This is a genomic window from Aeromonas sp. 600527 (genome assembly GCF_049175415.1).
GTDB lineage: Bacteria > Pseudomonadota > Gammaproteobacteria > Enterobacterales > Aeromonadaceae > Aeromonas > Aeromonas veronii_A.
Map to the genome: position 1 here is coordinate 56,934 of NZ_JAAKVA010000017.1, position 51,255 is coordinate 108,188.

45 protein-coding genes and 1 pseudogene (1 of these 46 cut by a window edge) are annotated in these 51,255 nt (G+C 58.7%); 25 read left to right on the forward strand and 21 right to left on the reverse strand.

Annotation, left to right across the window (positions count from 1 at the left end; genetic code table 11):
* A pseudogene (locus G5154_RS17760) lies at positions 1-729 on the forward strand (IS5 family transposase); its annotated part reaches 67 nt to the left of the window's first position; the annotation flags it as partial.
* Positions 730-1,109: 380 nt separating this feature from the next.
* On the opposite strand, the gene fis reads toward G5154_RS17760, so the two are convergent.
* Positions 1,110-1,406, reverse strand: coding sequence for a DNA-binding transcriptional regulator Fis (gene fis / locus G5154_RS17765; protein ID WP_005309538.1), 297 nt, complete (start codon positions 1,404-1,406; stop codon positions 1,110-1,112).
* Between the two features lie 26 nt (positions 1,407-1,432).
* The gene (gene dusB, locus G5154_RS17770) at positions 1,433-2,398 is read right to left on the reverse strand and encodes a tRNA dihydrouridine synthase DusB (RefSeq protein WP_421251377.1); all 966 of its coding nucleotides are present in this window, start codon (positions 2,396-2,398) and stop codon (positions 1,433-1,435) included.
* A 338-nt stretch (positions 2,399-2,736) separates the two neighbouring features.
* On the opposite strand from dusB, the gene G5154_RS17775 reads away from it, so the two are divergent.
* From G5154_RS17775 to G5154_RS17790, 4 genes are all read left to right on the forward strand, one after another.
* Positions 2,737-4,086 (forward strand): TolC family protein, encoded by a 1,350-nt coding sequence (locus G5154_RS17775; protein ID WP_254204556.1) that lies wholly within the window; start codon positions 2,737-2,739, stop codon positions 4,084-4,086.
* A gap of 73 nt (positions 4,087-4,159) precedes the next feature.
* Entirely contained in the window at positions 4,160-5,164 is a 1,005-nt protein-coding gene (locus G5154_RS17780; RefSeq protein ID WP_206900476.1) for an HlyD family secretion protein, read from the forward strand.
* Positions 5,164-6,318, forward strand: a complete 1,155-nt coding sequence (locus tag G5154_RS17785) for an ABC transporter permease (RefSeq protein WP_216980156.1) — start codon at positions 5,164-5,166, stop codon at positions 6,316-6,318. Before G5154_RS17780 ends, G5154_RS17785 begins: the two co-directional genes overlap by 1 nt.
* Positions 6,318-7,514, forward strand: a complete 1,197-nt coding sequence (locus G5154_RS17790; RefSeq protein WP_421251376.1) for an ABC transporter permease — start codon at positions 6,318-6,320, stop codon at positions 7,512-7,514. Before G5154_RS17785 ends, G5154_RS17790 begins: the two co-directional genes overlap by 1 nt.
* A 109-nt stretch (positions 7,515-7,623) precedes the next feature.
* Here the strand turns inward: G5154_RS17790 and G5154_RS17795 are convergent, their stop codons facing one another.
* The 3 genes from G5154_RS17795 to G5154_RS17805 all read right to left on the reverse strand — a co-directional run bounded on the left by G5154_RS17795 (position 7,624) and on the right by G5154_RS17805 (position 10,017).
* Positions 7,624-8,259, reverse strand: a complete 636-nt coding sequence (locus tag G5154_RS17795) for an NAD(P)-dependent oxidoreductase (RefSeq protein ID WP_421251375.1) — start codon at positions 8,257-8,259, stop codon at positions 7,624-7,626.
* Positions 8,260-8,392: 133 nt separating this feature from the next.
* Positions 8,393-9,247 (reverse strand): DnaA ATPase domain-containing protein, encoded by an 855-nt coding sequence (locus tag G5154_RS17800; protein WP_216980158.1) that lies wholly within the window; start codon positions 9,245-9,247, stop codon positions 8,393-8,395.
* 71 nt (positions 9,248-9,318) lie between these two features.
* Positions 9,319-10,017, reverse strand: coding sequence for a DnaT-like ssDNA-binding domain-containing protein (locus G5154_RS17805; RefSeq protein WP_421251374.1), 699 nt, complete (start codon positions 10,015-10,017; stop codon positions 9,319-9,321).
* Between the two features lie 240 nt (positions 10,018-10,257).
* Between G5154_RS17805 and G5154_RS17810 the strand changes: the two genes are divergently transcribed.
* Positions 10,258-11,229: a response regulator gene (locus G5154_RS17810; RefSeq protein WP_421251373.1), complete on the forward strand. Its 972-nt coding sequence runs from the start codon at positions 10,258-10,260 to the stop codon at positions 11,227-11,229.
* A gap of 74 nt (positions 11,230-11,303) precedes the next feature.
* Here the strand turns inward: G5154_RS17810 and G5154_RS17815 are convergent, their stop codons facing one another.
* The 5 genes from G5154_RS17815 to G5154_RS17835 all read right to left on the reverse strand — a co-directional run bounded on the left by G5154_RS17815 (position 11,304) and on the right by G5154_RS17835 (position 18,019).
* Positions 11,304-12,701 carry a peptide MFS transporter gene (locus G5154_RS17815; RefSeq protein WP_421251372.1) on the reverse strand — a complete coding sequence of 466 codons (1,398 nt, stop codon included), beginning with the start codon at positions 12,699-12,701 and terminating at the stop codon, positions 11,304-11,306.
* A 213-nt stretch (positions 12,702-12,914) separates the two neighbouring features.
* Complete coding sequence (galU, locus tag G5154_RS17820; RefSeq protein WP_216980160.1) at positions 12,915-13,826, reverse strand: UTP--glucose-1-phosphate uridylyltransferase GalU; 912 nt, start codon at positions 13,824-13,826, stop codon at positions 12,915-12,917.
* Positions 13,827-13,922: 96 nt separating this feature from the next.
* Positions 13,923-14,243: a ComEA family DNA-binding protein gene (locus tag G5154_RS17825; RefSeq protein ID WP_421251371.1), complete on the reverse strand. Its 321-nt coding sequence runs from the start codon at positions 14,241-14,243 to the stop codon at positions 13,923-13,925.
* Positions 14,244-14,580: 337 nt separating this feature from the next.
* Complete coding sequence (gene pta, locus G5154_RS17830; protein WP_421251370.1) at positions 14,581-16,761, reverse strand: phosphate acetyltransferase; 2,181 nt, start codon at positions 16,759-16,761, stop codon at positions 14,581-14,583.
* Positions 16,762-16,816: 55 nt separating this feature from the next.
* Positions 16,817-18,019 (reverse strand): acetate kinase, encoded by a 1,203-nt coding sequence (locus G5154_RS17835; protein WP_005341129.1) that lies wholly within the window; start codon positions 18,017-18,019, stop codon positions 16,817-16,819.
* Positions 18,020-18,323: 304 nt separating this feature from the next.
* Between G5154_RS17835 and yfbV the strand changes: the two genes are divergently transcribed.
* Positions 18,324-18,764: a terminus macrodomain insulation protein YfbV gene (gene yfbV / locus G5154_RS17840; protein WP_043851809.1), complete on the forward strand. Its 441-nt coding sequence runs from the start codon at positions 18,324-18,326 to the stop codon at positions 18,762-18,764.
* A 58-nt stretch (positions 18,765-18,822) separates the two neighbouring features.
* Here the strand turns inward: yfbV and G5154_RS17845 are convergent, their stop codons facing one another.
* The 3 genes from G5154_RS17845 to G5154_RS17855 all read right to left on the reverse strand — a co-directional run bounded on the left by G5154_RS17845 (position 18,823) and on the right by G5154_RS17855 (position 20,509).
* Positions 18,823-19,323, reverse strand: a complete 501-nt coding sequence (locus G5154_RS17845) for a YfbU family protein (protein WP_042059885.1) — start codon at positions 19,321-19,323, stop codon at positions 18,823-18,825.
* Between the two features lie 163 nt (positions 19,324-19,486).
* A complete protein-coding gene (gene bcp / locus G5154_RS17850) occupies positions 19,487-19,951 on the reverse strand; it encodes a thioredoxin-dependent thiol peroxidase (protein WP_216980162.1) in 465 nt (154 codons plus the stop codon).
* 24 nt (positions 19,952-19,975) lie between these two features.
* The gene (locus tag G5154_RS17855) at positions 19,976-20,509 is read right to left on the reverse strand and encodes a glycine cleavage system protein R (RefSeq protein ID WP_005349229.1); all 534 of its coding nucleotides are present in this window, start codon (positions 20,507-20,509) and stop codon (positions 19,976-19,978) included.
* 205 nt (positions 20,510-20,714) lie between these two features.
* On the opposite strand from G5154_RS17855, the gene dapA reads away from it, so the two are divergent.
* From dapA to G5154_RS17870, 3 genes are all read left to right on the forward strand, one after another.
* Positions 20,715-21,602: a 4-hydroxy-tetrahydrodipicolinate synthase gene (gene dapA, locus G5154_RS17860; RefSeq protein WP_139410839.1), complete on the forward strand. Its 888-nt coding sequence runs from the start codon at positions 20,715-20,717 to the stop codon at positions 21,600-21,602.
* A complete protein-coding gene (gene bamC, locus G5154_RS17865; protein ID WP_005349235.1) occupies positions 21,595-22,722 on the forward strand; it encodes an outer membrane protein assembly factor BamC in 1,128 nt (375 codons plus the stop codon). Before dapA ends, bamC begins: the two co-directional genes overlap by 8 nt.
* A gap of 167 nt (positions 22,723-22,889) precedes the next feature.
* Positions 22,890-23,993, forward strand: a complete 1,104-nt coding sequence (locus G5154_RS17870) for a phosphoribosylaminoimidazolesuccinocarboxamide synthase (protein WP_040065098.1) — start codon at positions 22,890-22,892, stop codon at positions 23,991-23,993.
* Between the two features lie 126 nt (positions 23,994-24,119).
* Here the strand turns inward: G5154_RS17870 and G5154_RS17875 are convergent, their stop codons facing one another.
* Positions 24,120-24,722 (reverse strand): short chain dehydrogenase, encoded by a 603-nt coding sequence (locus tag G5154_RS17875; protein WP_421251369.1) that lies wholly within the window; start codon positions 24,720-24,722, stop codon positions 24,120-24,122.
* A gap of 97 nt (positions 24,723-24,819) precedes the next feature.
* Here G5154_RS17875 and G5154_RS17880 point away from each other — a divergent pair, with 97 nt between their 5' ends.
* The 4 genes from G5154_RS17880 to G5154_RS17895 all read left to right on the forward strand — a co-directional run bounded on the left by G5154_RS17880 (position 24,820) and on the right by G5154_RS17895 (position 27,742).
* A complete protein-coding gene (locus G5154_RS17880; protein ID WP_005341110.1) occupies positions 24,820-25,719 on the forward strand; it encodes a LysR family transcriptional regulator in 900 nt (299 codons plus the stop codon).
* Positions 25,720-25,790: 71 nt separating this feature from the next.
* Positions 25,791-26,432, forward strand: coding sequence for a DUF2057 domain-containing protein (locus G5154_RS17885; RefSeq protein WP_421251368.1), 642 nt, complete (start codon positions 25,791-25,793; stop codon positions 26,430-26,432).
* 72 nt (positions 26,433-26,504) lie between these two features.
* A complete protein-coding gene (locus G5154_RS17890) occupies positions 26,505-26,951 on the forward strand; it encodes an HIT domain-containing protein (RefSeq protein WP_005341106.1) in 447 nt (148 codons plus the stop codon).
* A gap of 89 nt (positions 26,952-27,040) precedes the next feature.
* Positions 27,041-27,742 carry a DUF3334 family protein gene (locus G5154_RS17895; RefSeq protein WP_236348126.1) on the forward strand — a complete coding sequence of 234 codons (702 nt, stop codon included), beginning with the start codon at positions 27,041-27,043 and terminating at the stop codon, positions 27,740-27,742.
* 65 nt (positions 27,743-27,807) lie between these two features.
* Here the strand turns inward: G5154_RS17895 and G5154_RS17900 are convergent, their stop codons facing one another.
* Positions 27,808-28,794 (reverse strand): DUF2860 family protein, encoded by a 987-nt coding sequence (locus G5154_RS17900; RefSeq protein WP_216980167.1) that lies wholly within the window; start codon positions 28,792-28,794, stop codon positions 27,808-27,810.
* A gap of 204 nt (positions 28,795-28,998) precedes the next feature.
* On the opposite strand from G5154_RS17900, the gene arcB reads away from it, so the two are divergent.
* The 6 genes from arcB (at position 28,999) to G5154_RS17930 (ending at position 40,922) form a co-directional block, all read left to right on the forward strand.
* Entirely contained in the window at positions 28,999-31,311 is a 2,313-nt protein-coding gene (gene arcB / locus G5154_RS17905) for an aerobic respiration two-component sensor histidine kinase ArcB (protein ID WP_216980168.1), read from the forward strand.
* A 51-nt stretch (positions 31,312-31,362) separates the two neighbouring features.
* Positions 31,363-32,727 (forward strand): dGTPase, encoded by a 1,365-nt coding sequence (dgt, locus tag G5154_RS17910; RefSeq protein ID WP_216980169.1) that lies wholly within the window; start codon positions 31,363-31,365, stop codon positions 32,725-32,727.
* A gap of 315 nt (positions 32,728-33,042) precedes the next feature.
* The gene (locus tag G5154_RS17915; protein WP_042059910.1) at positions 33,043-33,246 is read left to right on the forward strand and encodes a hypothetical protein; all 204 of its coding nucleotides are present in this window, start codon (positions 33,043-33,045) and stop codon (positions 33,244-33,246) included.
* A 221-nt stretch (positions 33,247-33,467) separates the two neighbouring features.
* A complete protein-coding gene (locus G5154_RS17920) occupies positions 33,468-37,715 on the forward strand; it encodes an ATP-binding protein (RefSeq protein ID WP_421251367.1) in 4,248 nt (1,415 codons plus the stop codon).
* A complete protein-coding gene (locus G5154_RS17925) occupies positions 37,696-38,907 on the forward strand; it encodes an EAL domain-containing response regulator (RefSeq protein WP_337073354.1) in 1,212 nt (403 codons plus the stop codon). The genes G5154_RS17920 and G5154_RS17925 overlap by 20 nt, the downstream gene beginning before the upstream one ends.
* A gap of 38 nt (positions 38,908-38,945) precedes the next feature.
* Positions 38,946-40,922, forward strand: a complete 1,977-nt coding sequence (locus G5154_RS17930) for a HAMP domain-containing methyl-accepting chemotaxis protein (protein ID WP_421251366.1) — start codon at positions 38,946-38,948, stop codon at positions 40,920-40,922.
* A gap of 59 nt (positions 40,923-40,981) precedes the next feature.
* On the opposite strand, the gene rfaH is transcribed toward G5154_RS17930, so the two are convergent.
* The 4 genes from rfaH to metN form a co-directional block, all read right to left on the reverse strand.
* Entirely contained in the window at positions 40,982-41,482 is a 501-nt protein-coding gene (gene rfaH, locus G5154_RS17935) for a transcription/translation regulatory transformer protein RfaH (protein WP_058057235.1), read from the reverse strand.
* Positions 41,483-41,578: 96 nt separating this feature from the next.
* On the reverse strand, positions 41,579-42,379 hold the full coding sequence (gene metQ / locus G5154_RS17940) for a methionine ABC transporter substrate-binding lipoprotein MetQ (protein WP_421251365.1): 801 nt from the start codon (positions 42,377-42,379) through the stop codon (positions 41,579-41,581).
* Positions 42,380-42,404: 25 nt separating this feature from the next.
* Positions 42,405-43,058, reverse strand: coding sequence for a methionine ABC transporter permease (locus G5154_RS17945; protein ID WP_164537646.1), 654 nt, complete (start codon positions 43,056-43,058; stop codon positions 42,405-42,407).
* Positions 43,039-44,082, reverse strand: coding sequence for a methionine ABC transporter ATP-binding protein MetN (gene metN / locus G5154_RS17950; RefSeq protein ID WP_204419570.1), 1,044 nt, complete (start codon positions 44,080-44,082; stop codon positions 43,039-43,041). Before metN ends, G5154_RS17945 begins: the two co-directional genes overlap by 20 nt.
* Positions 44,083-44,586: 504 nt before the next feature.
* Between metN and G5154_RS17955 the strand changes: the two genes are divergently transcribed.
* Positions 44,587-45,042 carry a hypothetical protein gene (locus tag G5154_RS17955; protein WP_421251364.1) on the forward strand — a complete coding sequence of 152 codons (456 nt, stop codon included), beginning with the start codon at positions 44,587-44,589 and terminating at the stop codon, positions 45,040-45,042.
* A gap of 100 nt (positions 45,043-45,142) precedes the next feature.
* Here the strand turns inward: G5154_RS17955 and ppgK are convergent, their stop codons facing one another.
* Together ppgK and queG are read right to left on the reverse strand one after the other, a co-directional pair.
* Positions 45,143-45,886: a polyphosphate--glucose phosphotransferase gene (gene ppgK, locus G5154_RS17960; RefSeq protein WP_421251363.1), complete on the reverse strand. Its 744-nt coding sequence runs from the start codon at positions 45,884-45,886 to the stop codon at positions 45,143-45,145.
* Positions 45,887-45,995: 109 nt separating this feature from the next.
* On the reverse strand, positions 45,996-47,150 hold the full coding sequence (queG, locus tag G5154_RS17965) for a tRNA epoxyqueuosine(34) reductase QueG (RefSeq protein ID WP_421251362.1): 1,155 nt from the start codon (positions 47,148-47,150) through the stop codon (positions 45,996-45,998).
* Positions 47,151-47,210: 60 nt separating this feature from the next.
* On the opposite strand from queG, the gene G5154_RS17970 reads away from it, so the two are divergent.
* Genes G5154_RS17970 through G5154_RS17985 form a run of 4 tightly spaced genes read left to right on the forward strand, consistent with a single transcriptional unit; the run spans position 47,211 to position 51,096 of the window.
* On the forward strand, positions 47,211-48,722 hold the full coding sequence (locus G5154_RS17970) for an NAD(P)H-hydrate dehydratase (protein ID WP_421251361.1): 1,512 nt from the start codon (positions 47,211-47,213) through the stop codon (positions 48,720-48,722).
* A 10-nt stretch (positions 48,723-48,732) separates the two neighbouring features.
* Entirely contained in the window at positions 48,733-49,206 is a 474-nt protein-coding gene (gene tsaE / locus G5154_RS17975) for a tRNA (adenosine(37)-N6)-threonylcarbamoyltransferase complex ATPase subunit type 1 TsaE (RefSeq protein WP_005339056.1), read from the forward strand.
* A complete protein-coding gene (locus G5154_RS17980) occupies positions 49,197-50,921 on the forward strand; it encodes an N-acetylmuramoyl-L-alanine amidase (RefSeq protein ID WP_421251360.1) in 1,725 nt (574 codons plus the stop codon). The genes tsaE and G5154_RS17980 overlap by 10 nt, the downstream gene beginning before the upstream one ends.
* Before the next feature lie 13 nt (positions 50,922-50,934).
* Positions 50,935-51,096 carry a hypothetical protein gene (locus G5154_RS17985; RefSeq protein ID WP_323913175.1) on the forward strand — a complete coding sequence of 54 codons (162 nt, stop codon included), beginning with the start codon at positions 50,935-50,937 and terminating at the stop codon, positions 51,094-51,096.
* The last annotated feature ends 159 nt before the right edge of the window (positions 51,097-51,255 follow it).

Genomic DNA, 51,255 nt, shown 5'->3' on the forward strand with positions numbered 1-51,255 from the left:
TAGATGGTATTGTCCGGATACTCTATACCGGCGTACTTTGTCGAGTTCTGCCGGAACGTTTCGGCCCATGGGCTGGGTCTAGAACTCCGTTCTACGTGGCCTGAGTACGGTTCGTCTCCTGGCCATCCTTAGCGCGTGGCAGTTATCTGTGGACGACGGGATTATCGACTCCGGTCATCTCTGTAATTGCCTAGTCCGAGGAGGATGGGGCTTGAGTACATAAAAAAACACTCCGGCGAATCAAGCTCTGAGTCATTAGCGTGGTGGTTGTGGCAGCAAAATTCACTTGGTCACTGATAGTAATGGTTTACCGCTGGGTTTCTGCCTTTTGCCGGGGCAATCAGCGGAAATCAGATATACGACAAGTGCGTTGGCCATGGCAAGGATCCCGACTTCATCAGGTCATCATCGCACTCGGCCAATTCATCTTGCCGTAGATAAGGTCTATAGCAGCAGGGTTCTTCGGGTAGAACTCCGGCGTAGAAAGATAAAGCGGTTATCCCGCAACGCAGCGACTAGCAACGGTACCATAAGGGAACGTCCACTGGTGTTAGACAAAGCTCGTTATCGTAGGAGAAATGTGGTCGAACGGTGCTTCTGATGGTTGAGAAGTTTCGCCGATTCTCAACGAGGTATGAAAAGCTGTCGGGAAGTTTTGCTGCTTTTATCAAGCTGGCTTTCTGCCTTCGTTACTTACGGAAACTATTGGCGGACAGAAAACCAGCATTTCGTGAATACAGCTTAGAGGCTACGGCTAAAAGATTGTTAGCGGCGGCGAGTCCGGTGAGGCCGACGCTTTTCAGGAAGGAACGTCGCGACAGATGGGGCGACATAGTGGGCGGCGCACGGGATTGGTTGCGCAGGGCGCCGGCTTTTTTTCCCCGATTTGCACAGACGGCGAAAACGCAGCGGCCTACGTGGGCAAAATACTTTTAGATTGAGAAATTCCACCATGGTGTTCAAATGAACACCATCAGAACGACCTTAAAGGGGCGGTCAACATAGATGCTTAGCCCTATCTGTGTGGGTTCAAATGTGGGTTCAAAAATAAAAAAGCACTTCCATTAAAAAGGAAGTGCTTTTATTTTCAATAACTTATTTGTTATGGCTTAGTTCATGCCGTAACGCTTGAGCTTCTTGCGCAGGGTGCCACGGTTGATACCCATCATCACGGCTGCGCGAGTCTGGTTACCACGGGTGTACTGCATGATCACGTCCAGCATCGGCGCTTCGACTTCGGAGAGAACCATATCGTACAGATCAATCACTTCCTGACCGTTCAACTGGGCCAAGTAGTTACGCAGGGCCTGTTGCACAGAGTCACGCAGGGGGCGCTGGGTCGGCTCGGCAGCGTGATTGTGAGTAGTTGTTACCAATGCATCAGAAGTCAGGGTTTGTTCGAACATATTCGGTCGGCTCTTTAGTTATCTTGTTAACCTAATCCATCGAAATACGCTTCGAGTGCTTCTAGTTGTGCGTCAGCACAATCCAGGGCATTGAAGTGCTTACGGAATTCTCGGCCCGTCTCTTCTTCATCCAGATACCAGCCCACGTGTTTACGGGCGATGCGCGCTCCCAGATATGCACCATAAAACCGGTGCAGGTTGGTGACATGCTCGTTCATCAGGGTGCGAACCTCTTCCCTCTCGGGAGGTGGCAGCTTGGTGCCCGTCTCAAGAAAATGACGGATTTCCCGGAAAATCCAGGGTCGTCCTTGCGCAGCGCGGCCGATCATCACGGCGTCCACACCGGTATAGTCGAGGACATACCGGGCTTTCTCCGGGCTGTTGATGTCGCCATTGGCGACAACAGGAATCGATACGGCCTGCTTAATCGCCTTAATCGTGTCGTACTCCGCTTCGCCCTTGTAGAGGCAGGCACGGGTACGACCGTGCACGGCAAGGGCCGCGATACCGCAATCTTCGGCGATTCGGGCGATCTCCACGCCATTGCGGTTATCCGGATCCCATCCTGTGCGGATCTTCAAGGTGACAGGTACTTTCACTGCATCCACCACGGTCCGGCAAATTGCTTTGACCTGATCGGGGTAACGCAGCAGGGCTGAACCTGCCAGCTTCTTATTCACTTTTTTTGCCGGGCAGCCCATGTTGATGTCGACGATCTGTGCGCCCTGCTCCACGTTGTAGCGGGCAGCAAACGCCATCATCTCGGGGTCGGCCCCGGCAATCTGGACCGATCGCAAACCGCCTTCTGCAGAGTGATCCATCCTCATCCTGGTTTTCTGGGTATCCCAGACATCCGGGTTGGCCAGCAGCATCTCGGAAACGGCCATGCCGGCACCCAGCCGCAAACAAAGTTCACGGAATGGTCGGTCTGTTACACCGGCCATGGGCGCCACAATCAGGGGAGTTTCAAGCGTGTGGGGACCTATCTGCATTCCACGGTTACCATCGGCTTAGGGCGGCGTATATTACGCATTTTTTAGGCAGGAGAAAAGGTTAGTATTTGAGCGTCAGCCATTTTTTTCTGAAAAAAACGTCGAGCCAAGGCTTGCAAATTCAGGAGTTATTGAAAAACAGCCAGATTGACTGGTCAGGAGTGCTGTACCATTCGGGTCACCTCCTTGCTCAATTGTCAGTCCACTTGTCAGTCCCGTTTGCGTTATGATGGCTGGCTTATGTGAGCAAAAGCTCCAAACATTTTTGCAACAGTGCGAATCGGGGTTCTATGACGTCAAGGTTCATTACATCACTCTGGCCGTGTCTGCTGGGGGTCATGTTGGGGTCTGCGCAGGCGCAGACCATCAGCTTCGGCGAGGCCTGGACCCGGGTCATCCAGCAGGATGAGGAGCTGGCTGCCGAGCAGGCCGGGGTCGATCGGGCCAAGCAACTGCGTGAGGCCGCCAAATCCATGTATCTGCCCAAGGTGGATGTGGGAGCCAGTTATACCCATCTTGATCAGCCGATTGAACTCGATGCCCTCGATCTCAATCCGCTGGCCAAGCAGAAAGATCTGATCCTGGCGCTCGGCAGTCTGTTCGGGGTCGGGGCCAACGCATTTGTCACTCCCCTGACCAAGCAGAATGTGGTGACCAGCTCGGTCAAGATGCTCTGGCCGCTGTTTGCCGGTGGCCGCATTGATGCGGCTCAGGATATCCGTCAGGCGCAGGTGAGCGAGGCGCAGCAACTGCTGGTGCTCAAACAGCAGTCTGCCTTCGAGAGCCTCTCCCAGACCTATTTCGGCGTGGTACTGGCTGCTCAGGTGGTGCAGACCAGGCAGGAGATTGAGGACGGGCTGGCCCACCATCTGGATCATGCCAAGAAGCTCGAAGCGCAGGGGCAGATTGCCCGGGTGGAGCGTCTCTCCGCCCAGTCGGCCTATGACAGAGCGCGCATCGATACCCAGAAGGCCCGTCGCAGCCTCGAGATCGCCGAGCTGGCCCTCGGCCGCATGCTGAAGCTGCCGGATGCCCAGCCGGGCAATGGTCTGTTCGTCAACAAGGAGCTACCGCGTCTTGAGGGGTTGGTAAGCCAGACCCTGGAAGTGCACCCCGGCCTCAAGTTGCTAAACGCCAAGAAGGAGCAGGCCAAGGGGCTGATCCGGGTCGAACAGGGCAAATATGCCCCCGAGGTATTCCTGTTCGGTAATTACAACCTCTATGAAGATGATTCGATCGCTTCCAAGACCACGCCGGACTGGCTGGTGGGGGTGGGGGTCAGCATGCCGCTGGTGAGCCGCGATGGCCGCTCCGAGACGGTGCAGGCGGCCAAGAGCGCCGAACTTCAGGTTAATCTGCTGCAGGCCAAGACCCGCGAGGATCTGAAACTGTTGGTCGAGAAGACCTGGCGCGAAGCAGCACAGGGGCTTGAAGAGTATCAATCACTCTCCTCCACCCAGGCGCTGGCCGAGGAGAATGTGCGGCTGCGTGACAAGGCGTTCGGGCAAGGGCTTTCTACCTCCCTTGATGTGGTGGATGCCCAGAACCAACTGGCAGGAGTCAAGACCCAACGTGCGGCGGCGGCTTATCAATATGTGGTGTCGCTGGCCCGCCTGCTGGCCCTCTCCGGCCAGATGAACAGTTTCAATCAATATCAGCACGGTCAGGTGATCGAGGTGAACTCATGATCACCATCCGGTTCGTGCCTTTTTCTATCTCTGTTTCGACCGCCAAGGGTCGCCCGTTTGTCGAGGTGAAGTGATGAGCCATCCCCCCATCAAAAAGAAGATGAGCCAGGGTAAACCGCTGTTGTTGCCGCTGGTGCTGGTGATCCTGGTGGTCTGGCTCGGCTGGCGCTTTTGGCTCGCCTATCAACCGGAGCCGGTGCATCTGCAAGGGCAGATTGAGGCTCAGCAGTATTCAGTCTCTTCCAAGGTGCCGGGGCGCATCGACGAAGTGCTGGTGAAAAAGGGCGATCAGCTGACCAAGGATCAGCTGGTCTTTACGCTGGCAAGCCCCGAGATTGAAGCCAAGCTGAGCCAGGCCAAGGCGGGTGAAGCCGCTGCAGGGGCGCTGGCGCAAGAGGCGGAGAAAGGGGCTCGTGCCCAACAGATCGCTGCCGCCAAGGATCAATGGCAAAAAGCCAAGGCTGCCGCCCAGCTGCGTGGCAAGACCTATGAGCGGGTGGCCAGCCTGCACCGCGATGGCGTGATGCCGCTGCAAAAACGCGACGAGGCCTGGACTGCCTGGCAAGCCGCCCGCTACAGCGAAGGGATGGCGTGGCAGCAGTACCAGATGGCGTTGGAAGGGGCGCGGGAAGAGACCAAGATCGCCGCTCGCGAGAAGGCCAAGATGGCGGCCGGTTCCGTGGCCGAAGTAGAGGCCTATCTGGCCGACACCCGCATCACCAGCCCCCACTCAGGCGAGGTAAGCCAGGTGCTGCTGCGCAGCGGCGAGCTGGCGCCGCAAGGCTTCCCTGTCGTGACCCTGCTCGATATGAGCGATGCCTGGGCCCAGTTCCATGTGCGCGAGGATCTGCTGCCCCGCTTCCCGGTTGGCACCGAGTTCGATGCCCGCATCCCCGGCCTTGGCGATCAGATGGTGCGCTTCAAGGTGACCCATGTGGCCGTGATGGGGGATTTCGCTACCTGGCGCGCTACCGATACCCGTCAGGGCTTCGACATGAAGAGCTTCCAGGTAGAGGCTCGCCCGCTGCAACCGGTTGAGGGGCTGCGGGTTGGCATGAGTGTGCTGGTTGAACTCTGATGGGACGTGAATTTCGGCTGCTGTGGCAGGATCCCTTCAGCCGTGCCCTGATGAGCTGGGTGCCGCTGCTGCTGATGGGGATCCTCTGCTGGATCTTCTCGGCAGGGTTGGCCCGCGACCTCAAGGTGGGGCTGGTGGATCTCGATCACAGCATGCTCTCGCGCCAGCTCGCCTTTTCGCTGGATGGCTCGGCGGGGCTCAAGGTCGCGCAACAGTTTGACTCCATCGATGCCGGTGCCCACGCCCTGCGCGGTGGCGATATCTATGCGCTGGTGGTGATCCCCAACCATCTGGAGCGGGATGCCCGTCAGGGTACCCAGCCGCAGGTGACGGTGTTCAACAACGGCCAGTTCATCCTGATCGCCAAGCTGGTCAACTCGGCGCTGGCGCAGGTGGTAGGCACCCTCAACGGTCAGGTGGGCGTGCTGGAGGCGATGGCTGACGGCAAGGCACTGCCCGGCGCACTCGGGCAGTCGGTACCCATCAGCAGCCAGGTGACTGCGCTCTATAACCTCAACTCCAGCTACGCCCAATTTCTGCTGAGCGCTATTCTGCCCGCGGTGTGGCAGATCCTGGTGGTGCTGTTTGGCCTCAATGCGCTGGCCCGTACCGATCGGCTGGGGCTGGACTGGACCACTCGCGGGGTCTGGTTTGGCCTCTGGCGCACCCTGCTGCCCCACGTACTGATTGGCTGGGGCTGGGGGATTGTCTGGACACTGCTGCTGTTCAAGGGGTTCTCCTACCCCATGCACGGCAGCTGGCTGGTGCTGGTGGTGGGTCTGGGGCTCGCCTCGGCGGCCTGCGTCACCATGGGTGCCTTTTTCTACGGCATCATTCGGGATCCGGCGCGCGCCCTGTCGCTGGCGGGGGCTTACACGGCGCCCGGTTTCGCCTTTATGGGAGTCACCTTTCCGGTGAGTGCCATGGGGGATTTCGCCCGCTTCTGGCGCAGCCTGTTGCCGGTCTCCCACTATGTCGAGTTGCAGATTGGTCAGAGCAACTACGGTTTGCCCCTCTCATCGGCGCTGCCGCAACTGGGGGCCTTGCTGCTGTTTCTTCTCCCTTTGCTGCTGGTGGTTCGCCGCTACAAGCAGCAGGCCGAGCTGGCTCGTCAATCCGCCGTAGTGGCCGTCGCCGAGAAGGAGCCTGAGTGATGCTGGGATTTGTCGATCTGTTGCGCCTCGAGTTGCGCACCCTGCTGGCGGATCGCGCCATCATGCTCACCCTGTTTGGCGGGGTGATCTTCTACTCGTTTCTCTACCCCCAGCCCTATCTGCATCAGCTGCCGCGGGAAGAGGCAGTGGTGGTGGTCAACGAGGATGGCAGCCAGCTGTCCCGTCAGTTGGAGTTTATGGCCGATGCCACGCCGCAGGTGAAGCTGGTGGCGCGGGCCAATTCGCTGGATGACGCGCGGCAGCTGATGATGGCCGGGGAGGCGAGCGGGATCCTGCACATTCCCAACCACTTCTATCGGGATCTGATGTTGGGCAAGAGCGTCACCCTGAGCTACGCCGGTGATGCCTCCTACTTCCTGGTCTACGGCACCATTGCCGAAGGACTGGCGCAGGCCGGTGGCACCCTCGCCGCGCAGGTGAAGGTGGCGAGGCTGCTGAGCCACGGCGAGGCGCTGCCACAAGCGGCTATGGGCTGGAATGCGGTGGCTCTCAACGTGGTGCCGGTGTTCAACCCCACCATGGGCTATGTGAACTACGTGGTGCCGGCGGTGTTCGTGCTGATCCTCCATCAGGTGCTGCTGATGGGGGCGGGGATCCTGGGGGCGACCCAGAACCAGCGCAGTTGCCGCGGCGAGCACGGTTACTGGCAAAGCGCGCCGGTACTGCCGCTGCTGCTGGCCAGAACTCTGGTGCTGGCGGGGTTGTTCCTGCTGCCGGTGAGCTACTTCCTCGGCTTTTGCTTTGATCACTACAACATCGCTCGCCATGCCGACCCGGTGCAGCTTTGGCTATTCGCCCTGCCGTTCCTGCTGGCAACCTGCTGGTTCGGTATTGTGCTGGGGGCCATCTTTACCCGGCGGGATCTGCCCACTCAGGTGGTACTCATCTCCTCCCTGCCGCTGGTCTTTCTGGCGGGCTTTATCTGGCCGCTGGAGCTGATCCCGGCGCCCCTCAATTGGCTGGCTCAGTGGGTGCCCACTATCCCCGCTATCGAGGGTTTTCTGCGTCTTAACCAGATGGGGGCCGACTTCGCGCAGGTGTCCCGTTACTGGTGGCAGCTGTGGGGGCTTGCGTTGCTTTACGGCGTGCTGGCTTGCCTGCTGCTGCGTTGGCGGCAGCAGTCACTGCCGGTGGCCAGTCAGCCGGTCGTACAGAGTGAGACGACCGCCGGTTAAGCGGGGTAGGGCAAGCGCCCGTGAGATAGCGTGTGCGGTAAAGCGAAAACGGTCAGCCCTTGGGCTGACCGTTTTGTTATGTGGTGGGGTTAAGCGGTTTACTGCTGCTTTAGCCACGCTGGAGCGTGGGATCCCCGATGGCGTAGATCTGCCCCACCGCCGTCTCATCCGCCAGCAGACGCAGCCCTTGGGCGGCCACATCGGCACGGCGCACCAGTCCGTGTACTTCCTTGCCCTGACTCAGTTCGGCGCGGCCGGTGGCGTCGCCATCCTGCAGGCCCGCCGGGCGCAGAATGGTCCATGCAAGGGCGCTGGTCTGCAGCCAGCTCTCCGCCAGACTCTTGAGACGTACCTCGTGACCGAAGGCGGCGCGTGCCCGCTCCGGCAGATACTGCCAGCTGTCGCCACAGCCGAGGGAGGTGACCAGCAGCAGCCGTTTCAGGCCTACCTGCTCCATGGCATCGATTACATGGCGGTTGCCCTGATAGTCCACTGGCACTGTTTGGCGAAAGCTGCCGAGGGTAGAGACGACCTGTGCATCTTGCCCCGCCAGAACACATGCCTGCTGCACCGCAGCCAGATCCAGCGCATCCCCCTCGATCACCTCAACTCCCAGCGCACCTAGTTCTGTGGCCATCTCGGAGCTGCGTACCAGCGCAACGACCCGGTGACCCTGGCTCAGGGCGTGATGAGTAAAGGCGCGGCCCAGCCCGCGGCTGGCTCCGAAAATCAGTGTGGTTGGCATAGCTGAGCTCCCTTGGCAAAAGGGGCTAGCCTAGTGGCTTGTTCGCCTGCTGTAAATGAGAGTTGTTTTTATTTGTGAGTCAGCAAGGAGGAGAAGGTGCGAGCCGTCAGCGACTCGCACTCTTTGAGAGGCATCAGCCGTTGTAGTTGCCGATGCTGGGGCGACGGCTGGGGCCGCTCAGGTGGATATCCACCGGATTGAATGCCTTGATCGCCTCATAGCTGAAATCACCGATCGCCTGATGCAGGCTCTGGGGCGTGTGGTTGGTGATGATGATAACGCTCTTTGACAGGTTGCGACGGCGGCGCAGCAGGTGGCCGAGGAAGCTGGACTGGCTCTCCGCCATTTTGGCGCGGTTGGCCGATACCTCGTCGATGATCAGCAGATCCACCTCTTCCAGTGCGCGGCGGTACTGGTTGCGCTCATCCTGGTCGGGGATGACGTTGAAGAACAGCCGATCGACGATGGAGGCCCACTGCTGGAAGATCACCGATTTCTGGTGACGGGCGATCAGCTCATGCGCCACCGCTCCCGCCAGCGTTGACTTGCCGGTGCCGTAGTCGCCGTAGATCAGCATGCAGCCGCCACCGCTCTTTTCCCAGTGCTCGAAGCCGCTGATAAAGTAACGGGCTGTTTCGATGGGGTATTGCAGCGCCGGATCTGTGGCATCCATTTTGTCGAACACCCAGTCGGGGTTGAGGTCGGCCTGGGCGATCAGCTTCTGGATCCGCTCCTGACGGGCCGCTTTCTGCAGCTCGCGCACCTCGGCGTTGGCCTTGGCGTCATACTCCTTGCGCAGGGTCTCGTAGTCATACTGGCCGCCGCCGGTCTCTTGCTGCAGGCGACGAATGCGCTCCAGCAGGCCACCCACATGGCGGCTTAATTCCGGGTCGTGAACACGGTGATCCTGCTTGGCTTTGGCGATCTTCTGGCGCTTGGCTTCGATCTCTTCCAGCTCCTGGCGCAGGGGATCTTGCGGGTCAGTCATGGAATGCTCCTTCTGCTCGATCAGGGATGGGTAGACAAGGGGTTGATTCTGCCTGCAGGCGGGGGCCGCTATCAATCATTATCCGGCTCCTGCTGCGCTGCGGGTTCTTGCATCTGCTGTTCGGCCAGTCGCTTGGCCTCTTCAATCATCTGTTGGGCCCGTTTGCTCGGGCCCGACTCTGCCGGGGCCGGCGTCACCTGCTGGTAGCCCTGCACCTCCATCGGTTTGCGACGGGTGTAGCGGCGGGTCTTGAGGGCGCGAATAAACTTGAGCATCCATTGATGCTGGGAGTCGAACACCTCGGGGCGCCCCAGCCAGTAGGCAATAAACTCCCCCAGATCCTCTTCGCTGTAGCTGGCATCGATCACTCCGCACAGACGGGCGAGGGCGGGCAGCTCTTCGTCCGGGCGCCATTGCAGATGCATCTGGAAGGGGCGTTCCGGCAGCGGGCTCCGCAATTTCTGGGTGAGCAGTGGCAACTGAAAAGGGCACTGATGGTAGTGCTCACTCTCTGGCTGAGCCTCGACCTGCAGCAGGCCCGCCTCCATCAGTTCATCGAACAACTCGGTGAGCTGGCGGGCATTGACCTGAAACGAGAAGCCGCAGGGATCACCAGGATCGACCACCGCCAGCGCCCGACCCAGCTCGGGATAGTTGAGCCGGGCCGCCTGATTTTCCAGCACCAGTCGGCGTAGCTGCAGGGTATAGAGGCTGCGTGCCGGATGGGACAATCTGGGATGGGCAAGGGCGTTATATTCGGCTGGAGTCATGATCTTCTTCACGGGCTGGAGTGGGTGGCATTATCCCTTATGGCGCCCACTTGCACAATTCGGATGGCGGTCGTAGTCGTGGGGCCACCCGAGTGAATAGAGCTGCGCGGGCGGATAGGGTTCTCTTGATGCCATCGTATGATCGAGGTCTACTTTTGACGCAGGGTTTCCGCGCTGACCGCACTTTTGAGCTAGTCTTAATACCTAAGTAACCAATTGACTAATAAGAGCTTTATCAAGATGCCAAAAGCCGGGCTACGGATCCTGGTGGTGGAGGACGAGGCCGTTTTTCGCCACTCGTTAGTGAGTTACCTCGCGCGGGACGGGGCAACGGTGTTTCAGGCTGAGGATGGAATTGAAGGGTTGTCAGCCGCAGCTATTTATCATCCCGACGTGGTTCTGTGCGATCTGAATATGCCCAATATGGATGGCCGCGAGGTAATTGCCTGCCTCTCTGCCCGTTACCCCCATATGCCGGTTATCGTCATTTCGGCCCAGAGCACCATGGAGGCAGTCGCCAGCGCCTTGCGTGCCGGTGCGCGGGACTATCTGCTCAAACCCCTCGAGGATTACGCGCTGGTCGAGCGCAGTATCGAACAGTGTCTCAACGGCAGCGTCAACCGGGCGCAGCAACTGGAGCTGATGGATCACATCGACTATTTCAGTGCCCACGACAAGGCGGCCAGCCGCCTTCTGGCGGGGCTCAAGCCGCCGGGCTTGCAGGAGTGGGGCCCCTGGCAGGTCACGTTCAAGGGGCTGGGGCAGTTGTTTATTCCCGATACCTTCAAGGTGGAAGACAAGCTGCTGGTGCTGGTGATGGAGCTGCCGATCATGGGGACGGATGCGGCATTTTGTGGTGCGCTGGTGCGATCCTTGATGAACGTCCCCTACCGCCAGTTTCAGCAGAACGAGAGCCGGTTGCTGAGCCAGCCGCACCGGTTGCTCGACTACCTCAACCATCAGTTGATGGCGTCCGGGCTTCGCCACTCTTTTGCCATGGCGGCGCTGCTGTTTGATCAGCATGATGGGTTGGTGTTTGCCAACGCCGGGCTTACCTCTCCCCACTGGCTGATGCGCTCAGGCGGCCTACCCCTTGGTCTGATGCGCAGCAGCCACTACGCCCTGCACAAACGCAGCTGGCATGAACCGTTCGCCCTGCAGTTTCGCAGCGACAGCGGCGGCTCGCTGGATGTGCAGGTTCGTCATCACTGATGCCGCCTGATAAACAGGCCAAAACAAAAAGGGCGCCGATGGGCGCCCTTTTTGTTGTTTACAATCCTGACCGTTTAGACGGTGGCGGAGTGCAGTTTCTTCTCTTGAGCTTGCGGCTCTTTGGCCGGGCCTTCGGCACCGTGCATCCAGTAGACCAGGCGGTTGGCCATGGCCAGCAGGATCAGGGCGCAGATGACTGCAGACAGTGCGATACCGCCGAAGATGGCGATTGGGCCAGCTTCACCCACGAAGGAGCCAATCAAGCCGGCGACATAGTTGGCCACGGCAGTGAAACCGAACCAGGCGCCCATCATCAGGGATACCAGACGCAGCGGAGCCAGTTTGGTTACCATGGACATACCGATGGGCGAGAGGCAGAGTTCGCCCAGGGTGTGGAACAGGTAAGCGCCAACCAGCCAGAACATGGAGGTCTTGACGGTCTGATCTCCGCCCTGTTGCAGCACAGCACCCACCATGAACAGGAAGCCTACGGCCAGGAACAGCAGACCCATGGCGAATTTCACCGGAGAGTTCGGCTCTTTCTTGCCGAGCTTGATCCAGATGGCGGCGACGATCGGGGCCAGGGTGATGATAAAGAAGGGGTTCAGAGACTGGAACCAGGCAGTCGGTACCTCGAAGTCACCGATCATGCGGTCAGTATACTGCTGGGCATACAGATTCATCAGACCACCGGCTTGTTCAAAGCCAGCCCAGAAGATGATGGTGAACAGACCCAGCATCAGGATAACTTTGATGCGATCCACTTCCTGCTTGGTCAACGGAGCCTTCTGCTCCTTGTTGCGCTGTTCGGCGGCGCGCTGAGCTGCCGGTACGCGGCCGATGTCACCGAGGAAACGCTGGGCCATGGTGGCTTGAACTACCAGGGAGAGCAGCATACCAATACCGGCACTGACGAAGGCGGCTTGCCAGCCGTATGCCGTGGCAGCTGCGCCACAGATCACGCCGGCTAGCAGGGAACCCAGGTTGATACCCATGTAGAAGATGGTGAAGGCACCATCACGGCGGTGATCGCCCTCTTGATAGAGGTCACCCACCATGGTGGAGATGTTCGGTTTGAACAGGCCGTTACCCAGGATCAGCAAGCCGAGACCCGCATAGAAGACGTTAATGACCATATCAGGGAACATGGCGTGGGGCAGGGCAAGAGTGAACTGGCCTGCAGCCATGAGGATCGCACCAAACAGCACGGCACGGCGTTGGCCGAGGAAATTGTCAGCCAGCCAGCCGCCGATCAGCGGTGTGATATAAACCAGACCGGTATAAATACCGTAGAGTTTGAGGGCATCTGCCTGAGTCCAGCCCAGACCGCCGTTGGCAGTCAGGTCGGTCAGATAGAGCACCAGTACGGCACGCATGCCGTAATAGGAGAATCGCTCCCAGAGTTCGGTACTAAAGAGCAAAAAAAGCCCTTTAGGGTGACCTAGAAAGGTCCCTTTTGACGGGTTATTCATTGGAACTTCCACCTGTGTCTTATATTTTTTTGAGTTTTTTATGCAAGGGCGAGAAACACGCCTCAATCCTTATAGAGCATGTGTGAATAAATTACAACATTATGATTTGCTGAGGATTTATTTATTCTTGATTGATTTTTTGTTGCAAAAATGAAAAAGGAGCATCATTTGATGCTCCTCGAATACCTCTATAAAAAACAGATTTTTTAGCGATTACAACTGTTTGACGAACTGCTTCAACCAACCGATAAATTCGCCGTTCAGCTCGCGGTGACGTACGGCATACTCCACATTGGCTTTCATATAACCGAGTTTGCTGCCGCAATCGTGGCTCTTGCCTTTCATAAAGTAGGCGTTGACCTGCTCCTGCTCCATCAGCATGGCGATGGCATCGGTCAGCTGGATTTCGTCACCGGCACCGGCCGGGGTTTTTTCCAGCAGCGGCCAGATATTGGAGGAGAGCACGTAACGACCCACCACCGCCAGATTGGAGGGCGCTTCGTCACGAGGCGGTTTCTCGACAATGGCCTGCATCGGCAGGGACATCCCCTCGGTCAGCGCCTCACCCTTGATGTCGGCGATGCCGTACTTGTCTACTTCGCTCTCGGGTACCGCTTCTACCATGATCTGGCTGATCTGCTCCTCTTCAAACAGATGCACCATTTCGGCCAGGTTGTCTTTTTTCGGGTCGCTGGCTACGTCATCGATCAGTACGTCCGGCAGCAGCACGGCGAAGGGGTTGTCACCGATCAGCGGTCGTGCGCAGAGGACTGCATGGCCCAGCCCTTTGGCCTCCCCCTGGCGGACGTGCATGATGGTGACGTCTTTCGGGCAGATCTGTTGCACTTCTTCCAGCAGTTGGCGCTTGACCCGCTTCTCGAGGGTCGCTTCCAGCTCGAAGCTCTTGTCGAAGTGGTTTTCGATGGAGTTTTTACTGGAGTGGGTGACCAGAATGATCTCCTTGATCCCGGCGGCGATAGCTTCGCGCACTACATACTGGATCAGAGGCTTGTCGACCACCGGCAGCATCTCTTTCGGGATGGCCTTGGTGGCGGGCAGCATACGGGTACCCAGACCGGCTACCGGAAGCACGGCCTTGCGAACAATGAGTGGGGTCTTTTTCATGGAAAACTATCCAGCGGGATTGAAGTGCGGCCATGATACTCCAAGAAAAACGGGGCAGCCACAGCCAGCCCCGTTTGCATATGCAGTGCTCGGACGTTATTTGACGATGATCATGTCACGGTTTGCCTCCAGAGTGGCCGGGCCAATGCCACTCACATCTGCCAGCTGGTCGACCGAGGTGAATTTGCCCTGTTTCTCGCGATAGTCGACGATGGCTTGTGCCTTTTTGTCACCAATCCCCTTGAGGTTAGTGAGCTCGGCAAGGGTTGCCGTATTGATATCCACTTTGCCACTCTCCTGCTTGGCGGCAACCGTGGTGGCCTGCTTGGGGACGACCTTGTCTGCAGCCTGCGAGGGCAGGGTGAACAATGGGAGGGCGGACAGCAACATGATGATGGACAAGCTGTTTTTACGCATTTCACACTTCCTTGTGGTAGGGGATTCGTATGGATGATTAACCAGATTTGGAAGATGTGACGGCTGTCATTTTTTACAGGTATTGAGTGCGATTTGCTTTGCTATAAGAGATGGCAATTTTCGAATAACAATAAGATATATAAAGACTTTTATTGCCAAATACCAAATGGGAAGTCTTGTGTGACAGGGAGCATAGCCTCATAACGCACTCACACTTTTATCTGTCTGATCCTGAATCTTCGGCTGCTTATGCTGCCTGCAGAAAAATTCCCAACAAAAAAGGCTGCTCACCTGGGGTGAGCAGCCTTTGTGATCGGTTTTTTCAGGCGGATGCTGATTAAGCTTGTGCGTCAGCCTGAGCAGCCTGGATACCGGTCAGGGCGATGGTGTAGACGATGTCGTCAACCAGAGCGCCACGGGAGAGGTCGTTGACCGGCTTGCGCATGCCTTGCAGCATCGGGCCGATGGAGACCAGGTCAGCGGAACGCTGCACCGCTTTGTAAGTGGTGTTACCGGTGTTCAGGTCAGGGAAGACGAACACGGTGGCTTTACCGGCAACCGGTGAGTTCGGTGCCTTGGACTTGGCCACGTTCTCCATGATGGCCGCGTCGTACTGCAGCGGGCCATCGATTATGAGGTCGGGGCGCTTGGCCTTGGCCAGCTCGGTCGCTTCACGCACTTTCTCTACATCGGCACCGGCGCCGGAGGTGCCGGTAGAGTAGGAGATCATGGCGACGCGCGGCTCGATGCCGAAAGCGGCTGCGGAGTCGGCTGACTGGATGGCGATCTCGGCCAGCTGCTCGGCAGTCGGATCCGGGTTGATCGCGCAGTCACCGTAGACCAGCACCTGGTCAGGCAGCAGCATGAAGAAGATGGAGGAGATCAGGGAAGAGCCTGGAGCAGTCTTGATGATCTGCATCGGCGGACGGATGGTGTTGGCTGTGGTGTGTACCGCGCCGGATACCAGGCCGTCAACTTCATTGCGCTCCAGCATCATGGTACCCAGTACCACGTTATCTTCCAGCTGCTCGCGGGCAACCACTTCGGTCATGCCCTTGTTCTTGCGCAGCTCGACCAGACGCGGCACATAGCGCTCGCGCACAACGGCCGGATCGATGATCTCGACGCGATCGGTCAGAACAACACCCTGCTGTTCGGCAACGCGACGGATCTCTTCCGGGTTACCCAGCAGCACCGGACGGGCAATGCCACGCTCGGCACAGATTGCGGCAGCCTTGATGGTGCGCGGCTCGTCGCCTTCCGGCAGCACGACACGCTTGTTGGCCTGACGGGCCAGCTCGGTCAGCTGATAACGGAATGCCGGCGGGCTCAGACGACGGGAACGGGTAGAGCTGATGGTCAGCGACTCGATCCAGTGTTTGTCGATGTGGCCAGCCACATAGTCCTGTACCAGCTCGATACGCTCGCGGTCATCTTCCGGAATATCGACGTTGAAGTTCTGCAGGCTGACGGCGGTCTGCCAGGTGTTGGTACCGGTCATCATGATCGGCAGGCCGGTGGCCATGGCCTGTTGGCACAGCGCCATGACCTGCGGCTCCGGATGATAGTTACCGGTCAGCAGCAGGGCACCCAGCTTGACGCCGTTCATGGCGGAGAGGCAGGCGGAGACGATGACGTCAGAGCGGTCGCCAGAGGTGACCAGCAGGCTGCCCGGACGGAAGTGCTCGACCATGTTGTGGATGGAGCGGGCGCAGAAGGTCACGGTCTGCAGGCGACGGCTGTCCAGCTCACCCTTGTGCAGGATCTTGGCGGCCAGATGCTTGGCGAGATCCTTGGCGCGCGGGGCGATCAGCTGGGTGTTCCAGGGGATGCAACCCAGGATGCGCAGCGGGCTCTTGCCGAACACTTGCAGCACTTCCAGGTTGTGGGCCGCGTCAGAAGCGTGGTGATGGGCTTCGAACATCTCGGTCAGGTCAGGGCGGGTTACGCCATGCTCGTCAACCGGCGCGCCAACCTTGTTGATCACGCAACCAACGATGCGGGGGTTGTTGACACCACCGAAGTTGGAGCAGGCCAGTTCGATGCGCTCTTTCAGCTTCTGGCTGGAGTCATGGCCCGGGTGGGTCACGAATACCATGTCGGCATCCAGCGCCTTGGCAACGTCGTAGTTCAGCTTGTTGGCAAAGGGCTGCTTGTCGGTCGGCACCATACCTTCGACAACCAGCACTTCGGCACCGCTGGATTTCACGTGCTCTTCGAAGCGGGCAACGATCTCTTCCAGCAGGATGTCGGTGTTGCTGGAGCTGATCATGTTCTCGGCGTAGGAGAGGGTGAAGGGCTCGGGCGGATTGATGTTGGCAGCTGCGCGGATAACGGCGGTTGAGCGCTCGGCACCGGTTTCACCCGGACGCGGCTGGGCAACCGGTTTGAAGAAGCTGACATTGACACCGTGACGTTCCATGGCGCGGACAACGCCAAGGCTTACGGAAGTTACGCCGACACCAGTGCCGACCGGGATAAGCATAATAGTGCGTGCCACTTTATACCCCTTGTTCATTTTTTGGGATCAGGAAAAGGCCGCCCTGGTGGGCGGCCTCGAGTTACTGCGTTAATTAAGCGCCGACCAGTTCCAGCGCGTCGTGGGCGATAACCCACTCTTCGTTGGTCGGGATTACCAAGGCCTTGGTAGAACCAGCCTTGGTGATCTCGCCACCCTTGCCGAAACGAGCCTTCAGGTTGGCGTCGTGATCGACGTCAAAGCCCAGCAGACCCAGCTTGTTCAGGGTGATTTCACGGATCGGGGCGGAGTTTTCACCGATACCACCGGTGAAAACAACGGCGTCCAGACGACCGTCCATGGCGGCAGCGTAGGCGCCGATGTACTTGGCCAGGCGATAGCAGTAAACGTCCATAGCACGCTTGGCTTCTTCTTTGCTGTCGTAGTTGTCTTCAACGAAACGGCAGTCGGAGGTGACTTCGGTCAGACCCAGCAGGCCGGACTCTTTGGTCAGCATGGTGTTGATATCGGCCACGCTCATGCCCAGCTTGTCGTGCAGGAAGAAGATGATGGCCGGGTCCAGATCGCCGGAGCGGGTACCCATGACCAGACCTTCCAGCGGAGTCAGACCCATGGAGGTATCAACAGATTTGCCGTTCTTGATGGCGCAGACGGAACCGCCGTTGCCCAGGTGGCAGTTGATGATGTTCAGCTCTTCAACCGGCTTGTTCAGCTGCTTGGCAGCTTCCAGGCTGATGTAGTAGTGGCTGGTGCCGTGAGCGCCGTAGCGACGGATGCCGTTCTCTTTGTAGAGCTTGTACGGCAGCGCATACAGGAAGGCTTCTTCCGGCATGGACTGGTGGAACGCGGTATCGAATACGGCCACGTTCTTGTCAGCCAGCGCCGGGAATACGCGGCGGGCTTCACGGATACCGATCAGGTGAGCCGGGTTGTGCAGCGGTGCGTACGGAACGGCGGCTTCGATGCCGGCGATCACGTCGTCACAGATAACGACGGAAGAGGTGAAGCGCTCACCGCCGTGAACAACACGGTGACCGATGGCGATCAGGTTCTTGGACAGTTCCGGATTGAGCGGCAGGATCTTGTTGACGATGAAGTCCAGCGCTTCCTGGTGAGCGGCACCCGCGCCCAGATCGGCACTGCCTTTCTCGCCATTCAGTTTCCACTTGATGCGGGCGTCGTCGAGGTTGAAGCACTCGGCCAGGCCGGACAGCAGGTCATCACCGGTGGTTGCGTCAATGACGGCAAACTTCAGGGAAGAGCTGCCACAGTTAAGAACAAGAACCAGCTTACTCATGAATAAATCCTATCGCAGATTGGGTTGTGTAGGCGGATGCGTTGGACGCGGTGCGACCAAAAACTTTCAACTTATCCTTATGAGGGTTGGCAATCTGTTGCTTGCCCCTTGTATAGTGATACAAGACCCGAAATCCAGACGTCCCTGACAGGTCAATAGCAAGAAGCTTTTGACGCAAAAATGGGCGTACAAAGGATAACCCGATTGTTGAAAAATAACAAAGTCATCCTCAACCTTTGTTACTTTGCATCAAATTTTGTCGAGGTTTTGCCGTTAGTACGTTCAAAAAGCGCTCGGAGGTAGTATGAGCATGAACATTTTTGGAACTAAGTTACAGCAAGGCCGCCATTATATGACGCTTTGGCCGCGCCGTCCCGAGCTCAATTCGATGTTTCCTGAAAATCGGGTGATCAAGGCGACCGAGTTCGCCCTCAAGGTGATCCCCGCGCTGGCGGTGCTGAGCGTGATGTTGCAGTTCCAGTTTGGGGAGCAGCACTACTGGCCTTCAGTCATCACTTCCGTGCTGTTTCTGCTCAGTTTGCCGCTGCAAGGTTATTACTGGCTCGGCCAGCGCGCCGACACCCGCTTGCCCCCGTCGCTGGCGAGCTGGTATCGGGAGATCAACGGCAAGATGAACGAGCAGGGTGGCCGTCGTCAGCTGGTGTCACAGCCGCGCTATGAAGAGCTGGCCGATACCCTCAAGGCCGCCTTCCAGCAGCTCGATAAATCCTTTCTCTACGAATAACCCGTATCAGATGCAAAAAGGCGCCAGTGGCGCCTTTTTGTTGCGGTCGGTGTGTGGATCAGGCCGCCAGCACCTTGCGGATCTCCTGGATGGAGAGCTTGTACTGACGTGGACACTGACGCCACACCTGCAGCATCCGCTGGTACTTGTCGCGCATGGCGATGTCGCTGGAGAGCTCGTCGCACGGGCACTTGAGCTCGGGGAAGCGCTTGTCCACCTCCAGCAGGAAGCAGACGTAGTCAGCCAGCTCACGCTCTTGGCTGCGGCTGTAGCCGTTGAACTCCAGACGGCTGGCGTTGATCTCGCCCTGATCGGCGGCATCCAGATTACCCCATGAGATGGCCAGTGCGTGATGCAGCTCCAGGGTGTCGATCACCTCCTGGCAGGTCGCCAGATCCAGATGGCCGAAGCTCTTCTCCAGCTCGAGGATCTGCAGGCAGTAGCCGCGCTCGATGATGGTGCTGGCGCGCTGGTAGATGTCCGCCTTCTCCGGGTTGAGTTTCGCCAGAATTTCGTACTGGTTGCTCAGGATCAAACGTTCTGTGTTGCTCATGTTCATGGGATATCTCGCTGGAAGATGATTCTGGGGTCACGTTAACCCATATATAAAATGAATTTTTTGATCTGGGCGGGGGAGTTGGTGAGAAAAATCCACTGGCAAGGGCTTGCTGGCCAGACAAAAAAGGCCTGCATGGCAGGCCTTTCAATGACGCAGGGGAGGGTTATCCCTTGAGGAAATCCAGTACCACCTGATGGTGATCGCTGGTTTTGAACTTGTCGAAGTGGTGGGCAATCTTGCCCTCTTCATCGATCAGGAAGCTCTGACGGTGAATGCCGTCATACTCTTTGCCCATGAATTTCTTCGGGCCCCAGACGCCAAAAGCATCGGCGACGGCGTGGTCTTCATCGGCCAGCAGGGTGAAGTTGAGCTGGTCCCGCTCTTCGAACTTTTTCAGCCGTTTGGCCGGATCCGGGCTGATGCCAAGCACCACCACATTGAGGGCGGCCAGCTCGGCGTTCACATCGCGCATGCCGCAGGCCTGGGTGGTGCAGCCGGGGGTCATTGCCTTGGGATAGAAATAGACCAGCACCTTCCTGCCGCGCAGGCCAGCGAGGCTGACCTGATTACCATTCTGGTCGGGCAGGGAGAAATCGGGGGCGGGGCTGCCAGCTTGTAGTGGTTGCATGGGGTCTCCTCGGGTAAAACGCCCTCAGGCGTGTTTGCGATTGACGATAAACTCGAACGATTCGGCACCCAGTTGACGACAGAATTCGGCGAAGGCGGTTTGCGAACCTTCCACTTCACCCTCTCTGGCCAGATTGAGCTGAAAACTGATCTTCAGCAGGTTGAATGGCTGCTGCTCCAGGGTCATGGATTGCATCGCCTGAATGTTCCAGCCATGTTCGCTGAAGAACTGAGTGCACTGGCTTACGATGCCGGGCTCGTCGCGGATCAACAGGTCGGCACTGGCGCGGACGTCATACTGCAGGGACTGGTGGCGCTCGGTGCGTTTCATCATGGTGATGAGATCCCACTCCTGGCTACGCAGGGGCAGGCTGATTTCGAGTTGCATCATGCTGTTCCAGTCGCCCGAGAGCAGCATGATAAAGGTAAATTCATTGCCGAAGATGCCAAGGCGGCTGTCCACAATGTTGCAACCACAGCCACTGACGTGGCGGGTCACTTCATTGACGATGCCAGGCCTGTCCGTGCCGATGGCCGTTACGACCAGGTAGTGAGTCATAAATCTTCTCTCGTCCGTTATTTCGTTGCGAAAGCCGCGCTGGCAAGCCAACCCTCCGGCCCTGATGACCACTCCCTGAGGGACGCTGCCGACTTTCGTCCATTACTTTTTGTTCCGGATGGTATCACGGCTTGCCCCCTCTCTCCCTTGTTTTTCAAAGGGGTCAGCTTTACCATTACGCCCCTGAAAATCGGGAGAAAAGTCCATGTTACGCGGTAGTATTGTTGCGCTCGTTACCCCCATGCTGGCTTCAGGTGAAGTCGATTGGGCCAGTCTGGCCAAACTGGTCGACTATCATGTCAGCGCCGGGACCTGCGCCATTGTTGCGGTGGGTACCACAGGGGAATCGGTGACCCTGAGCGAGCAGGAGCATATCGCCGTCGTTGAAAAGACCGTTGAGTATGCCGCCGGACGCATTCCCGTCATCGCCGGTTGCGGCTCCAACAATACTGCCCATGCCATTGAATTGGCAAAGCGACTGGCCAAAACCGGCGTGGTGGCGGGTCTCTCGGTGACTCCTTACTACAACAAGCCCACTCAGGAAGGTCTCTATCGCCACTATTGTGCGATCGCCGAGGCTAGTGGTCTGCCCCAAATTCTTTATAATGTGCCCGGTCGCACCTGTTGCGATCTCAAACCGGAGACCGTGGCCCGTCTGGCCAAGGTTCCCGGCATTATCGGTTTGAAAGAGGCAACCGGCGATTTGAGCCGCACCCCGCTGCTGCGCGAGCTGTGCGGGCCGGAGTTTGCTCTCTACAGTGGCGACGATGCCACTGGTTGTGATTTTATGCTGCAAGGTGGCGATGGCGTGATTTCGGTCACCACCAATATTGCAGCGGCCCAGATGGCCGACATGTGTCGTGCTGCGCTGGCCGGTGATGCCGGGCAGGCGCATGACATCAACAATCTCTTGATGCCGTTGCACAAGACTCTGTTCTGCGAACCGAGCCCCACCCCGGTGAAATGGGCCTGTGCCCAACTGGGGTTGATTGCAACAGCCACCTTGCGCCTGCCGCTGGTTGACCTCACCCCCGAGGGCGAGCAGCTGATGGCGCGAGCACTGACCACAGCGGAGTTGATGGCGAGTGTTTAAATCTAATGGAAAGGGAAATAGAGCCCGTCTGGTGCTGAGCGTTGCGACTGTGGCCGTCTTGGCCGGTTGCAGCACCCCCCAGGATCGCAAAATGGCCAACCGCGACTTCGGTTATGAAGATGCCCGCCTCGAGGGCCGCGCGTTCTTGATCCCCGCAGGATTGAGTGCCCCCACCTTCAACAGCCAGTACGACATCCCGCCGCTGCCCGAGAGCAGCCGTGAAGGTGCCCTCGGCGCCCAGGTCGATGTGCGTCCACCCGCCCAGCTGCTGACCGTGGTACCGGGCAGTCAGGTGGTGCAGAGTGCAACCGAACCGACCGTTGCCTTCTATGCCCTGAGCACCAGCCAGAGCGTGGAGCGCGATACCTGGTCGTTCCTGATGAACTTCCTGGCCAAATACAAGGTCACCACCGAGAAGCTGGATCAGCAGGATGGCGTATTGCAGACCGGCTGGTTTGACAACACTGTTGCCCTCGATGGCTGGGGTGAAGATGACGAAGACTTCAAAATCCGTCAGCGTTACCAGTTCACCGTGCGCAACGATGCCCAGCGCCACGCCGTCAATATGTCGGTCCGGGTACTGGATCACGAAGAGACCATCGACGGCGAGACCAGCAACAAGCTGACCCCTGCCGATGCCCAGCGCTATGCCGCGCGAGTGCTGAACCAGTTCTCTCTCTATTACGACAGCCAGCTGAAAGCCCGCGAGCAGCACAAGTCCAACGATGGCATGGGTCTGCAACTGGGTCTGGACAACAACGAGCTGAGCGCCTGGATTGCCGAAGGTTCCTTTGATCAGGTGTGGCGTCGCCTTAATCAGGTACTGCCTGCTTACGGTTTCACCATCAAGGATACCCAGCAGTCTCTGGGCTGGATCGACGTCGAGTACGAAGAGCCGGGTGCCGAGTTCTGGAAGGCGAAAGGGAGCGAGCCGTTCAAACTGGAGGAGGAGAAATACCGCTTCCAGCTTGGCGAAATGGCGGGAGGCAAGACCTCCATCACCCTGTTCGACAAGGACAAGAAGCCGGTATCGTCCGGGGTTATCTCCCAGATGTATATCAGCCTGTCCGAGGCGTTCGCCAAGGGGCTGGCCGATCAGGCAGCAGCAAAAGCAGAATAAATACAGGGGCCTTGTGCCCCTGTTTTGTTATCAAAATCCCCCTGAAAACGCGGGGATTCCGAGCGGTTTTCGATGATGCGAGCCCCCTTGCCAGTCCGTTGCAAACAGAGCGCGCGGGTGAGGGACTCGCGATGTTTACCCCCCACAAACAGGAAGTGTTATTAGCCATGAGTCTTGCAGATCAAGTATTGGCGGTGAATGACGATTTGCCGATCCGTACCGATAAACCTGTCCATTCCGGCAAAGTGCGCAGCGTCTACTGGTTGACCCCCGAAGACAGTGCCCGGCTCATAAAAGAGAAAGGCTATGATGTGCCGGCCGATGCGCCCCTCGCCCTCATGGTGATCAGCGATCGCATCTCGGCCTTCGATTGCATCTGGCAAGGTGTGGATGGCCTGAACGGCGTACCGGGCAAAGGGGCTGCGCTTAATGCCATCTCTAGCCACTGGTTCAAGCTGTTCAAGGAGAAGGGACTGGCCGACAGCCACATTCTGGATATTCCGCACCCCTTCGTTTGGATCGTGCAAAAAGCTCGTCCGGTGATGATCGAGGCGATTGCCCGTCAGTACATCACCGGCTCCATGTGGCGTGCCTACAAGGATGGCGAGCGCGAGTTCTGCGGCATCACCCTGCCGGAAGGGCTCAAAAAGGATCAGAAGCTGCCGGAAATTCTCATCACTCCCTCCACCAAGGGCGTGCTGAAAGGGCTGGATGGCGTGCCGGAAGCTGATGACGTCAACGTTTCCCGTGCCGATATCGAGCGCCACTACAAGGGCTTCAACTTCAGCAAACCGGCTGACATCGACCGTTACGAAGTGCTGCTCAAAGAGGGCTTCAACGTCATCAGCGACGCGCTGGCCGGGCTGGATCAGATCTTCGTCGATACCAAGTTCGAGTTTGGCTACGTCCACGATGCCGCCGGCAACGAAAAGCTCATCTACATGGATGAAGTGGGCACCCCCGACAGCTCCCGTATCTGGGATGGCGCGGCCCTGCGCGACGGTCAGATTGTCGAGAAGTCGAAAGAGGGTTTCCGTCAGTGGCTGCTCAACCACTTCCCGGATCCGGACATCCTGCTCAACAAGAACCGCATGCCGGAACGTTTCGCCCTGGCCCGCGACAACAAGCTGCCGACCGAAGTAATGATGGACATATCCAACACCTACGTCGGGATCGCCGAGAAGATCATCGGCCACAAGCTGGCGCGTTCTGCCAATCCCAAGCAGGAGATCATCGAGGTGCTGCGTGATCAGTACGGTCTGATCGACTAAGGGTTGCTCTTTTTTTGTCGCCTATAAACAAACGTTTGCTGGTGGTGAAAGATAGAGGCAAATAAACAGACGGGCCCCATTGCGGGGCCCGTTTTTATTGCTGGTCTGGCGGCAAGCGAGCGGCGATCAGCCGTTGACCCTGAACACCTGACCGGTCTGGATGCCCAACACCGACTTCTTGTAAGCCTGCGCTACCTTGGCGGCAGGCACCGGCACGAACCCCGGGAAGAAGTCAGCGTATTTGTCCATCGACTCCGCCAGCACGGTGGGGCTCACCACGTTGATGCGAAGGCCCCTTGGCAGCTCGCAGGCGGCCGCTTTCACAAAGTGCTCGATGGCGCCGTTGACTGTGCTGGCGCTCACGCCCCAGTTGATCGGCTCTTCGCTCAGGATGCCGCTGATCAGGGTGATGGAACCTTTGTCGCTCAGGTGGGGGATAGCGGCACGGGTCAGGTTGATCTGGCCCATCAGCTTGCTCTGAAGCCCCACCTGCCACTGCTCGTCGGTCATCTCGGTCAGGCCGTTGAAGGCCACGTTGCCGCTGGCGACGACCAGAGCATCGAACTGCCCCAGCTTGGCAAACAGCGCCTTGATGGAGGCGGGATCGCGCATGTCGACCGTGGCATCGCCACGGCTGTGGCCGACCCGGATCACCCGATGATCTTTGGCAAGCAGTTCACTGACCGCGGAGCCGACGGTGCCGGAGGCACCCACAATCACAATTTTCATCTGCATCACTCCTGGTTGGGATGTGTCGATTCTAGTGCAACAGAAAATGTGAAAAAGCGCGTAAAATAAACCCATTGTTTCCATATTGGAGCTAATGATGGATATCGCCCATCTGGCCAGCTTTTATGAGGTGGTGCTGCGCGGCAGTTTCTCGGCTGCGGCCGATACGCTGGGGGTCAGCAAGGGGATGCTGAGTCGCCACGTCAGCGCGCTGGAGACCTCACTCAATGCCCAGCTGTTGCAACGCACCACCCGCCGCCTCAGTCTGACCGAGGCGGGCAAGACCCTCTACCGGCAGGCGGGGGAGATCTTCGCGCTGGCTCGGCAGGCGGAGCAGGATATTCAGGCGTTGACTGAAGAGGATGGTGGCCGCCTGCGTTTTACCTGCCCGGTCAGCACCGGCGATCGCATGGTGAGCGAGCTGCTGACCAGCTTTGCCGCACTCTGCCCGGGGGTTGAGGTGGAACTCAACTTCACCAACCAGATGGTTGACATGAGTCAGGGGGAGAACGACATCGCACTGCGCGCCATGAACGAGGTGCCGGACATTCTGGTGGCCCTACCGCTCGGTCGGCTCAAGGATGTGGTGGTGGCGAGCCCCGCGCTTGTAGCGAGAGAGGGGCGTCCTGCCACTCCCTATGAGCTGAGCGGTCGCAACTGCCTGTTGCAGGGGCACAATCCGGCCTGGGAGCAGTGGCACTTTATCCATGAGGGGGAAGAGGCCCACATTCTGGTGCAGGGCAAGGTGCGGGCCAACCACTACAGCACAGTGTTGCAACTGGCGCGCGCTGGTATGGGCTATGCCAAGTGCCCGCTGATGCTGGTGGAATCGCTGCTGATGGCGGGGGAGCTGGTGACCGTGCTTGACGAGTGGCAGAGCGGTCTGCATCAGCTTCATGTGCTGCATGCCCAGCAGCGGCGGGTACCGCGCAAGATCCGGCTGTTCAAGCAAGTGCTGGCCCAGTGGTTTGCCGAGCGACCCAACTACCTGCTCTGAGCGGCGTTATTTTTCTGTCATCTTCGGCTGCTACCCTGCGCCCATCATCGGCATCAGGAAGATCAGCGGGAATGAAGAGCAATAGAGGGTTGACCGGGTTTGTGCTGCTCTGTGCAGTCTTGGGGGCTGGCAGTGCGCAGGCCATGGTGGAAGTGAAGGTGCCGGAGAATTTCCGCATCCTCGCGGTGAGCAACGGCACCTTGCAGGATGAGCAGCATGCCACCCTGGCGGATGGCGAACAGCAACTGTTGGTGCGCTTCGAGGGGGTGATCCCCAGTCGCAGCAGCAGCGAGAATGATCGGCAGGTACGCTCCGAGCCACAGGTGGTGCGCTATCAGGGCAGCAATCAGCATTTGCAGCTGACGGCCAGCGTACCGGCCGATGAGCGGGGGATGCAGGCGTATGCAAAGGCTCCTGTGGTGGCGTTGCAGGAGAATGGTCGCGCGCTGGCCATCCAGCAGGATGCGCTGGTGACCAGTGGTATGCTGCTTGGGGTGGATTGGAATGGCAAACTGGCTGAATACAACCGCAGCGTTGGCAAGGCGGCGCTGACGGCAGTCGCTGTTGCTGCGCCGCCAGTGGCTATGCCCGCCAGCGGGGCGCAACCCGGTGTGGCTGCCAGCGAGCTGGAAGGGCAGTTGCAGCAGTTGTTCCTCCGGGCCGATCCGGCTTTGCGCAAGCGCTTTATCGGTTGGGCCGTGCCACAGCTTTAAGTTTTTCGCCCGTTGCAGTAACGTGGGCCCTCCCTTTTGGATGCCCTCTTCATCTTACTCAACGAGGTGTTCATGTTTGAACTGCATTCACGCCTGCAGGCGGATACCTGCTGGCTCGGCGATCTGCCGCTTTGTCGAGTTCTGCTGGCCAAAGATAGTCAGTACCCCTGGCTCATTCTGGTGCCGCGTGTGGCCAATTTGCGCGAGATCCATCACCTGGCACCGGAGCAGCAGCAGCAGCTGATGCAGGAGTCTTGTGCCATCGCAGCCCTGATGGAACACTCCCTCAGCCCGGACAAGATCAACATAGGGGCGCTGGGTAATCTGGTACCGCAGTTGCATATTCACCATGTTGCCCGTTTCGCCACAGACCCCGCTTGGCCCGGTCCCATCTGGGGGGCTCATCCAGCCGTACCTTATGAATTAGACCTCCTGGTGCAGCAGGCCGACAGATGGCGTGATCGGCTCGCCAAGCTGAGTGGTTTCACCCCTGCGGCTACTGACAATGGCGTCAACTGAGAGCTGTGTCGCTATTTCAGTCTGTGGGCCGCGCCATCTGTTAGAGTTATGGTATAGATCATCCCATTTTCGATGTGCAGGAAGGTCCCATGATAGTGACAAGAGCCGACGATGATGCCGTATTGACCACAGAGGATGTATTACTGAGTCTGTGTCATTCGGTAACGGATGTATTGAGTGCGGCCACCCAGAGTCAGGTGCGTTTTTCCGGTATGGTGCAGCGCATAAGCAAAACCTGCCTCAAGCCGGATATTGGCTGCTTCGTGCTGTTCGATGGCGGCTTCTCGGGGTTGGTGGTGATCAATTTCTCTGCCGCTGCCGCCATGGAGCTTTATGAGAGCTACATGCTGAGCATGGGGCTCTCCAAGGAGGATCTTGCCATCTCCCATACTTCTGACGAGGTGAGCAACGTGATGGGCGAGCTGATGAACCAGATCGTTGGCAGCTTTACCGTCAAGGTGGGCCGTGATCTGCAGACTCACATCACCCAGAACCAGCCCAAGATGCTGGCCCTCAACAAGCAGGTGATGCTGAGCGTCGATACCAATCTCGACAGTCCGGAGTCCCGACGCGTGACCTTCTTCACCGCCCGCAACAACATCTTCTATCTGGAGCTGGCGATGGACAAGACCGAGTTCATCCGCATCCACAATGAGGGGATGGAGCATGAGGAGCTGGATCCTGATGCCCTGATCGCTCAGGCCAAACAGGAGGCGACCAAACCGGCACCGGCAGCCGCTGCACCTGCCAGTAATGATCACGATGATCTGCTCGACTCCCTCGGGATCTGACGGGCGACAAGCAGATAGCAACAAGGCCACTCAGGTAGCCTTGTTCTTTTCCAGTGGGTGGCGGGTTAGAAGTTGTAGAGCAGACCGGTATTGAACACCATGGATTCGGAGTCGTAGAAGTCGATATCTGAATCGGATTTGGCATAGCCAGCGGTAAAGGTTGCCGAGAGCGGCGCGATACCGAACAGGCGGTGCCAGAAGAAGGTGCCGGTCAGGGCAAACTCGTCGGAGTCGGCATTTTGGCCAAAGATCGGGTTGGCCTCATCATATTTGGTCTGACCCAGATAGAGGTTGCTGACGAAGGACCATTGGGATGCCCGCTTGCCGTAGGTCAACTGGAGGCCGTTGCTCTTGTAGCTCTGGGCGCTGCCGTCCAGATCGGCCTGACGGTGAATGAAAGCCGGTTCCAGCACCTGGCCGGGTGCCAGCTGCCATTTGTAGGAGAAATCCAGGGCGTGGATCTTGCCGTTGCGATCCAGCTTGGCCGCCGTGTCGGCGCCATACTGGCTGCCACTGCGTTCCTCATCGACTTCAATGTTGCGGGTGGTCAGGCTGCCATTGAAGTTGCTACCCCAGATGTTGTCCCAGGCGAAGCGAACTCCTTTTGACTTGATATCGGTGGATTGGCGATCGACGCCTACGGCGAAAGGATCGCTCCACTGTTCGGTTGGCATGGCATTGAAGACCACGGAGCCAGCCACGATACCCTTGTCGCTCATCTCCTGGCGGATACCGAGCTGCTGGGTGAAGTCGAAACGGATGGCATCCTGGATCAGGTTACCGAGGAATACCTGGGTGCGGGTATCGGCAAAGGTATAACGGATATCAGCGTTGAGCAGCGGGGCGACGGCGGAACTGCTCTCGGCACTGCCCAGTCCGCCCAGTCGACGGTTTTCGTCATCACCGCTGTAAAAGTTGGATTCGTAATTGATGACATTGACTCCGCCAAGCAGGAAACCAGACCAGCCCGATTCGTTGGGAATGGTTCCCAAATCCGCATATGCACTATTTGCAGCCAGCAGGCCCAGACCAAGCAGGGTGGTGTTGCGCATCAGATAACTCCTAAATTAAACGTGTTTAAATTGACGGGTGGATGATTATAGGGGGCCACCCTTAATGGCAACTGACAGAATTTCATCAAATATCCTAACTCACTCATTTTACACGGCGAATCGTTAATTAATTGTGCGAGATAAGAAGAGTTCAATTCTCTGTGCTGGTATTCTGTTCGCGAATATCGGGGAGAAAATAACAAGATGAAGCAGATTAAATCCTGGGCGCAATATTACGTCGACCTGATGACCAAGCTGGGACTGGTGCGATTCAGCATGTTTCTGGCGGCCGGCATCATAGTGCTGGCGGTCGCCATCCAGATGGGGGTAACCCTGTTTCTGCGCGGCAATATCGATGTGATCGACTTCGTGCGTTCGGTCTTCTTTGGCCTGTTGGTGACCCCCTGGGCGGTCTATTTTCTCTCCATCGTGGTGGATCAGCTGGAGGATTCCCGTCAACGACTGAGCCGGATGGTGCGCAAGCTGCAAGATATGCGTGAGCGGGATCTGGAGCTTAACAGCCAGTTGCAGGAGAACATCAGTCGCCTCAATGCCCAGATTGCCGAGACCAACCGGGCCGAGAGCCTGCGTTTGCAGGCCATTGAAGATCTCGAAAACGAGGTGTTCCAGCGGGAGAAAGCTCAGCTCCATCTGGGGGAGCGTACCGCTCTGCTGCGCTCTTTTATCGACTGTTCCCCGGATCTGGTCTACTACCGCAACGAGGATGAGCAATTCTCTGGCTGCAACCGCGCCATGGAGGAGCTGACTGGTAAGGCGGAGAGCGAGCTGATCGGTCTGACCCCGTTCGATGTTTATAAGCAGGAGATTGCCAACAAGGTGGTGGAGACCGACAAGCAGGTCTTTGCCAGCAACGAACCGCTCACCTACGAGCAGTGGCTGGAGTATCCCGATGGCCGCAAGGCCTACTTCGAGCTGCGCAAGGTGCCCTTCTTCGATCGCTTCGGCAAGCGGCTCGGTCTGCTCGGCTTTGGTCGCGACATCACCGAGCGCAAGCAGTATCAGGACAAACTGGAGAAGGCGAGTCGCGACAAGACCACCTTTATCTCCACCATCAGCCACGAGCTGCGGACCCCGCTCAACGGCATCGTGGGGTTGAGCCGGATGCTGATGGATACCCCCCTCGACCCGACCCAGCGCCAACAGCTCAAGACCATTCACCTGAGTGCGGTGACCCTGGGCAATATATTCAATGACATCATCGACTTGGACAAGCTCGACCGACGCCGTCTCGAGATAGCACCGACCCGTATCGACCTGCCCGCCTTCCTCGATGAGCTTGAGACCCTGTCGCGCATCCAGGCTGAGCAGAAGGGGCTCTATTTGCACTTCGATCGTGATGGCGAGATGCCACAATTTGTGATGGCCGACGGCACCCGGCTGCGTCAGGTGCTGTGGAATCTGGTGGGTAATGCGGTCAAGTTTACCGATGAGGGCGGCGTCACCGTGCGCTGCCTCTCTCACCCAGCCGACGAGCCCGGCAAGCTGGCCCTGCACTTCGAGGTGGAGGATACCGGTGTCGGTATCCCGCGTGCCCAGCAGGAGAAAATCTTCGCCATGTACTATCAGGTGCAGGGCAAGAAACACGCCACCGGCACCGGCATTGGTCTTGCGGTCTCCCGTCAGCTGGTGCAGGCGATGGGCGGGCAGCTCTATGTGGACAGCGATCCGGGCGAAGGTTCCTGCTTCACCGCCGAGCTGGAGGTCGCTTGCGCCGAACCTGTGTTGCCGGAGCAAGAGGAGGAGATGCCATCCCTCGATATCCTGCTGGTGGAGGATGTGGAGCTCAACGTGACGGTGGCGTGTGCCCTGCTCAACAAGCTGGGTCATCAGGTGCAGGTGGCACGTGATGGTGCGCAGGCGCTGGCGATGGCCAATCCGGATGATTTTGACCTCATTTTGCTCGACATCCAGCTGCCGGACATGACCGGTTTCGATGTGGCTGAAAAGCTGCTGGCGCGTTATGGCGACAGCCTGCCGCCCATGGTGGCGCTCACCGCCAACTCCACCGGTGATCGCCAGTACTACCGGGATCACGGCATGCAGGATGTGATCAACAAGCCACTTGGCTCCAAAGCGGTGCGGGAGGTGATTGGTCACCTGTTTGCCGATCTCGCCGAGGATGAGGCGGATGAGCAGGCGGATGCGGGCAATCAGGATGCCCTGCTGGATATCCCCTTCCTCACTGATTATGCCGATACAGTGGGCAAGCCGGTGCTGCTCTCCAGCGTCGATCTGTTCGAGAAGATGATGCCGGACTACATGGCGGTGCTCGACTCCAACATGATTGCCAAGGATCAGGCGGGGGTGGTGGAGGAGGCGCACAAGATAAAAGGGGCGGCAGGCTCCATCGGCCTGCGCCGACTGCAGCAGACGGCCCAGCTGATCCAGAGCCCGGATCATCCCGCCTGGTGGGAAAACGTGGAAGACTGGATTGAGACGCTGCGCCGCGAATATCCCGGCGATATCGCCCGTCTGCGGCGCTGGTTGTTGTCTTGAGACTGGTGGTTGTCTTGAGTCTGAGGGAAGTTGCTGGCAAGGAGCTGCAAGATGTATAGCCGTTTGATTACCCCCGCGCGCATCCACTCCTGGGGGGATGAGGAGCTGCTGGAGGCGACCGAGCAGGATCGCGCCCGTATCGTGCAGGCCGCACCGGTGCGCCGGTTGCAGCAGAAGACCCAGGTCTTTCCACTCGATGTGAAGGCCTCGGTGCGCAGTCGCCTCACCCACTCGCTGGAGGTACAGGAGACTGGCCGCCAGATCAGTCGCCGCATTCTGGCTGCCTTGCCTGCAGGTATGGTCTGCGAAGGGGCCTTTATCAATCTGGTGGAGATGTCCTGCCTGCTTCATGACGTGGGCAACCCGCCGTTTGGTCATTTTGGCGAGCAGGTGATGAGCCAGTGGCTCGGCGAGATGCTCGATCCCCTCTATCAGCAGGCGCTGGCGCAGCCCCCCTCGGCCCAGTGGGCTGAATTACGTCAGGATCTGCAGCTGTTTGATGGCAACGCCCAGAGTCTTCGGCTGGTGCACAGCCTGCACGAGCTCAACCTGACGCTCGGACAACTGGCGGCACTCTGCAAATACCCGCAGCAGCCCCAGCCCGGGGTGAGCTATGGCCAGCATCATGGCTGGAGCAGCAAACGAGGTATCTTCTTTAGCGAGCAGCCGCTCTACCGCGCCCTCGGCCAGAGTCTGGGGCTGGCCCCCGGCTGTCGCCATCCGCTGGTCTACATCATGGAGGCGGCAGACGACATCTCCTACTGCATCGCCGATCTGGAAGATGCGGTGGATAGGCGGATCCTGACTCAGGGTGAATTGCTGGCGGCGCTGCGAGCAGCTGACCAGAGTGACTACATGGGGACCTTGCTGGGTGACGCGCTTGCCAGTGGTCGAGGCTTTTTCCCCCATTTTCGCCAGCAGCTGACCCGGGATCTGGTGGCGCTGGCGGCGCAGAGCTATGTCAGCGAACATCAGGCAATTTTGCAGGGATCCTATCCGCAAGCGCTGCTGCACGGCCAGGCGCCGGCGGCGCGGGTGCTCGACATCCTCAAACAGGTGGCCCGCGAGCAGGTCTTTATGCGACCCGAAGTAGAGGCGCTCGAACTGGAAGGGTATGCGGCGCTGCGCGGGGTGCTGACCAGTTATTCCTGTCTGTTGGCGCTGCCAGCACCACAGTTTGCTCGCCTGCTGGCCGGGGAGGGGAGTCAGGCGCTGTTCTTTGCGCGCCGCCTCTATCACCGCCTTTCGGCCCGCCATCTCAAGGCCTATCGATTGGCGATCGCCACCCCTGATCCACGCTTTGCCTGCCTGCATGAGCAGGAGTGGTATTACCGGGTGCGGCTGCTGCTCGATTATGTCAGTGGCATGACAGATACCTATGTGCTGGAGGAGTACCGGCTGCTCTCGGGGATCTGATACCCCAAGCTCCTTTTCGGGCAGCATAAAATGCCGTAAAAACGTTTAAAAAGGAGTCGCAAGAGGCTTGTTTTAAATTCGGATATTTTTTAGACTTCTGCAACCTGTTCAACTTTTATCCGGTAAGGAGACGAAAATGCAACATCTGATGCTCAATATTGCATTCTCTCGCGGCACTGCGTGCGGCGTGAAATCTCGTGCTCTTTTACCGCGTGGCGTAAACAGGTAACCCCTGTCTTTTTATCACCCGCGGTTCGTCCCGCAGGGTGATATCCACTTTCTCCGGGAGAACCGCATGTTCTACTGGAGAATGTCATGTCTATCGAACTGGTTTTACTGCGCAGTGTTGAATCCCTGGTCCAGAGACGGATTGCCCGGGTCGAGCGTCGTCTCGTACAGGTTAATCTGTCACCCGCTCTGCTCAGGGATATCGGGCTGGAAGGATATCAGGGTCAGATCTCCCTCGTTCGCGAGCGGGAGTATCAAACCGGCTTCCGCCTCGGGAATCGAATAACCTGATCCACAGGGGAGGGTAAACGCTCTCCCCGTGGTGACGTGGCAGGCGGAATGCCTGCCATTTTTGTGTTTGCAGGTTGATTTTTTATTCACTTTTCTTTGTCCCGGCACTATCCTCTCTGCCCCATTTGTGACAGATGCGTATGTTTTCTCGCCTTGTGCCGTCAGGATCGGCAAAATTAGAGATGGTGACCGATCTGTTTTACTCATCAGGACAAGACTTCATGTCACTCTTTCGTCAGCTTTTTCTTCCCCTGTTGCTGCTGTTTTCCGGCATCCCTGCTGCTGCTGTTCCCCAATTGGGAAAGGCACTGGCGGGCAACCAGACTGCTGATGAAGAGCTGGTGGTCGGGGTGCCCCGTGGTGGTTATCCTCCGTTCCTCTATGAACTGCCCAATCAGCGCTATGCCGGTCCGCTCAAGGAGCTGGCCTCGCGTATTGCGGCAGAAATGGGGGTCTCCCTGCGCTATGTCTCCTACAACTCCTATGTGGATGCCCGTGGTGCGCTGAACAGACGCCAAGTTGATGCCTTGATCGGGGTCGAGCTCGATGCGCTCGAGCTGGAGGGGATGAATCATATTGGCTATCTGGGCTCCTACGCCCGCGCCATCTTGATGCGCCATCCGGATCAACGTTTGACCCTGGAACAGGCGCGCAAGCTTCGCTGGGTCTGTATTCGCGGTTTTGGCAGTTGCAATGAGCTAGCGCGACTGGGGATGCCTCATGTGACCGAGCTGGAGAGCCGTGACGAGGCGACCTATATGGTCAAACTGGGGGCGGCCGATGCTTATCTGGCTCTGGGGCCGATCATTGCCATGGAGATGGAGCGGTTGCCTGAGTCGATGGGGATTGTGATCCCGGACTGGATCCCCGGTAGTGCATTGACCATTGCAACCAGTACCCATGACCCGGCGCTGACGGATCGCATCTGGCAGGCCTACCAGCGGATCCCGGTGGCTGATGCCCGGTTGCGGCTGAATCAGGAAGACAGCCGTTTCAAGGCGGGTTTGTTGCTGGAACCAGACGAGGTAGCCTGGTTAAAGAAGAAGAGCAAGGTGGTCAGGTTTGCCGTTGCGCCGTCGTTTGCCGGTATCAGCGAGATTGATGACGAAGGGGTGTTGCACGGCTATGCGGCAGATTTGATGAAGTTGTTGAGTCTGCGCTCGGGGATCCGCTTTGAACTTGAGCCGACCAGCACCTGGCAAGAGTCTCTGGCTCTGCTGAAACAGCACAAGGTGGATCTGATCCCCCTGATGACACCGCTCAGGGATCGCGAGGCATTTGCCTCCTTCAGCTCCTCCTACCTTAAATTCGACAGCTATGTGGTATCCCGGCGCGGCGCACGCCCGTTGAAGTCGCTGGCGGAGCTGAAAGGGCGCCTGATTGGTGGCGTGACCGGTTCTTATGAGGCTTCTCTTATCAGCGCCCATGGTGGCAACGTCATTGAAGTGGGCAAGGATACCGAGCTGCTTACCCTGCTTGATACGGGGAAAGCCGAGTATGTGCTGTTGACCATGACCAATCTGGGGCAGCAGGCCATGAAGGGCTTCAACGAAAAGTATCAGGTGGTGCTGAGCTCCCCCGAGTTTTCCGTGCCCATCAGCATGGCCGTTGATATCAGGCAGCCCGAGCTGCTGCGGATCATGGACAAGCTGTTGCTGACCATCACGGATGAGGAGTGGCAACTGCTGGAGCGGCGCTGGCTCAATGTTTCGGTAAATGTCGAATCCGATTACAGCCAGTTCTACAAGTGGCTGGCGCTGGGCGGAGTGGCCTTGTTGACCTGCGGTCTGCTGGTGATGTTCTGGGCCCGCAGCCTGCGTCGCCAGATTGCGCAGCGGAAAATCGCAGAGAGCAAACTCAACGAACAGTTGCTGTTTGTACAGACCCTGCTCAACTCATTGCCGACCATGGTGGCATTGCGCGACAGCGAGCAGCGTATAACCCTCTGCAACCGGGCTTATCGCGATGCCTTTCTCGTTGATGTCAATGGCGAGGCGCTTGACGACCTGCAAAGCATCCCCGAGCCCCTGCGTGCGAGCGTGCTGGAAGAGGAGCGCCGGATATGGCAAAGCGGCCAGGAGCTGGAGGGGGCCGGCAATAGCTTGCGTGCCGATGGCACCCCTTTTCATGTTATCTATGCCAAGCGCCCTTACCGGGACCCCGATGGCAACATGCGGGGTGTGCTGACAGTGCTGACCGATGTCAGCCGTATCAAGGAAGCCGAGGAGCGTGCTCGTCAGGCTGAAACTCGCCTGACCCAGATCACCGACAGCATGCCCGGCGTAGTCTACCAGTATCTGTGGCTGGGGCCGGGCAAGGGACGCTTTCTTTATGCCTCTCAGGGGGCCAACGAGATCCTGGGGGTATCTCATCAGGATTTATTTAACGCTGAATCGGGTGGTGAGGTATTTGGCTTTACCGAACAGGCCCTGCAGGAGTTTGTCAGCAAGGTGGCCAACCATGCCGAGACCCTGGCCCCCCTCGATCTGGAGGTCAAGGTGGAGCGCCCTGACGGGGATCGCTATCTGCAGGTACGCGGCAATTTTGTCCGTCAGGAGCAGCAGGCGCTGATACTCAACGGGGTGATTCAGGACATCACGGCCCTCAAGCAGCAGGAGCATGAGCTGCGCGAGGCACGTGCTTATGCCGAGCAGGCGATGCAGGCGCGCAGCCGCTTTCTGGCCACCATGAGCCACGAGTTACGCACCCCCATCTCCGGCATGCACGGCATGCTCGAGTTGTTGCAAATGAGCGAGCTCAACGACGATCAACGTTACATGGTGCGTAATGTTGTCACCTCGACCAACAACCTGCTCTATCTGGTCAACGACATACTCGATTTCTCCAAGATCGAGGCGGGTCAGTTGCAACTGCATTGTCAGGTCAGCCGGTTGCAGACGGTGATCTGCGATGCGATCCGTGGCCACGCTACCCTGGCCCATAGCAAGGGGCTCAACGTGACGCTGGAGTGGGGCCAGCATGTACCTGATTGGGCCGATATCGACGGGGTACGGGTCGGTCAGGTGATCTCCAATCTGCTCAACAATGCGGTAAAGTTCACCGAACAGGGGGAGGTCTCCATCCGGGTCAGCTACCTGCGCGATCAGCTTGCTATCAGTATCCGCGATACCGGTATCGGGATTGCCGAGGAGAAACAGGCATTGTTGTTCACTCCGTTTGAGCAGGTGGAGTCCGACATCAATCGCCGCTTTGGTGGTACCGGGCTGGGGCTGGCAATCTGTGATCAGCTGGTGCGCAAAATGGGGGGGGAACTCACCCTGACCAGCAAGGCGGGAGAGGGATCCCGTTTCCGCTTTACCGTGCCGCTGACCAACCCTCAATGGGATGCGCCCCCGCTGGCTGGCACCGAATGGTGGTTTTTCAGCGCCGATGCCAGCCTCGAGGCGGCCATGCGGCGGTTGGGCGCCAAGCTAAGGCATCTGGATGCCAGCCAGCTCAACCGCTCACTGGAAGGGTTGCTGCTGGCTGATCAGCTGTGGTTGGAGCAGGCCCTCGGCGGTGAGTGGCAGGGATGGTTGCAGCATGTCTCATTGAGAGGGATCATAGCCTCACCGAACGAGGCCCTTCGCGGCCGGATCGGCGGTCAGTTGTGGTGGCGATTGGGGCTCTCTCCTCTCTACCCGGACCTGCTGCTGGAGAGTTGTCTCGAACTGCTGCAGGAACGGGTCGCCCCGGTTTTGCCTGCGCTGGCCGACAAGCTGGGAGGACGGGTACTGGTGGCCGATGATCATCCGGTCAATCGTGCCCTGCTGGCACGACAACTGGCGATCCTCGGGATCGAAGCCCAAGTGGTAGAGGATGGCGAGAAGGCGTTGCGGGCCTGGCAGGGGCAGTCATTCTCCTTGTTACTGACCGATTGCCACATGCCGGTGATGGATGGCTATGCCCTGACCAAGGCGCTGCGGGCTGCGGGGGTGACGGCGCCCATTATCGGGGTAACAGCAGATACCTCGGAAGAGGCCCATGCTCGTATGGTGGAGGCGGGCATGAGCGATATGCTGTTCAAGCCCTACCCGCTGGATACCCTGCGCCAGCTGTTGGCACACTGGCTTGCCGAGTCGGTAACCGCGGGTAGTGCTGTGGGGGCGGCGATTGATGACGGACTGGCCGTTCAGGCAGAACGCTGGTTGACCCTGTTTGGCGATGAGCCGACGGCGCGGGTGATGGCGGCGGAATATCTCGACTCCAATCGTCAGGATGGAGCTCATATGAAGGCCGCTTTGGTTTGCCACGACTTCGGTGCATTGGTAGAGACTGCCCACCGGATCAAGGGCGCGGCCCGCATGGTCGGACTACAGGAGCTGGCCAGCCAGGCAGCCAGGCTGGAGTCGGCTGCCAGATTGAAACAGTTTGATGAACTGGAGGAGCTCACCGGCAAGGTGCAGCTATTGATGACGGCGATCGCCCACGACATTGGATTATGGCTCGATGAAAAAAGCACAACATGAGTTAGTCATTATGGTCGTGGAAGACCATGGATTTCAGCGCAAGGCGCTGCTGCACCAGGTCCGCAGCCTGGGATTCCAGAATCTGCTGGAGGCGGCCGATGGTGCCGAGGCGCTGGCACTGAGCCAGCAACACGCCGTTGATATCCTGTTTTGCGATCTGCGGATGCCGGGTATGGATGGCATGGCGCTGCTGCGCCGCCTGTCACTGGGCGGTTTTCGGGGAGGGATAATTCTCTCTAGTGCCCTTGAAGACGATGTGGTGGAAGCCGTGTTGCGAATGAGTGCTGCCTATGGCTTGCAGGTGCTCGGCCGCATAGAGAAACCATCTACCCAGCAGCAGCTCAAGCAACTGATCGATGCCTGGTCACCCCAGGAGGAGCCTGCCAGGGAGGAAGAGGGACACAGAATCGGGCTGGATGAGTTGCGTCGGGCGCTCGAGCAGGATCAACTGTTGCCCTGGTATCAGCCCAAGGTGAGCTTTGCCTCCGGCGAGTGGGTCGGAATGGAGGCGCTGGCCCGTTGGCAGCACCCGGAGTATGGCCTAATCTCCCCGGGGCGCTTTATTCCGCTGGCGGAGCACAACGGCCTGATCGATCAGTTGACTGAGGTGATCATCGGCAAATCTCTCAGTGATGGCCACTTGTGGGAAGAGACCGGGCTCTCACTGAATCTGTCGATGAACCTCTCCACCACCTCGCTGATCGAGGGCGATCTGTGCAACTCCCTAATCAATCAGTGTCAACGCTGGAGTATCAACCCCGAGCTTATCACCCTGGAGGTGACCGAGAGCGCCTTTGTGCAGGATCTGGGCAAGTCGCTGGAGGTGCTGACCCGGCTGCGGATGCACGGCTTTGGTCTCTCCATTGATGACTTCGGTACCGGCTACTCCTCCATGCAGCAATTGGCGCTTCTGCCCTTTACCGAATTGAAGCTGGACAGATCCTTTGTCGATCGCTGTTTTGAAGACCCCTCCCGTCTGGCAATTATCGAGTCCAGCATCGAGCTGGCACGGAAGTTGGGCCTCAAGTCGGTGGCTGAAGGGGTGGAGGATGAGCAGACCTGGCGGTTGCTGGCAACGCTGGGTTGCGATGTTTGCCAGGGGTTCTTCTCTGCCAGACCTATGCCACGCAGTGAGTTGCAAACATGGAATCGAACTTGGCAGGATAGATTGCCTACACTGATATCTATCTGATTCTGTTGGCTGGATCCTCCGTTTGAACAAGGATGTTCATGAAAATTTCAAACAAGTTGCTGCTCAGCTTCGGTTTTATCAACCTGCTGATCCTGCTCTCCTCCACGCTGGTCTATTACCGGCTGACCCAGATCAATCAGGCCCAACACACCCTGCTGGAGCAGGCGCTGCCCGCCCTGCAGCGGGATGAGGCGAGTCAGAAGGCGCTGGTTGCCACTGTTTCAGCCCTGCGTGGCTATCTTATCCTCGGCAAGGATCCGGTTCAGGCTTCTCGCCTCAAGCAGGAGTGGGACTCGGCCTGGCAGGCGATTGCCCATCAGACGTTCAGTCAGGCGCTCGCCAAGTCTCTCGAGACCTTCAAAAGCCATCAGGAGAAAGTGTGGACCATCGCCCAGAGTGAAGAGAATCTGCCCGCTCATACCCTGATGCTGCAGGAGGCGGGTCCGCTGGCGGAGGCGGCGCTCGATCAGCTGCAATCCTTTGCCAATGAAGAAGTTGGCACTCCGCAGGATCAACTCTCCGGCGATCGCCGCATGCTGCTCAAACAGGTGGGGGATGCCTACAACAGCCTCGCCAACTCTCTCTCAGCCCTGCGGGATTTTCTCATCTCAGGCGACCCCGAATACCGCAGCAAGTATCAGGATTACTACCAGTTTCATCAGCAGCGTGTGGCTGAGGTTAAACAGCAAGCCGCGCTCTTTACCGACACCCAGCAGAGCCTCTGGCAGCTGTTTGAAGAGATGGCTACCCCCTTCTCCGAGCTGGTGGGGCAGGTGATCGAGAAGCGCCAGGCGCCGGATTGGGATCAGGCAAACTACCTGATGGCCACCGACATCGAGCCGATGCAGTCCAGCCTCAGCGAGCAGCTGGTCCAGCAGGTGGGGAAAACCCGTGCCGAGGTGGATCAGATTTCGGCGCAGATGACCGGAGCCGGGAGGGCCATCAACCAGACTCTGCTGTTGGCTACCGGCAGCGCCATCGTGCTTGGCATGGTAGTCGCCTGGCTCTTTAGTCGTCGTCTGACCCGTGACATTGCCTGTCTGGTGACCCGGGCGGGGCAGGTTGCGGATGGCCGGCTGGCGGCCGAGCCCTTGCCAATCACAGGGCAGGATGAGTTGGGAGACTTGACCGGTTCCATCAACCGGATGTCTGCCCAGTTACATCATCTGGTCGGGGAGTTGCAGGGGGCTGTGGGGCAGGTCGAGGTGGCCTGTCTCGATGTGGGCAGCACTACCAGAGCCATAGTGGCGGATCTGACGGAACAGGATCAGCGGGTAGATGCGGTGGCTGCGGCTATCGATCAGATGTCGGTGAGTGCTCGTGATGTGGCTGGTAACATTGCCGGTGTGGCGGATGGTGCCCATCAGGTGCGGCAGCAGACCCGTCAGGGAGAGGCCGCGCTGGCACGAATGAGCGATACCATGCAGCAGATTGCCGCCATGATTGGACAGGCCAACGAGGCCATGGGGCTGCTGGAGCATCAGAGTGAACAGGTGGGGCAGATCACCGAGGTGATCGCCACTATAGCCGAGCAGACCAATCTGCTGGCACTCAATGCGGCGATAGAAGCGGCGCGGGCAGGCGAGCAGGGGCGAGGTTTTGCGGTGGTGGCCGATGAGGTTCGCCAGCTGGCGACCCGCACCCATCAATCCACCGCCGAGATCAGCCAGACTATTGCGGCCATCTCCCAGCAGACTCGCCAGACGGTGAGTACCGTCAGCAGCGGTACCCGGTTGGTAGAGCAAGGCCGGGATGCAGTCGGATTGGTGACCGATATCCTGAGTGCCATGAACCAGCTGGTGCAGTCGCTGTCGGGCCAGCTGGAGGCCATTTCGGTGGCAACCGAGCAGCAGTCGCGGGTGGCCGCCGAGGTATCCGGGACTGTCGATGACATTGCTGCGCTCAGTCGGCAATCTTGTCAGCGTAGTCAGCAGGGGGAGGAGATCGTAGCCAGACTGGCTGGTGATACCGGCAAGCTGAAGGCGGTCATCACCCGCTTTGATCTTGATACGTGAGATGGCGGGATCATCCCGCCATTGCGACTGTCATGCACCGATCCGTCTGGCCCGTGGGTTTAATCCAGACGTCTGAAGGTGTGGTTGTCGAAGCTGCTGGTGGTCTCCCGGTTGAGCAGGCTGACCAGCAAAATCGCCCGTTTCTCTCCATCCGGCTCCATATAGATGGCTTCGAAGCCGGCAAGCGGCCCCTCTTCAATCAGCACCTTGTCGCCCGAGCAGGGCAGGTTAGCGTAGCTGGCTCTCGCCTCATCGCTGTCATCGCGACTCATCAGCTGATAGACCAGCTTGCTGCTGATGGGGGTCCATTCGCTGCCAAAGTGGATGATCCGGCTGATGCCGCGGGTCGATTTCAGGGTGACTGGTGTCACCTCTTCCAAATCAACGAAGATAAACAGATAGTTGGGGAACATGGGTTCCCGTACCGGAACTCGCTTGCCCCGGCGCAGCTTCTCGATCTCCACCATGGGGTAATAGGATTCGATACCCTGGGCATCGAGGTGGGCGCGGGCGCGGGCCTCTTCTTTTGGCTTGCAGTAGGCCAGATACCATTTTTTCATGTTATGAGTATGTTCGTGTTGCCGTGCTCGCGGATATGATAGCGGCGCCAATAAAAAAGGCCACGCATTGCGTGGCCTTTTTTGCCGAGTGAGCAATTACCAACCTTTTACCAGGCCGCCTTTGAACAGCTCGAGACCTTTCTTGTAGACATCATCGGTCTGGAAAGCTTGTACGAACTGTTTGACCTTCTCGTCATTCTTGTTGTTGTCGCGGGCGACGATCAGGTTGACGTAGGGGGACTCTTTGTCCTCAACAAACAGGCCGTTCTCGGTCGGGGTCAGACCAATCTGACCGGCGAAGGTGTTGTTGATGATGGCCAAGTCTACGTCTTCCAGCGAGCGCGGCAGTTGGGCTGCTTCCAGCTCGACAATCTTGAAGTTGCGCGGGTTGCTGGCGATATCCAGTACGGTGGCTTCCAGACCGGCGCCATCCTTCAGGGTGATCAGACCCTGTTTGGCCAGCAGGATCAGCGAGCGACCCAGGTTGGTCGGATCGTTCGGTACCGCGATCTGGGCGCCATCTTGCAGCTCGCTCAGCGCCTTGATTTTCTTCGAGTAACCGGCAATCGGATAGACGAAGGTGTTGCCAACCGGCACCAGCTTGAAGCCGCGATCACGTACTTGCGCATCCAGATAGGGTTTGTGCTGGAAAGCGTTGACGTCGATGCTGCCATCGTTCAGCGCCACGTTCGGGGTGACGTAGTCGGAGAAGTTGACCACTTCGACTGTCAGACCGTATTTCTCTTTGGCTACCTTGGCAGCCACTTCAACCAGTTCGGTCTCCGGGCCGGCAATAGCGCCCACTTTCAGAACCTTGCTCTCTTCTTTTTGACCGCAACCGGCCAGAACCAGACCAGCCAGCAGCGCAGCCGCAACGGATTTGATGCCAAATTTCATAAAACCTCCTGTCAGAAATCGACGATTAACGATGATCACATTTGTTGACCAGGCGCTCACCCGCGCTCTGGATAAGTTGAACCAGTACTACCAGGATAACCACGGTCACCAGCATGACGGTCGGGTCAAAGCGCTGATAACCATAACGAATACCCACATCCCCCAGACCACCGCCACCGATGGCTCCGGCCATGGCCGAGTAGTTCACCAGAGTGACGAGGGTAATGATGACGCTGTTGAGGATGCCGGGCAGAGCCTCGGGCAGCAGCACCTTGGTGATTATTTGCAGCGGCTTGGCGCCCATCGCCTTGGCCGCTTCCAGCAGGCCGTCCGGCACTTCCATCAGGGCCCCTTCTACCAGACGGGCGATGAAAGGGATGCAGCCGACAGTCAGCGGCACGATGGCGGCGATGGTGCCGATACTGGTGCCGACAATCAGCCGGGTTAGCGGAATGATGGCGACCAGCAGGATGATAAAGGGCACCGAGCGACCCACGTTGACCACCATACCCAGAGTACGGTTGAGCAAGGGGTTGGCCAGGATCTGGCCCGCCTTGGTCACGTGCAGTGCCACGCCGAGCGGCAGACCCAGCAGGCAGCCGAACAGAGCGGAGGCAAACACCATGATCAGGGTGTCGCCCAGGGCCGTGATGAGCAGATTAATCATGGCTTCGGACATAACCCATTACCTCCAGCTGAATGTGGTTGTCGATAAGGAACTGCTGGGTCGCCTCGCATTGGGCTTCATCCCCGAACAGCTCGGCCAGCAGGAAACCGAATTTGACGCCACCGGCGTACTCGATGTCCGCGCTCAGAATGCTGATGTCGATATTGAAACGGCGACTTGCCTCGGAGATGAGCGGCGTATCGACCGTGCTGCCGGTAAAGCCAAGCTTCACCAGCGGGTAGCTGCCCGGCACCCGCTCGCTGCTCATCCGATCCTGATACTCCTGCGGTACCTCCAGATGGATGGTGGAGTGGATGAAGTCACGGGCCAGCTGGGTCTTGGCATTGCTGAAGAACCAAGCCACTTCGCCCTGTTCGATCAGGCGGCCGTCGCTGATGATGGCCACTTCGTCACAGATCCCCTTCACCACATCCATCTCGTGGGTGATGAGCAGGATGGTGAGCCCCAGCTTGACGTTGATCTCCTTGAGCAGGGTCAGGATCGAGCGGGTGGTCTGCGGGTCGAGGGCCGAGGTGGCCTCGTCGCAGAGCAGTACCTTGGGGGCGGGTGCCAGTGCGCGGGCAATGGCGACGCGCTGTTTCTGACCGCCGGAAAGCTCGGACGGATAGGCCTGGGCACGGGCTTCCAGCCCGACCAGTGCCAGCAGCTCGGCAACCCGTTGCTGGATCTTCTCTTTGCTCCAGCCTGCCAGCTCCAGCGGAAAGGCGATGTTGGCGGAGACGGTGCGGGAGGCAAGCAGGTTGAAGTGCTGGAAAATCATCCCGATCTGGCGGCGAGCCTGGGTCAGATCCCGTTCGCTCAGGGCGACCAGATCCTGGCCATCAACGATGACTTGACCCTCTGTCGGGCGCTCCAGCAGGTTGACACAACGAATGAGGGTACTCTTGCCGGCACCGGAGGCACCGATCACCCCGAAAATTTTGCCTTGGGGTACATGCAGACTCACATCACGCAGGGCGTGCACGGCGTCACTGCCAGTACCGTAGACTTTGTTGAGACCGATCAACTTAATCATGGATTCTTCCGTGCTAACAGCCTTAAAGCACAGGGCGCTACAGGCGGGGAAATTGGGCAGAGGTTCCACTGGGTTACTCTGTCATCATGGAGGATGATGCTAAGATGTCTGGATGGCCATGTCAACGCATGTTTTTACGTCTAGACGTCTAAAAAAGTGATAAGTATTTCTGTCAGGCGGATAACAATCAGGATGGTATTGTTGCTCTGCCAGATCCTGTTTCGTCCCTACGGGATATGACCGAATTAAAGATGGTTTATACCGGGTAAATGCTGGTTTTATTAGTGTGTCAGCCCGTTTCTGTTCACATCTGCTGTCGAGCTTAATGCTCCTCCATCGTTGCACAAATTGCTGCACAAATCGTTCCCTATTCGTGACAGGCTCACCTGGCGGCCACTTTGTCGGCGTCAACCTTGATGCAGCGCAAGGGGGCTCGGATAGGTATTGGGTCGGTGGCGCCGTTTTTTTATACTGATGTTGTCGACAAGCATGGAGGGCAGTGCGATGAGATTCCAACAGATCAAAGAGCTGCTGCACTATCTTGAGCAGGTTCACCACCAGCTCGGCCTTTGTTACCGGCGTTTGAGCAACCAGGTGGATAGCGAGCGCAGCCGGATGTTGCTGGTCTATCTGCAAGGGCGTGAGGATGCGGCCAGTGCCCATCTGCACGAATATGCCGCTCAGCTGGGAGAGGCGGTCAGGGAAACCTGGCTGGAGCAGGGTTTTAGCGAGGATATGCTGCCTGCCATTACCGGTTGCGAGCTGCCAGCCTCGGCTCAAACTGGGGAGATCCTTGCGCTGGTTTGTCGCTGGGAGGAGCAGCTGGTCGGTGAGTTGGGTCATCTGGCTCGGGAGTGTCCGACGCCTGCTATTGCAACCATGCTCGACAATCTGGCTGCGTTGGAACAGACGCGCCTGCACCGCTTGGTGCATGGGGTTCATCGGCTTGATGATATGTAGGAAACCGGAAGGATTGGTACGCAGATAAAAAGAAGGGCTCGGCAGTAATGCCGGGCCCTTCTTTTATAGGAGGGTTATAAGGGACTGTGTTGCTGGGCAATCAGCCCTGATGCCGTTCGGCTGCGTAGAGAGCGGCTCCGATAATCCCTGCCTGATTGAGGCTGGCCGCTGGAATCAGCGGTGCCCGGGTCTCGATGCGATCGACAAATTTATCCAGCTTGGCGGCGCTGCCGCCCCCCAGAATGAAGAGGTCGGGGGAGAAGAGAAACTCGAGGCGGGCCAGATACTTGTTGAAGCGCTTGCCCCAGCGGTTCCAGGAGAGATCTTCCCGTTTGCGCACCGCATCGGAGCAGTAGTGCTCGGCGACCATTCCTTCCAGCATCAGGTGACCCAGCTCGGTGTTGGGCAGCAGATGGCCGTTGACGAAGATGGCGGTGCCGATACCGGTGCCGACCGTGATGAGGATGATGACCCCCTTGCGATCTTTACCTGCGCCAAAGCGCATCTCGGCCAGACCCGCTGCATCGGCATCGTTCAGCACATAGCAGGGTTTGCCGGTGACATCGGCAAACAGATGTTCGGCATCGGTCTCAATCCAGCTCTTGTCGATGTTGGCGGCACTCTTGGCAACCCCGTTGTGGATGGTGGCTGGAAAACCGCAGCCCACCGGCCCTTTCCAGTCGAAGTGTTCGACCAGTGCCTTGAGGGTATGGGCGATGGCGGCCGGGGTGGCCGGTTGCGGTGTGGCAATGCGATGACGCTCGCCGATCAGTTCGCCTGTTTCGGTGTCGACCAGGCAACCCTTGATCCCCGAGCCTCCAATATCCACTCCCAACATTTGCATCTGTAATGTCCTTTTAGTGTGCCGACCATGTTGTCTTGATCGCAGTGTTGATCACGACGGGTCGGCAGAGCATGAAAAAAGTGCTGCAATCCGGCAAGGGGCAGATCACTTATGCGTGATCCGGCAAACCTTTTTCGATGCAGCGGATCAGCAAACGGGTTTTCTTGTTCTCCTCATCCTGACGCAGTGCCAGAGTGGCCAGCGCCCATTCGATATGTTCGGCCACCATAGGCTCGGCGGTGGTCAGTCCCAGTTGCAGGGCGGCGATTACCTCGGGGGTCGCCGGGCCGTTGCCAAGGGCTACCGCCAGATTGCGGCGCCAGCGTTGATAGCCGATGCGGCGGATCGGGCTCCCCTCGGTCTGTTTGAGGAACTCGGCTTCGCTCCAGCACCACAGGTCCAGCAGGGGCGGGCGATGCAGGCTGGGGCGGGGGCTGAAATCGGGTTCCGGGCTGGCATCGGCATAGCGATTCCAGGGGCAGATAAGCTGGCAGTCGTCACAGCCATAGATGCGGTTGCCCATCAAGGGCCTGAACTCTTCCGGAATAGGGCCATCGTTCTCGATGGTGAGATAGGAGATGCAGCGGCGGCCATCTACCACATAGGGGGCGACAATGGCGCCGGTCGGGCAGATGTTGATGCAGGCGACGCACTTGCCACACAGCTCCTTCTCCACTGGCTGGTCGAGCGGCAGCGGCAGGTTGATCAACAGCTCACCGAGAAAGAAGAAGGAGCCAGCCGATTCGTTGAGCAGCAGTGAGTGTTTGCCAACCCAGCCGAGGCCCGCCTTGGCCGCCAGTGGCCGCTCGAGGATGGGGGCGGAGTCGACGAAGGGGCGCCACTCACCCAAGGTCTCTTCAGTGCCTTGAAACAGCTCGGCGCAGCGCGCTTCGATGCGATCACCCAGCTGTTTGAGCCGGTTGCGCAGCACCTTGTGGTAGTCGCGACCGAGAGCATAGCGGCTGATATAGCCGAGGGCCGGATCGCGCAGGGTAGCGGCGAAGCCCGCCTCGAACGGTAGGTAGTTCATCCGCACCGACAACACCCGCATCGTGCCCGGCAACAGCTCGTGGGGGCGCGCGCGCATCATGCCGTGGCGCGCCATGTAATCCATGCTGCCGTGATAGCCCGCATCCAGCCAGGCCTGCAATCTCGGCTCTTCGATACGCAGATCGGTGTCGGTGATGCCCGCCTGGTCAAAACCTAGCTCCCGTGCCCAGAGCTTGATATCGTGGGCCAGCTGGTGGAAGTCAGGTGCGCTCATGCGGCTTGGCCTGGCCGGTGTTTGCTGGCGTGGGTCGATTGATAAGAGGCGGGAGCCGTCATGGTAGAGATCATCAGGGGCGCGTTGGGCACAAAAGAGGGGAGCAGTTTACCACAGGGGTTGTGGCAGACTGAACAGATCCGCGCACTGGAGCGCAACTGGGCCGCGCGTGAGGGGCAACCTCTCTATGCCCTGATGGAGCGAGCCGGTGCCGCGCTGCGCACCTATGCCACCCTGCATTGGCCCGACAGTCGCTGCTGGTGGATTTTCGTCGGCCCCGGTAATAACGGCGGTGATGGCTATGTGCTGGCCCGCCTTGCCCGCCAGATTGGCATCGAGGTGGTGGTGATTGCCGCCAGAGCACCCGACCAGCTGAAGGGGGATGCCAGACGGGCCGCCGATGAGTGGCTGGCGGCCGGTGGCCGGGTCTGGCTGGCCGAGCAGTTTGATAAGGACCAGCACACCACCCCGGATCTGGTGGTCGACGCCCTGCTTGGCACCGGCGTCAACACGTCCCTCTCGCCACTACTGACAAAGATCGTCGCAACAATCAATGGCTTGGCTGTGCCCGTGCTGGCGGTGGATCTCCCCTCCGGCCTCAACGGCGATACCGGCCGTGCCATGGGGGCCGTGGTGCAGGCCACTCGCACCCTCACCTTTATCGGTATCAAGCAGGGAATGCTCACCGGCGACGGGGTGGATTGTGTCGGCCAGCTCGACTGTGATCCCCTAGGCGTGACGCCTGATGAAGCTATGCTGCCCGCCGCCTGGCGTATCGATTATCCACTGCTCAGCGCGCAGCTGACCCCGCGCCCGCGCGCTTCCCACAAGGGTTCTTATGGCAAGGTACTGCTGGTGGGGGGCAATCGCGGCATGCAGGGGGCCATCGTGTTGGCGGCCCGCGCCTGCCTGCGGGCGGGGGCTGGGCTGGTGCGGGTGTGTCAGCATCCGGAGCATCCGCCGGTCAGTCTTTATCAACCCGAACTAATGAGTCTTATCACCGCTGATGACGAGGGATGGGCGTCGGTGCGGGTCATTGGCCCCGGGCTCGGTCAGGATGATTGGGGAAGGGGGCAAATTGCCCGTTATCTCACCGATCGGTTGCCATTGGTTTTGGACGCCGATGGATTGAATTGGCTGGCGCAATCTCCCCGCCATCAGGATAATTGGGTGCTCACGCCCCATCCCGGCGAAGCAGCGCGCCTGCTGGGATGCTCCATTGCCGAGATTGAAACCGACCGGTTTGCCGCCGTGCAGGCACTGCAGCGGCGTTATGGCGGTGTGGTTTTGTTAAAAGGGGCGGGAACACTTATTTATGACGGCGAGCGGGTCGCTCTCTGTTGTGAAGGCAATCCCGGCATGGCAAGTGGCGGCATGGGCGATCTGTTATCTGGTATAATCGCCGCCCTTTTGGCCCAGGGCTGGTCTGCCACCATGGCAAGCTGGCTGGGCGCCGTGATCCACGGCGAGGCTGCAGATCAGGCCGCCGCTGACGGCGAGCGGGGCATGCTGGCGTCAGACTTGCTGCCGCTGATCCGCAAACTGGTTAATCCCGACACCATTACAAGTTAAAAAGAAGAACATGGCAAAACAGTTGATGATGACACTGCCGGACGAGGCAGCAACCGTGGCACTTGGTGGCCGTCTGGCACAGGCCTGCCAGCAGGCGACTACAGTGTTTTTGCATGGCACGCTTGGCGCCGGTAAAACCACCCTTACCCGCGGCTGGGTGCAGGGCCTTGGCCATCAGGGCAAGGTAAAAAGCCCGACTTACACCCTGGTCGAGCCCTACGAACTCGATGGCTGGCAGGTCTACCATTTCGATCTCTATCGCCTGGCTGATCCGGAAGAGCTGGAATTCATGGGCATTCGGGACTATTTTGCCGCCAATACTCTCTGTCTGGTGGAGTGGTCCGAGAAGGGCGAGGGCTGGTTACCGGCCCCAGACCTGGAAATTACCCTCACCTATGTAGGCGAGCAGCGCGAGGTTCTGATAGAGGCTCGCACTGCTATTGGCGAAGCCATTCTGGAACGGTTGTCATCTACGTGCGCTTGATCCTTGTTATTGCTCTCTCCTTGATGGCGCTCCCCTCCTGGGCAAATCAGCTCAAGAGTGTGCGAATCTGGCCATCACCGGATAATACCCGGGTGGTGCTCGATATGAGCAGTGCCCCCAACTACAACTACTTCACCCTGGCTGGCCCCGATAGATTGGTGATCGATCTGAAAGGGGCGAGCAACGCTGCCAATCTGGCCCGGGTCGAGAACAACAGCGAGCTGGTGCGCAAGATACGTGAGAGCACTCCGCTGGAGAAGGGTGGCCTGCGGCTGGTACTGGATCTCAGCTCCGCCATCACGCCGGTGGTCTTTCCGCTGGCACCAGCCGGGCCTTATGGTCACCGTCTGGTGATCGATCTACCTTATGAAGAGAAGCGGTCGGCTGCTGCGGTACAAGCCACACCAGTGGGTGGCAAGGGCAAGGGGGTGGTGATTGCCATCGACCCAGGCCACGGTGGGGAAGACCCGGGCTCCATCGGTCCACGTCGTACCTATGAGAAGCGAGTGACGCTGGCGGTCTCCCAGAAGCTGGCCGCGCTGATCGACCGCGAGCCGGGGATGCGCGCCGTGCTGACCCGTCGTGGCGACTATTTCGTCGACCTCAACAAGCGTTCCGAGATTGCCCGCAAGGCCAAGGCGGATCTGCTGGTGTCGGTCCATGCGGACAGCTTCCATAACTCCACTCCGCGTGGCGCCTCTGTCTGGGTCCTCTCGACCAACCGTGCCAACCGCGAGATGGGAAGCTGGCTGGAGAAGCAGGAGAAGCAGGGTGAGCTGCTGGGCGGGGTTGGCAAGGTATTGGCGGAATCCGATCCCAACCCCTATCTGGCGCAGACCTTCCTCGACCTCTCAATGGACAAGTCCCGTGCCGAAGGCTACGACGTCAGCCGTCAGATCCTGCGCTCGTTGGGCAAGGTTGCCCGACTGCACAAGAAGGCGCCGGAGCATGCCAGTCTGGCTGTGCTGAAGGCGCCGGATATTCCCTCGGTGCTGGTCGAAACCGGCTTTATCTCCAACCATGCGGAAGAGAAGCTGCTGGCCACCTCAAGCTATCAGGATCAGCTGGCCCGCGCCATTTTCGAGGGGATCCGCAACTATTACCGCGCCCACCCGACCAAGGGGGCCATGCTGACCGGCAAGGGACAGGCGAGCAGGCCTGCTGCGACCACTCGCTCTGCACCGGTAGCTTCGCAGCCGGTGAGCCAGCCCAAGCCGGTGCAGTCGCAGCCGGTGGTGACCAACAAGATGCCGGCTACAGTGCGTGACGGCGCTACTGCGACCGGTTCAGGTGCCGGTGTGATCAAGCCCTATTCTGAGGCTGCGCAAGATTCTGGTGCGCCGGTTAGCAATGTGGGCGACTATGACAAATCTCGGATGCTCCGCCATGTGGTCAAACGTGGCGAGAGTCTCTCTCGCCTTGCCGAGAAGCATGGAGTGAGTCAATCCACTTTGATAGAGATCAACCAGCTGCGCAGCCGGGATATTCAGATTGGTCAGACCATCTATATTCCCCAGCAGGGGCAGAGCCGCGCTGCCGCCCCCGTTCGCAGTGATGACAAGTCGCAGATGATCCGCCATGTGGTCAAGCGGGGGGAGAGTCTCTCCCGCCTTGCCGAGAAGCATGGGGTGAGTCAGGCGCGACTGGTAGAGATCAACAAGCTCAAATCGCGGAATATTCAGGTAGGGCAGGTACTCTACATTCCGCAAAACTGACGCGCGGGAGCGGGTGATACCGCTCTCGCTGTTAGCCAATACCATCAGCAAGATTGAAATTCAGGAGCAAGTGATGCCGATCCGTATATTACCCCCTATCCTGGCCAACCAGATTCCGGTTGGTGGAGAGGTGGTGGAACGGCTCTCTATCCGCAAGATTGAAATTCAGGAGTAAGTGATGCCGATCCGTATATTGCCCCCTATCTTGGCCAACCAGATTCCGGTTGGTGGAGAGGTGGTGGAACGGCTCCCTATCCGCAAGATTGAAATTCAGGAGCAAGTGATGCCGATCCGTATATTACCCCCTATCCTGGCCAACCAGATTCCGGTTGGT

Coding starts and splice junctions, on each gene's coding strand:
- fis (WP_005309538.1), bottom strand. CDS start 1,406: ATGTTCGAACAAACCCTGACTTCTGATGCATTGGTAACAACTACTCAC.
- dusB (WP_421251377.1), bottom strand. CDS start 2,398: ATGCAGATAGGTCCCCACACGCTTGAAACTCCCCTGATTGTGGCGCCC.
- G5154_RS17775 (WP_254204556.1), top strand. CDS start 2,737: ATGTTGGGGTCTGCGCAGGCGCAGACCATCAGCTTCGGCGAGGCCTGG.
- G5154_RS17780 (WP_206900476.1), top strand. CDS start 4,160: ATGAGCCATCCCCCCATCAAAAAGAAGATGAGCCAGGGTAAACCGCTG.
- G5154_RS17785 (WP_216980156.1), top strand. CDS start 5,164: ATGGGACGTGAATTTCGGCTGCTGTGGCAGGATCCCTTCAGCCGTGCC.
- G5154_RS17790 (WP_421251376.1), top strand. CDS start 6,318: ATGCTGGGATTTGTCGATCTGTTGCGCCTCGAGTTGCGCACCCTGCTG.
- G5154_RS17795 (WP_421251375.1), bottom strand. CDS start 8,259: ATGCCAACCACACTGATTTTCGGAGCCAGCCGCGGGCTGGGCCGCGCC.
- G5154_RS17800 (WP_216980158.1), bottom strand. CDS start 9,247: ATGACTGACCCGCAAGATCCCCTGCGCCAGGAGCTGGAAGAGATCGAA.
- G5154_RS17805 (WP_421251374.1), bottom strand. CDS start 10,017: ATGACTCCAGCCGAATATAACGCCCTTGCCCATCCCAGATTGTCCCAT.
- G5154_RS17810 (WP_421251373.1), top strand. CDS start 10,258: ATGCCAAAAGCCGGGCTACGGATCCTGGTGGTGGAGGACGAGGCCGTT.
- G5154_RS17815 (WP_421251372.1), bottom strand. CDS start 12,701: ATGAATAACCCGTCAAAAGGGACCTTTCTAGGTCACCCTAAAGGGCTT.
- galU (WP_216980160.1), bottom strand. CDS start 13,826: ATGAAAAAGACCCCACTCATTGTTCGCAAGGCCGTGCTTCCGGTAGCC.
- G5154_RS17825 (WP_421251371.1), bottom strand. CDS start 14,243: ATGCGTAAAAACAGCTTGTCCATCATCATGTTGCTGTCCGCCCTCCCA.
- pta (WP_421251370.1), bottom strand. CDS start 16,761: ATGAACAAGGGGTATAAAGTGGCACGCACTATTATGCTTATCCCGGTC.
- G5154_RS17835 (WP_005341129.1), bottom strand. CDS start 18,019: ATGAGTAAGCTGGTTCTTGTTCTTAACTGTGGCAGCTCTTCCCTGAAG.
- yfbV (WP_043851809.1), top strand. CDS start 18,324: ATGAGCATGAACATTTTTGGAACTAAGTTACAGCAAGGCCGCCATTAT.
- G5154_RS17845 (WP_042059885.1), bottom strand. CDS start 19,323: ATGAACATGAGCAACACAGAACGTTTGATCCTGAGCAACCAGTACGAA.
- bcp (WP_216980162.1), bottom strand. CDS start 19,951: ATGCAACCACTACAAGCTGGCAGCCCCGCCCCCGATTTCTCCCTGCCC.
- G5154_RS17855 (WP_005349229.1), bottom strand. CDS start 20,509: ATGACTCACTACCTGGTCGTAACGGCCATCGGCACGGACAGGCCTGGC.
- dapA (WP_139410839.1), top strand. CDS start 20,715: ATGTTACGCGGTAGTATTGTTGCGCTCGTTACCCCCATGCTGGCTTCA.
- G5154_RS17870 (WP_040065098.1), top strand. CDS start 22,890: ATGAGTCTTGCAGATCAAGTATTGGCGGTGAATGACGATTTGCCGATC.
- G5154_RS17875 (WP_421251369.1), bottom strand. CDS start 24,722: ATGAAAATTGTGATTGTGGGTGCCTCCGGCACCGTCGGCTCCGCGGTC.
- G5154_RS17880 (WP_005341110.1), top strand. CDS start 24,820: ATGGATATCGCCCATCTGGCCAGCTTTTATGAGGTGGTGCTGCGCGGC.
- G5154_RS17885 (WP_421251368.1), top strand. CDS start 25,791: ATGAAGAGCAATAGAGGGTTGACCGGGTTTGTGCTGCTCTGTGCAGTC.
- G5154_RS17890 (WP_005341106.1), top strand. CDS start 26,505: ATGTTTGAACTGCATTCACGCCTGCAGGCGGATACCTGCTGGCTCGGC.
- G5154_RS17895 (WP_236348126.1), top strand. CDS start 27,041: ATGATAGTGACAAGAGCCGACGATGATGCCGTATTGACCACAGAGGAT.
- G5154_RS17900 (WP_216980167.1), bottom strand. CDS start 28,794: ATGCGCAACACCACCCTGCTTGGTCTGGGCCTGCTGGCTGCAAATAGT.
- arcB (WP_216980168.1), top strand. CDS start 28,999: ATGAAGCAGATTAAATCCTGGGCGCAATATTACGTCGACCTGATGACC.
- dgt (WP_216980169.1), top strand. CDS start 31,363: ATGTATAGCCGTTTGATTACCCCCGCGCGCATCCACTCCTGGGGGGAT.
- G5154_RS17915 (WP_042059910.1), top strand. CDS start 33,043: ATGTCTATCGAACTGGTTTTACTGCGCAGTGTTGAATCCCTGGTCCAG.
- G5154_RS17920 (WP_421251367.1), top strand. CDS start 33,468: ATGTCACTCTTTCGTCAGCTTTTTCTTCCCCTGTTGCTGCTGTTTTCC.
- G5154_RS17925 (WP_337073354.1), top strand. CDS start 37,696: ATGAAAAAAGCACAACATGAGTTAGTCATTATGGTCGTGGAAGACCAT.
- G5154_RS17930 (WP_421251366.1), top strand. CDS start 38,946: ATGAAAATTTCAAACAAGTTGCTGCTCAGCTTCGGTTTTATCAACCTG.
- rfaH (WP_058057235.1), bottom strand. CDS start 41,482: ATGAAAAAATGGTATCTGGCCTACTGCAAGCCAAAAGAAGAGGCCCGC.
- metQ (WP_421251365.1), bottom strand. CDS start 42,379: ATGAAATTTGGCATCAAATCCGTTGCGGCTGCGCTGCTGGCTGGTCTG.
- G5154_RS17945 (WP_164537646.1), bottom strand. CDS start 43,058: ATGTCCGAAGCCATGATTAATCTGCTCATCACGGCCCTGGGCGACACC.
- metN (WP_204419570.1), bottom strand. CDS start 44,082: ATGATTAAGTTGATCGGTCTCAACAAAGTCTACGGTACTGGCAGTGAC.
- G5154_RS17955 (WP_421251364.1), top strand. CDS start 44,587: ATGAGATTCCAACAGATCAAAGAGCTGCTGCACTATCTTGAGCAGGTT.
- ppgK (WP_421251363.1), bottom strand. CDS start 45,886: ATGCAAATGTTGGGAGTGGATATTGGAGGCTCGGGGATCAAGGGTTGC.
- queG (WP_421251362.1), bottom strand. CDS start 47,150: ATGAGCGCACCTGACTTCCACCAGCTGGCCCACGATATCAAGCTCTGG.
- G5154_RS17970 (WP_421251361.1), top strand. CDS start 47,211: ATGGTAGAGATCATCAGGGGCGCGTTGGGCACAAAAGAGGGGAGCAGT.
- tsaE (WP_005339056.1), top strand. CDS start 48,733: ATGGCAAAACAGTTGATGATGACACTGCCGGACGAGGCAGCAACCGTG.